The 57,671-nt window shown below is 69.2% G+C and carries 44 protein-coding genes and 3 pseudogenes (1 of these 47 running past the window's edge); 19 read left to right on the forward strand and 28 right to left on the reverse strand.

Annotation, left to right across the window (positions count from 1 at the left end; genetic code table 11):
- Positions 1-108: 108 nt before the first annotated feature.
- From ACIBVP_RS43285 to ACIBVP_RS43305, 5 genes are all read right to left on the reverse strand, one after another.
- On the reverse strand, positions 109-330 hold the full coding sequence (locus tag ACIBVP_RS43285) for a hypothetical protein (RefSeq protein ID WP_396112386.1): 222 nt from the start codon (positions 328-330) through the stop codon (positions 109-111).
- A 507-nt stretch (positions 331-837) separates the two neighbouring features.
- A complete protein-coding gene (locus ACIBVP_RS43290) occupies positions 838-3,342 on the reverse strand; it encodes a S8 family serine peptidase (RefSeq protein ID WP_396112387.1) in 2,505 nt (834 codons plus the stop codon).
- Complete coding sequence (locus ACIBVP_RS43295) at positions 3,342-4,571, reverse strand: hypothetical protein (RefSeq protein WP_396112388.1); 1,230 nt, start codon at positions 4,569-4,571, stop codon at positions 3,342-3,344. The genes ACIBVP_RS43290 and ACIBVP_RS43295 overlap by 1 nt, the downstream gene beginning before the upstream one ends.
- Positions 4,572-4,579: 8 nt before the next feature.
- A complete protein-coding gene (locus ACIBVP_RS43300; RefSeq protein WP_396112389.1) occupies positions 4,580-5,770 on the reverse strand; it encodes a peptidase S8 in 1,191 nt (396 codons plus the stop codon).
- Positions 5,748-8,072 carry a hypothetical protein gene (locus ACIBVP_RS43305; protein ID WP_396112390.1) on the reverse strand — a complete coding sequence of 775 codons (2,325 nt, stop codon included), beginning with the start codon at positions 8,070-8,072 and terminating at the stop codon, positions 5,748-5,750. Before ACIBVP_RS43305 ends, ACIBVP_RS43300 begins: the two co-directional genes overlap by 23 nt.
- Here ACIBVP_RS43305 and ACIBVP_RS43310 point away from each other — a divergent pair.
- On the forward strand, positions 8,044-8,391 hold the full coding sequence (locus ACIBVP_RS43310) for a hypothetical protein (RefSeq protein WP_396112391.1): 348 nt from the start codon (positions 8,044-8,046) through the stop codon (positions 8,389-8,391). The genes ACIBVP_RS43305 and ACIBVP_RS43310 overlap by 29 nt on opposite strands.
- Positions 8,392-8,472: 81 nt before the next feature.
- Here the strand turns inward: ACIBVP_RS43310 and ACIBVP_RS43315 are convergent, their stop codons facing one another.
- Positions 8,473-10,746 carry a LuxR C-terminal-related transcriptional regulator gene (locus ACIBVP_RS43315; RefSeq protein WP_396112392.1) on the reverse strand — a complete coding sequence of 758 codons (2,274 nt, stop codon included), beginning with the start codon at positions 10,744-10,746 and terminating at the stop codon, positions 8,473-8,475.
- A gap of 232 nt (positions 10,747-10,978) precedes the next feature.
- Positions 10,979-11,416 (reverse strand): annotated as a pseudogene (locus tag ACIBVP_RS43320) (ATP-binding protein); the annotation flags it as partial.
- A gap of 206 nt (positions 11,417-11,622) precedes the next feature.
- On the opposite strand from ACIBVP_RS43320, the gene ACIBVP_RS43325 reads away from it, so the two are divergent.
- On the forward strand, positions 11,623-11,790 hold the full coding sequence (locus tag ACIBVP_RS43325; RefSeq protein ID WP_396112393.1) for a hypothetical protein: 168 nt from the start codon (positions 11,623-11,625) through the stop codon (positions 11,788-11,790).
- A 154-nt stretch (positions 11,791-11,944) separates the two neighbouring features.
- Here ACIBVP_RS43325 and ACIBVP_RS43330 read toward each other — a convergent pair whose 3' ends face one another.
- Positions 11,945-12,772 carry a hypothetical protein gene (locus ACIBVP_RS43330; protein WP_396112394.1) on the reverse strand — a complete coding sequence of 276 codons (828 nt, stop codon included), beginning with the start codon at positions 12,770-12,772 and terminating at the stop codon, positions 11,945-11,947.
- Positions 12,773-12,853: 81 nt separating this feature from the next.
- Positions 12,854-13,588: a S1 family peptidase gene (locus ACIBVP_RS43335; RefSeq protein ID WP_396112395.1), complete on the reverse strand. Its 735-nt coding sequence runs from the start codon at positions 13,586-13,588 to the stop codon at positions 12,854-12,856.
- A 406-nt stretch (positions 13,589-13,994) separates the two neighbouring features.
- Between ACIBVP_RS43335 and ACIBVP_RS43340 the strand changes: the two genes are divergently transcribed.
- Complete coding sequence (locus ACIBVP_RS43340; RefSeq protein WP_396112396.1) at positions 13,995-16,661, forward strand: hypothetical protein; 2,667 nt, start codon at positions 13,995-13,997, stop codon at positions 16,659-16,661.
- Positions 16,662-17,051: 390 nt separating this feature from the next.
- On the opposite strand, the gene ACIBVP_RS43345 is transcribed toward ACIBVP_RS43340, so the two are convergent.
- From ACIBVP_RS43345 to ACIBVP_RS43390, 10 genes and pseudogenes are all read right to left on the reverse strand, one after another.
- The gene (locus ACIBVP_RS43345; RefSeq protein WP_396112397.1) at positions 17,052-17,642 is read right to left on the reverse strand and encodes a hypothetical protein; all 591 of its coding nucleotides are present in this window, start codon (positions 17,640-17,642) and stop codon (positions 17,052-17,054) included.
- Positions 17,643-18,473: 831 nt separating this feature from the next.
- The gene (locus ACIBVP_RS43350; RefSeq protein ID WP_396112398.1) at positions 18,474-21,905 is read right to left on the reverse strand and encodes an ALF repeat-containing protein; all 3,432 of its coding nucleotides are present in this window, start codon (positions 21,903-21,905) and stop codon (positions 18,474-18,476) included.
- A gap of 204 nt (positions 21,906-22,109) precedes the next feature.
- Complete coding sequence (locus ACIBVP_RS43355; RefSeq protein ID WP_396112399.1) at positions 22,110-22,814, reverse strand: helix-turn-helix domain-containing protein; 705 nt, start codon at positions 22,812-22,814, stop codon at positions 22,110-22,112.
- 326 nt (positions 22,815-23,140) lie between these two features.
- Positions 23,141-23,509 (reverse strand): annotated as a pseudogene (locus tag ACIBVP_RS43360) (acyl-CoA desaturase); the annotation flags it as partial.
- A 133-nt stretch (positions 23,510-23,642) separates the two neighbouring features.
- The gene (locus ACIBVP_RS43365; protein ID WP_396112400.1) at positions 23,643-24,386 is read right to left on the reverse strand and encodes a hypothetical protein; all 744 of its coding nucleotides are present in this window, start codon (positions 24,384-24,386) and stop codon (positions 23,643-23,645) included.
- Positions 24,387-24,684: 298 nt separating this feature from the next.
- Positions 24,685-25,824, reverse strand: coding sequence for a protein kinase (locus tag ACIBVP_RS43370; RefSeq protein ID WP_396112401.1), 1,140 nt, complete (start codon positions 25,822-25,824; stop codon positions 24,685-24,687).
- A 3-nt stretch (positions 25,825-25,827) separates the two neighbouring features.
- Entirely contained in the window at positions 25,828-29,364 is a 3,537-nt protein-coding gene (locus ACIBVP_RS43375) for a protein kinase (RefSeq protein WP_396112402.1), read from the reverse strand.
- Between the two features lie 3 nt (positions 29,365-29,367).
- A complete protein-coding gene (locus ACIBVP_RS43380) occupies positions 29,368-29,991 on the reverse strand; it encodes a DUF7019 family protein (protein WP_396112403.1) in 624 nt (207 codons plus the stop codon).
- Positions 29,982-30,725, reverse strand: coding sequence for a transposase (locus ACIBVP_RS43385; protein WP_396112404.1), 744 nt, complete (start codon positions 30,723-30,725; stop codon positions 29,982-29,984). Before ACIBVP_RS43385 ends, ACIBVP_RS43380 begins: the two co-directional genes overlap by 10 nt.
- 109 nt (positions 30,726-30,834) lie before the next feature.
- Entirely contained in the window at positions 30,835-31,254 is a 420-nt protein-coding gene (locus ACIBVP_RS43390) for a helix-turn-helix domain-containing protein (protein ID WP_396112405.1), read from the reverse strand.
- A 147-nt stretch (positions 31,255-31,401) separates the two neighbouring features.
- Here ACIBVP_RS43390 and ACIBVP_RS43395 point away from each other — a divergent pair, with 147 nt between their 5' ends.
- The 16 genes from ACIBVP_RS43395 (at position 31,402) to ACIBVP_RS43470 (ending at position 46,431) form a co-directional block, all read left to right on the forward strand.
- A complete protein-coding gene (locus tag ACIBVP_RS43395; RefSeq protein ID WP_396112406.1) occupies positions 31,402-32,253 on the forward strand; it encodes a GntR family transcriptional regulator in 852 nt (283 codons plus the stop codon).
- On the forward strand, positions 32,171-33,229 hold the full coding sequence (locus tag ACIBVP_RS43400) for a BMP family protein (RefSeq protein ID WP_396112407.1): 1,059 nt from the start codon (positions 32,171-32,173) through the stop codon (positions 33,227-33,229). The genes ACIBVP_RS43395 and ACIBVP_RS43400 overlap by 83 nt, the downstream gene beginning before the upstream one ends.
- Positions 33,230-33,237: 8 nt before the next feature.
- The gene (locus ACIBVP_RS43405; RefSeq protein ID WP_396112408.1) at positions 33,238-34,764 is read left to right on the forward strand and encodes an ABC transporter ATP-binding protein; all 1,527 of its coding nucleotides are present in this window, start codon (positions 33,238-33,240) and stop codon (positions 34,762-34,764) included.
- Entirely contained in the window at positions 34,761-35,855 is a 1,095-nt protein-coding gene (locus tag ACIBVP_RS43410) for an ABC transporter permease (RefSeq protein WP_396112409.1), read from the forward strand. The genes ACIBVP_RS43405 and ACIBVP_RS43410 overlap by 4 nt, the downstream gene beginning before the upstream one ends.
- Entirely contained in the window at positions 35,852-36,751 is a 900-nt protein-coding gene (locus tag ACIBVP_RS43415) for an ABC transporter permease (protein ID WP_396112410.1), read from the forward strand. Before ACIBVP_RS43410 ends, ACIBVP_RS43415 begins: the two co-directional genes overlap by 4 nt.
- Positions 36,748-37,308 (forward strand): cysteine hydrolase family protein, encoded by a 561-nt coding sequence (locus ACIBVP_RS43420; protein ID WP_396112411.1) that lies wholly within the window; start codon positions 36,748-36,750, stop codon positions 37,306-37,308. Before ACIBVP_RS43415 ends, ACIBVP_RS43420 begins: the two co-directional genes overlap by 4 nt.
- Positions 37,305-38,180 carry a carbohydrate kinase family protein gene (locus tag ACIBVP_RS43425; protein WP_396112412.1) on the forward strand — a complete coding sequence of 292 codons (876 nt, stop codon included), beginning with the start codon at positions 37,305-37,307 and terminating at the stop codon, positions 38,178-38,180. Before ACIBVP_RS43420 ends, ACIBVP_RS43425 begins: the two co-directional genes overlap by 4 nt.
- A 2-nt stretch (positions 38,181-38,182) precedes the next feature.
- A complete protein-coding gene (locus ACIBVP_RS43430) occupies positions 38,183-38,941 on the forward strand; it encodes a hypothetical protein (protein ID WP_396112413.1) in 759 nt (252 codons plus the stop codon).
- Positions 38,942-38,951: 10 nt separating this feature from the next.
- The gene (locus tag ACIBVP_RS43435) at positions 38,952-39,716 is read left to right on the forward strand and encodes a sugar isomerase domain-containing protein (RefSeq protein ID WP_396112414.1); all 765 of its coding nucleotides are present in this window, start codon (positions 38,952-38,954) and stop codon (positions 39,714-39,716) included.
- Positions 39,692-41,158: an aldehyde dehydrogenase family protein gene (locus tag ACIBVP_RS43440; protein ID WP_396112415.1), complete on the forward strand. Its 1,467-nt coding sequence runs from the start codon at positions 39,692-39,694 to the stop codon at positions 41,156-41,158. The genes ACIBVP_RS43435 and ACIBVP_RS43440 overlap by 25 nt, the downstream gene beginning before the upstream one ends.
- The gene (locus tag ACIBVP_RS43445; RefSeq protein WP_396112416.1) at positions 41,155-42,579 is read left to right on the forward strand and encodes an aldehyde dehydrogenase family protein; all 1,425 of its coding nucleotides are present in this window, start codon (positions 41,155-41,157) and stop codon (positions 42,577-42,579) included. Before ACIBVP_RS43440 ends, ACIBVP_RS43445 begins: the two co-directional genes overlap by 4 nt.
- A complete protein-coding gene (locus ACIBVP_RS43450; protein ID WP_396112417.1) occupies positions 42,576-43,712 on the forward strand; it encodes a CaiB/BaiF CoA transferase family protein in 1,137 nt (378 codons plus the stop codon). Before ACIBVP_RS43445 ends, ACIBVP_RS43450 begins: the two co-directional genes overlap by 4 nt.
- 2 nt (positions 43,713-43,714) lie before the next feature.
- Positions 43,715-44,881 (forward strand): acyl-CoA dehydrogenase family protein, encoded by a 1,167-nt coding sequence (locus ACIBVP_RS43455; RefSeq protein ID WP_396112418.1) that lies wholly within the window; start codon positions 43,715-43,717, stop codon positions 44,879-44,881.
- A gap of 186 nt (positions 44,882-45,067) precedes the next feature.
- The gene (locus tag ACIBVP_RS43460; protein ID WP_396112419.1) at positions 45,068-45,736 is read left to right on the forward strand and encodes a hypothetical protein; all 669 of its coding nucleotides are present in this window, start codon (positions 45,068-45,070) and stop codon (positions 45,734-45,736) included.
- A 1-nt stretch (position 45,737) separates the two neighbouring features.
- Positions 45,738-45,974: a helix-turn-helix domain-containing protein gene (locus tag ACIBVP_RS43465; RefSeq protein WP_396112435.1), complete on the forward strand. Its 237-nt coding sequence runs from the start codon at positions 45,738-45,740 to the stop codon at positions 45,972-45,974.
- Positions 45,975-46,209: 235 nt separating this feature from the next.
- Entirely contained in the window at positions 46,210-46,431 is a 222-nt protein-coding gene (locus ACIBVP_RS43470) for a hypothetical protein (protein WP_396112420.1), read from the forward strand.
- A 1,094-nt stretch (positions 46,432-47,525) separates the two neighbouring features.
- Here the strand turns inward: ACIBVP_RS43470 and ACIBVP_RS43475 are convergent.
- The 9 genes and pseudogenes from ACIBVP_RS43475 to ACIBVP_RS43515 form a co-directional block, all read right to left on the reverse strand.
- On the reverse strand, positions 47,526-48,152 hold the full coding sequence (locus ACIBVP_RS43475; RefSeq protein WP_396112421.1) for a hypothetical protein: 627 nt from the start codon (positions 48,150-48,152) through the stop codon (positions 47,526-47,528).
- A gap of 119 nt (positions 48,153-48,271) precedes the next feature.
- Positions 48,272-50,365, reverse strand: coding sequence for a hypothetical protein (locus ACIBVP_RS43480; RefSeq protein WP_396112422.1), 2,094 nt, complete (start codon positions 50,363-50,365; stop codon positions 48,272-48,274).
- Between the two features lie 5 nt (positions 50,366-50,370).
- Positions 50,371-51,375: a hypothetical protein gene (locus tag ACIBVP_RS43485; RefSeq protein WP_396112423.1), complete on the reverse strand. Its 1,005-nt coding sequence runs from the start codon at positions 51,373-51,375 to the stop codon at positions 50,371-50,373.
- Positions 51,376-51,435: 60 nt separating this feature from the next.
- The gene (locus tag ACIBVP_RS43490; protein ID WP_396112436.1) at positions 51,436-52,050 is read right to left on the reverse strand and encodes a Crp/Fnr family transcriptional regulator; all 615 of its coding nucleotides are present in this window, start codon (positions 52,048-52,050) and stop codon (positions 51,436-51,438) included.
- 212 nt (positions 52,051-52,262) lie between these two features.
- Entirely contained in the window at positions 52,263-52,742 is a 480-nt protein-coding gene (locus ACIBVP_RS43495; RefSeq protein ID WP_396112424.1) for a transposase, read from the reverse strand.
- 97 nt (positions 52,743-52,839) lie between these two features.
- Positions 52,840-53,334, reverse strand: a pseudogene (locus ACIBVP_RS43500) (transposase); the annotation flags it as partial.
- 307 nt (positions 53,335-53,641) lie between these two features.
- Positions 53,642-54,694, reverse strand: a complete 1,053-nt coding sequence (locus ACIBVP_RS43505) for an IS110 family transposase (RefSeq protein WP_396112425.1) — start codon at positions 54,692-54,694, stop codon at positions 53,642-53,644.
- A gap of 538 nt (positions 54,695-55,232) precedes the next feature.
- The gene (locus ACIBVP_RS43510) at positions 55,233-55,598 is read right to left on the reverse strand and encodes a hypothetical protein (protein ID WP_396112426.1); all 366 of its coding nucleotides are present in this window, start codon (positions 55,596-55,598) and stop codon (positions 55,233-55,235) included.
- Between the two features lie 276 nt (positions 55,599-55,874).
- On the reverse strand, positions 55,875-57,671 hold the 3' portion of the coding sequence (locus tag ACIBVP_RS43515) for a CHAT domain-containing protein (protein WP_396112427.1). 327 nt of this gene lie beyond the right edge of the window; the window shows 1,797 of its 2,124 coding nt (coding positions 328-2,124); the start codon falls outside the window, past its right edge — the gene reads right to left on this strand; it ends in the stop codon at positions 55,875-55,877.

A 57,671-nucleotide genomic window follows, 5' to 3' on the forward strand; every position in this document is an offset into this window, starting at 1 on the left:
CGTCATGTTGTGATCCAGCGCGGGGCCGGACCGTCGTGGTCCGGCCCCGTCAGTCCTTGTGGAACGGTCAGCGTCAAGCCGCCCTTCGTCCCGGCCGCGGCTGGACATTCAGGACGTCAGCCAGCGTTGTCGCTCCATGACCCTCGAACCTGGATCGATCTCGGTCGGCCCGTGGCGATGACCGAACGGCTTGACCTTGTGGGAGAACTGGTAGTTCGCGGGCTCCGGGCACTCGCTGAGGTCCCAGCTCGCCTCGAACTGTGTCGGGATCTCGATGCCGTCGCGGAACAGGTGTGCCTCGACGGCTCTCTCCTGTCTGTGAGCCGTCACCGAGGACCTGCGACGGCACGCGCACAGCTCGACCGGCCTGGCAGCTTCCTGCACCGGGCCACCCCGCTGTACGCGACGGCGATGCGCGCGCTGGTGACCATGCCGCGGCTCTGCGGTGGGGGACCTGGACGCACGCCGGGCGCCCACGGTGTCGCGGGCCTACGGGTTCCGCATCCTCGCCGCCGAGGCCGACCGGCGGGCCGGCAACGTCGACCGGGCGTTGCGCCAGCTGACCGAGGGCCTCGCTACCGGGCGCACGAGCAGTGACTTCGGTTGGCGACGCGGTGTCGCCGACGGTTCGTGGGGCCACCGTCAGCGACACCGCGTCACCGAGTTCGTCGCGCCAGTGGGGAGTCCACCAATGTCGGTGGGTTTGTCGGTGGATCCAGGTTTCGGCTGGCAAGGCGCCGATCCTCCCTCGTACTGGGTGTACTTGGGTGGATCGGCAACGCCGCCAGCGGGAAGCTGGGCCACCGAGAAACCCGGCGAACGTTGGCGGACACCCCACTAGCTCACCGGGCTGCAGGTGCGGTCGCCGACGAACACGTCGTCGACCGCCCACCAGCCCGACCACTGGCCCTCGTAGTGGAACCGCAGTCGCACGTCGGCCTTCCCGACGGCGGTCGGCAGGGGCACTGCCTGCTGACTCGGCCCCTCCACGCTGGGGAAGCCGTCCCGCCGCCACACCGTCGACCAGGTCCGGCCGCCGTCGACGCTCAGCTCGACCGTCGCCTCCGAGTTCACCGCGGCCTTCAGTTCGGTGCCGAACTCGACGGCCGCGTTCTTCCGCCCGGTCAGGTCCAGCGCAGGCGACGTCAGGTACGTGTCCTGCACGTGATGCTGACCGAGGTGGTCCGAGTCGACGATCGCGAACCTGCCGCTCCCGCCGGTCTCGTTCGTCCGCTCGCCCGGGTCGTCGAACACCCAGCCGCGCCGGGAGTCGTAGCCCGGGTAGCCCGGATCGACGTTGCTGACCTGCCACTTCGCGTTCCGGTCGAAACGCTGCCACGTTCCGTCCCTGGTGACCGCGTAGCCCGGCGCGGTGCAGACGAACGACACGACCAGCTCGACGTCCCGCACCAGCCCCTCCGCGCCCACCGTGATCGAGGCCTCGTACGGCTCGTAGCCGGGAGGCGTGGCGGCGACCCGCATCGTGTAGGTGGCGTCGGGCACCACCGGGAAGCGGTACGCGCCGGTCTCCGGGTCACTGACCGCCGTGGCCTCGAAGCCCGACTCGTGGGTGACCACGACCTCCGCCCGCAGCGGGCTGCCAAGCCCGGAGCCGTCCAGCACCACACCGGACACCTCGACCCGTTCGGTCGGTTCCAGGGTCACGTCGTGGCGGAAGGTCGTGTCGCGCGCGACCGTCACCGTCCGCCGGTCGTCGACGTACCCGAACGGGCCGGTCACCGTCATGTCGTAGGACCCGGCCACCAACTGGAACTCGAAGCTCCCGTCGGCGCGGGTGCGGGCCGACCGGGAGACCGGGCCCTGGGCGCTCACCTGAACACCGGCGAGCGGCTGCCCGTTTCCGTCGGCGACGACACCCTCCATCCGGGACGTGCCCGTCGCACCGGCGGCGACGAGCGCGAGGGCGTCCAGGCGACCTTGGCCGTAGACGTTGTTGTAGTCCTCGTCGCCGCCGCACTGGTCGTCGAAGGTGTTGATCGCCGTGATGTCGAGCAGCAGGCGAGTGCCCGCGATGTCGCCGACCATTTCCGGGTAGGCCGACCACAGCAGAGCCACCGCACCTGCCACGTGTGGTGTCGCCATCGAGGTGCCGGAGATGGCGTTGTAGGTCCCGCCCGGCCAGCTCGATCGGATGTTGGCTCCCGGCGCGGAGATGTTCGGCTTGATCGTGCCGTCCTGTCCGGTGCCCCGGGACGAGAAGGTCGCGATCTTGTTGTTCACGTCGTAGGCGCCGACCGAGTACGTCGCGGTCCGGCTGCCCGGGCTGCCGCTGGTGCGGCAGGACGGCCCGTTGTTGCCGTTGGCGAAGACCCCGAAGATGCCCGCGTCGGCCCACGCCTGGACGACCTCGGGCATGAACGGGGCGTCGGTCGGTGACGTGCTACCCCACGAGTTGTTGATGACGTGCGGTCGTTTGGCGGGGTCGGCCGTGTCCGGCGCGTCGGTCAGGTCGCGTGGGGCGAGGAACCACTGGCCCGAGGCGACGATGGCGGCGTCGTCCGGGCAGCAGCCGTTGGCCTCGATCCACCGCGCGCCCGGCGCCACCCCCACCTGGTTGCCTGCGCCGTCGTCGCCGACCATCGTGCCCGTGGTGTGGGTGCCGTGCCCGTTCTCGTCACACGGCGCGTCGCCGTCGCAGGCACCGGCGGCGTCGTACCAGTTGTAGTTGTGGTCGAACGTGCCGTCGCCGTTGTTGCCGCGGTACCGGCCGACCAGCGCCGGGTGGTCGTACTGGGTGCCGGTGTCGATGCTCGCGACGGTGATCCCCTCGCCGGTGACGCCGTACTGGGACCACACGTCGTCGGCGTTGATGTTCGCGACGCCCCACTCGACGGCGTTCACCTCGGCCTGTGCCGTGCCGGCGATCGGCTTGGGCACCTGGTAGGTCCGGGTGGGGATCAGCTGGCGTACCGCGGAGTTCGCCGCGAGCTCCTCGGCGAGGTCGGCCGTGCCGTTCTCGATCCTGATCGCGTTCACGATCCAGTACGGCTGGTAGTCCACGCCCCGCTCGTCCAGTTCCGCTCGAACGGACGCCTGGGACCGCTCGGCCGTTTCGGTCAGCGTGTTGTAGACGTGCCAGCCGCGCTCGGACCAGTCCTCGATGTCCCGCGCCGCCGACGTGTCGGCCCGCTCGTCGAACCGGACCCAGAAGTCCTGGGGCTCCTGCTGGTAGAGGCTCGTCGCAAGTCCTGGCGCGATCTTGTCCGCGCCAGGACGAGGCTCCGGTGCCGGTGCCGCCGCTGCCCAGGCCGGCGCGACGACTCCCGCCAGCAACCCGGCGACCGCCAGCATCGTCACTCGAGACCGTGTGCGTACGGTCATCACTTCCTCCCGCAGCTCAAGTGGGCGACCTGGGGGGTCGCGGTGACCGGGATCATCGTGCCGCCGGTGCCCTCGAGGCGGGCGACGGCGCCGCTCACCCAGATGTCGTTCGGGCCGGTGCCTGCGATGTCGGTGGCGTAGTACCGGTGCCCGTACAGCTTGGGGCCAGGCCATTCCGCGCTCTGCCAGCCCGTGCCGTCCCAGTGCAGCAGCGTGCTCGGCGCACCGTCGCCGTGGGTCGCGACCACCCAGGCGTCGTGCTCGGACGTCGCGTACACGCCGACCACGTTGACCCGGTCACCGATGTCCGGATCCGGCAGCTCCTGCCAGCCGGACCCGTCGTGGCGCAGGATCAGCGGTTGGCCGAAGACGCTCTCCGCCGCTCCTTGCAGTCCGACCGCCCAGACGTGACCGTCGTCGGTCACGCTCACCGAGCTCAGCTTCGCGGGTCGCCGATCTGCCGGAACCTCCGGTGTGGAGACAGTGGTCCAGGCCGAGCCGTCGTAGCGCATCACGAGCGGTCTCGAGTCGGTCCAGCCACCGGTCTCCGGGCTGACCTGGCCGACCGCCCAGACGTCGGTTGGGGACACCGCGGTCACGTCGAGCAACTGTGTTCCCCTGGCGGTCGCCTCAGGATGGTCGGCGACCGTCCACCTGGTGCCGTCCCAGTGCTCGATCAGACCCAGCGGCAGGCCCTGCGGGTCGGTCCGATGGCCGACCGCCCACGCATCGTCGGGTGCCAGCGACGTCACCGACATGAGCTGGAGCACCCCGCCGGTGACCGGGTCGTCCGGTACGGCCGTCGGCGTCAGCGTCCACCGGCCGTCCTGCCAGTGGGCCGCGGTGTCGATGCCCGCGTCGGCCCGCGGCGGAAGGTCGAGCAGCAGCCAGCCCTCCTCCGGCGACGCGTACGACGAGGACCGTACGTTGTCGACGGACCGTCTCAGGCCCGGCGACGGGGTGGACGTCTCGGTGATGGAGCGCCCGTTCCACGTCATCGACCACGAGGTCGTCCCGTTGACGCTGCCGCTGATCCGGACGTCCTTCCCGGAGATGGCGCTCACCGTCCGTGCCTCGACGAGACCGGTGGTCTGTTCGGGTGTCGGCACCAGCTGCCACTGGGCGGTGCACGGTCTGCCCTGCGGCGCCGCCGGTGCCGACATCGCGCTGGTGAGTGGGACGACCAGCGCCCCGATCGCCAGCGCTGACACGAAGGTCCTGGTACGCATGAGTCCTCCTAGAACGCGCCGATGCCGAGGGGAGTGCCGTGGCCCGTGGGTCCGTCGTAGCCACGGACGGCCGTGCACAGGTAGCTGCCGCCGCACTGGCCGTTCGCGCCGGTGGTGACGTCGTTGAGCTGCCGGTGTTGGCGGGCCAGCCGCCGGGCGGGGTCGGCTTGGTCGGTGTTGCCGGCCAGGGCGTAGACCCCGCCGATCAGCGCAGCGGCGAGTGGTGTGCCGCTGACGGCGAGCCAGCCGGGGTAGCCGTAGGTGTCGTACACCGCCACTGGTGTGTCGATGTCCGCGACCGCGGCGACGTCGGCGACCGTGCGCTTGTCGCCGCAGAGTCCCCGCTCCTGGGTGGCCGGGCGGGGCACGTACACCGAACAGCCGGATCCGGTGTTCGGCATGGCCGTCTCACCCCAGCCGCGGGCGTTGGTGTCGCGGTAGAGGGACGTGCCGCCGACCGCGACAACAGTGCCGTAGGCGGCGGGAACAAGTTGTGTCCCGGTGTTGCCGAAGCCGAACCCCGAGTCGCCCGCAGGCGCGGTGATCACGGTGCCCGGGTGGTCGTAGTGCCCGGCATCCGCCAGCTGACCGGGGTACTCCCGTGCGCCGAACACGGTCACGATCACGTTGGCGCCCTGGATGGCGGCCTGATCGACGGCCGCGTTGAGGTCGGCGAGATCACTGCTGTCCGCGCCGACCAGCAGCAGCCGGCAGTTGGGACAGGCCGCCGACGCGACCTGCAGCCCGGCGTTGATGTTCAGGCCCCACCCCGTGTGGCCGGGTGGCGGCTCGCTGCCACCGCGCTGGTTCACCCGCCTCAGGCACGGGAAGTCGGCCGTACACGGCGCGAGGTCGTTGGCCGCACGGTAGGTCGCGAGGTCGGCTTCGGCGTTCGGGTTGTCGTACGGGGACACGACGGCGATCGTCTGCCGCGCACCAAGACGCTCCGATGGCAGCTGGTAGGCGTCCTGGAGATCGGCGGCGGTGTATGGGCGCAGGTCCGCGGCCGCCTGCGCGGCAAGGTCCAGCGGCGTGCCGTCGGTGCCGGCGGCGACCGCCAGCAGGTCGACAGCCTGTGGTGTCACGGTGACATCCGAGACTGGCCGAGTCGGCTGGGCTTGCGCCGAGCCGACCACCGCGAGGACCGCCATGGCCGCCGCGGCCGCGCCGACTCGCCTACCCGTGCAGCGCGTACGCATGGATGAGCTCCTGTTCGACAGAGTTTCCGGCCGCGTCCCCGGCGTGCACCCGCAGCGAGACGAATCCACTCGTCTCGCCGAGCGGCGGGTGCTGGATGGGCAAGGCGAAGGTGCCGTCGTCCCGGCTCGTCGCCGGCCGCGGATCGGTCCAGGTCGCGCCGTCGTCGAAGGACACCGCCACCGTCGCCGACACCCCGGTGGGTGCCGGGGCGGCCTGCTGGCCACTGACCCGGAACGCCACCTCGAACGGCGACGCGGCCGGGGCGGTCAGCCCGTAGGTCAGGTCGAGGTCGTAGTTCAGGAACAGCAACGGAAGCAGGGAGCAGTCGCGGCTGGTGTCCGGTCCGCAGTACATGTCCGGCGGCAGGTCGACCGCCGGGTCGTCCGGTCCGGAGCGGAAGCCCCACCGGGTGGTGGTGGAGATGGCCGGGTCACGGTGCTCGGTCGTGGTCCAGTCCAGCCGGTAGGTCGCGGCCTCCGCCAGCAGTGGCAGGGTGAGGCCGTTGGGGGTCACCTGGTCGGGGCCCACTCCCCGCGGCGGCGTCCTGAACGCCAGTTTGTCGTTGCGGTAGAAGGAAACCGCTGACGTTCGGCCGTAGATCATGTCCCCGTGGTGACTCGGATCGGAGTCGGCGAAGGGCATGACGTAGACCATGCCGTTGGTGTCCTGCCGACAGGCCGTGCACACCGTCGCCCTGGGGTCGAGCACCGGGACGTCCCCGGCCGTGCCGGCGAGGTCGATGGTGGTGTCGTTGGTGTGGAGGTACGGCGCGAACGGGGACGGGACCAGCGGACCCCTGAGCCACTCCGTGACGAGCTGCTCACCGGGCCTGATGGTCCGGCGCGGCCCGTAGACGACGATGTGCTGGGGTTGCGGGGTGCCCACCTCCTCACGGGCGACGTACTCCTGCCAGAGCGTGAGGCCGGGGTCGCTGGTGTACCAGTAGTCGACGTGCTCACCTGGGGGCAGGACCGGCGGTTCGACGCCGAGGGTGTTGACGCTCCACGGGAGATACAGCTCGACGACGTGGTTGGGCACGGGTGTCGCGGCGTACACCGTGGTCCGGACAGTCGTCAGGTCGGACTCGCCGATCGAGTTCGTCAGGGAGTCCGGGATGCGGCCCTCGGTCGGGAAGGCCAGCTTGTAGGACGGCCGAGCCGGTGCGGCGGTGTCGGTCGGATCCTGGGAGAACTGGGCCAGGGCGGCGAAGTCGAACGTGCCCTTGGTAACCGGTTGGGTGGGGGTGGCGTACAGGACGCCGTTGTCGTTGATGTCCGTGCCCGGGAACGACCACATGCGCATGAAGATCATCGAGAGCAGGCCGCCGAAGCTCGCCTGTACCCGACGGTCATCGCCCCGCTCGCCGGTTCGAGTGAAGGTCAACATGTCCTGCCGGTACTCCGGCGTCTCGAGCGGTGCCTCCAGCGTCGTCTCGAACGGCACCGCCTTCCGGGCGTCGAGGTCGACGGTGGTGTCCGAGTCGACGACCACCTCCGGTTCGGCGACGAAGGTGGACGGCACGCTGTAGTCACCGACCGGTCCGTCCACCACGGTGGTGGTGATGCTGTAGGTGCCCTCCGCGACGCTGAAGGTCCGGGGAAAGCCCTCGCCGATGATGAAGAAGCCGAGCTCGACACCGTTCGGGCTCAGCCGCCCGTCGTCGACGTTCTGCACGAACCCGATGGCGTGGCCCGGATCGCCGGTCCTGGTGACCGGGTTCAGCGTGAGCGGGTGGAAGGCCGGTCCGGATTCCGAGGCGGAGGATGACGGAAGCATCGCCGGCGCGGGCGGCAGCTTCGCAGAACCTGACTGGGCCAGTTCGATGCGGGCGATGCCGTCCAACTGTCCGACGGGCGTGCCGGACCGCCCGGACTCGGCCTCCTGCCAGCGTTTCGCGAGCAACTCGCCGAGCTGGAGCGCCTGCCCCTTGACGATCCCGGCGCTCGCCTTACCGTTGGCCGGTGCGGTGGTGGTCACGCCGGGTAGCGCGGTGGCCCCGCCACCCCGGTAGGTGATCGACACCGGCAGGGTCTCGCTGTGCTCGTCGTCGAGCCCCGCACGGGCCAGGTAACTCACGTTGAACAGCCGGATGTCCAGGGTGGACAGATAAGGGATGGCGACGGTGGGCACGACGTAGGTGTCGCCGCCGGCCTGGAGCTGGATGAACGCCGCCTGCTCCGGAGTCTTTCCGTCGCCGGGGCGGGTGGGCAGGATCGTCACGCCGGGCGGGCGGCCCGTCGTCGCATCGAGGCGTATCCGGTGACCCGTCACCATGGTCAACGTCGACCTGGTGGTCGTCACCTGCTCGGTCGTGGTCTCGGCGGTCGCCTGCGTGCCGGCCGGTGTGGCCGTGACCGGTGCCGCGGCGGCCGGGCCGGAGCTCGCCGAGGTGTCCCGCGTGCTCAGCGGCTCCGAACTGGACACCGCGACGACGGCACCGGGAAGTGCTGACGCACTCACCGTCAGCACGCTGACGGCGGCTACCAACCGCGCGGTGAACCCGCGCAGCCTAAACCGGCTCATATTCATCATCTCCACTGTCGGACTCGCGCTCCTGGTCGTCGTCGACCTCTGCCGCCTTCGCGGCGTGCTCGAACTCCTTCGGTGTCTGGGGATCTGACATCTGGGAATCGTCGGCCGCGCACGGTGGTCCCCGCGACGGGACAGATGTCCCAAAGTCGCGAGTGGAGGGTGCCTAGCGCTACGACACCTGGGAGCCGGTGCCGCGCAGCCGCAGCGCGACGGCAGTGCGCGAGGTGACCTCGAGCTTGCGCATCACCGAGGTCAGGTGGCGTGCCACGGTCTTGGGCGAGAGGTACAGCTCGTGCCCGATCTCACGGTTGGTGCGACCTTCGGCGACCAGCCGGGCCACCTCCAGCTCCCGAGGGGACAGCGCGTCGCCATAGCCGCGGCGCCCACCGTGCCATGGCCGGGACACCTCGGTCCCGTGCTCGCGCAGCGTGCGGGCGATCCGGTCGGCGTCCCGCCGGGCGCCCAACCGCTCCAGGCGTTCGAAGGCGCTGGTCAGCAGTTCGACACCGGGACCGTGGCGCCCGACGCGCAGCGACAGCACCGCCTGTCGTTCGACGGCCAGGGCGGCCTCGTACGGCCGGGGCAGCGCCGCCCAAGCCTCGGCGGAGCGCTCGAACCCGGCGAGCGCCGTCTCCACCGCGCCCGTGGCTTCGGCGAGCACGGCCCGGCAGGTCACCAGTGCGGCCAGCGGCGCGAGCGCGGTGCGACCGACCAGTCCGTCGGCGAACACCTCGACGGCGTCGATCGCCTCACCGACCCGGCCGGCACGCACCAGGGCGGTGACCCGTGGCTGCATGAGGTCGGTGCCCCACAGCCACAGGCCGGAGCGGGCCAGAACGGCGAAGGGCCGGTCGCTGGCCGCGAGCGCGGCTGCCACGTCGCCGCCCGCGAGCTTCGCCTGGGCGAGGCAGGCCGCCGCCCAGGTCGGCAGCTCCTGGTCGCCGTTGGCCTCCGCGGCGTCGAGGACACGGGTGAACATGTCGGCCGCCCGGTCCCAGGCTCCGGCCGTCAGATTGTGCAGGCCGTCCACGATCTGCCACTCCTGGTTCACCGGGTGGGTGGCCGTGCGCTGTTCGGCCGCCCGGCGTGCCACTCGATCCCGCTGGTCCCACCGGCCGAGGTACCAGTGCAACCGCGCCTGGGAGGCCAGCGCGGCGGTGTGCACCCGCTGGTCGTCATCGGCCGCGGACACCTCGACGGCGAAGCCGAGCCACTGTTCCGCCTTGCGGTAGCGGCCCCAGAGGGTCGCCGCGTTCCCGAGATTGGCGTTGGCCCTCGCGATCTCCCGATGCGGGCTGCTGCCAGTGCCCTTCCAGTGCTCGGGCGGTCCGGTCCACTGGTCGGGCAGACCCTCGGCGACCGCCCAGCCGGACTCCTCGCCGAGGAACACCAGCGCCATGGCCCGGTCGGCCTCGAGCACCGTCCGCAAACCGGGCTCGGGCACCCGGCTCGCCATCGCCGCGGCCCGGTTGAGCCACTCCAGTTGCTCGGTGACCGGCTTCGGCTCGGCAGATGGCCAACCGAGGTAGATCATCGCGTGCGCCGCGCGGAGCGGGTCGTGGTCCAGCCCGGCGATCGCGAGCTCCAGCTCGCGGTGCCCGGTCTCCCAATCTCCCAGCTGGAGGAGCAGCCGCCCGCGCCGCTCCCGGACCTCGGCGGCGTCCTGGGGGGAGAGCCCGGCGGAGGCGAGCACGTCGTGCAGCGTGCCGGCTACCGTCACCTGCAGGTCGTCGACGACCTCGTGGCGGAACAGTGCGGCGTCGGCGAGCTTGCGGGCGATCCTCGCCGTCAGTGCCGGTGGTCCGCTGACCGTGCGCACCACGTCGTGCAGCAACGTGGTCGCCGCCATCCGGTCGCCGGCCGCGATGGCCTGGTCGGCGGCCCGCTCGGCGTACTCCCGCCAGCGGTCGGGCTCACCGGCGGCCCGGAAGTGCCGGGCGAGGCGGACGAGCGGCGGCGGTTCGCGTGACTCGAGTGCGCGCCCGGCCCGCAGGTGCATCGTCCGGCGTTGCGGGTCCGGGATGGTCTCGTCGACGGCCTGCCGGTTGAGCACGTGGCGGAACGCGAGGTGGCCCTGGCCGTCGTCCTGTAGCCAGCCCGATCCGGTCGCGACCGCGAGACCGTCGTCGACGTCGGTGTCGGACAGGCCACTGACCGTCGTGAGGGTGGCCTGGTCGGCCGGGTCGGCGAGGACAGCCGCGGCCTTGAGGACCTGCTGGACGTGCGGCGCGAGCCGGCCGAGGCGTTCCAGGACCGCGTCCCGGATGCTGGGCGGCACGTCGATGCGGTCGAGGCGGCGGCGCACCCAGCCGCCGTCCCGGTGGGACAGGTCCGAGCGCGCGTGCATCAGCCGCATCAGCTCCTCGACCGCCAGCGGCACGCCCTCGGTGCGGTCGAAGAGGAAGTCGCGGAACCTGTCGGTGACGACCGTGCCGTCCAGCATCGACGACGCCAGGGACGCGGTCTCCTCCCGGCTGAGACTGGTGAGTCCGAGTCGCAGCCGGCTCGCCTCGCCGCCGGGACGACAGGCGCCGCAGCAGGGAGTCGGCCGGGACCTCCTCCGGGCGGTAGGTGACCACCAGCGCCCGGTCACCGCCTGCCCGCGAGGAGCTGTGGAACAGCAGGAACTCGAGGGTGGCGTCGTCGGCCCAGTGCACGTCCTCGACCACCAGGACTCCGACGTCGAGCACGTTCAGCAGCTCGGCGATGGCCCGGAACAGGCGGTGCTGGGCGGCGGTGCTGTCCGGCAGTGGATCCAGGGCAGGCGGCAGATCGTCCGCCCACTCCGGCAGGACCGGTCGCAGAGCCCCGGCCAGTGGGGTCAGCGCCAGCCCCGCGACACCGTCGGTCGCCTCGCGGAGGGCGTCGACGAGCGGGGCCAGGCTGAACGGCTCCCGGTAGGGCGGGCACAGCGCTGCGACGACCCGGGGCGTGCCCGCCGGCCGGGACTCGACGTACTCCCGAACCAACCTGCTCTTGCCGATGCCCGGCTCACCCTCGATGAGGACCAGAGCGGCCGGCTGGGCAACGGTGTGGGCCAGTAACGCCAACTCCTGCTCGCGGCCGGTGAACGCGGGCCTGGTCATCGCCTCGGCCGCGGCGACGACGACCATCTCAAGCCTCCGCTCCCACGACCACGCGACCGTAGTCGTCGCACGTCGGTCAACGTAACAGCGTCCGGCCCGTGGGGTCGATAGGCGAATCACCACCGGTCAGCGGCGGTGCGTTTCCAATCGTTCACGCTCAGTCAGGACCAGGACCAACGGTTGGTGATCTACCGCGCCGTGGACGATGAGAGCCAGCCGGCGATGGAGCGGTTGTGCGCGCGGTGCTGCTGCCGGGGGTGAGCGGCCAGGCGGCCGTGGTGGCCGAAGCGCTGGCCGCGACGGGCTGGGCACCGGCCGACCTCGGCTACGTCGAGGCCCACGGCAGCGGCACCCCGGTCGGCGACGCGATCGAGGTCGACGCGTTGCGGCGGGCCTGGTGAAGACGGTGCTCGCGGTGCGCGACGGGGTGTTGCCGCCGACGCCGCACTTCACCCATGGTCACCCGGAGGTGCTGGTCGAGCAGGCGGCCCAGCGGCCCCGGTCCACCACCGGTCCGGATTGGACAGTACTCGCCCTCCCGCGACGGCGATTCGCTCAGAACTTCTGTCGCACGATGAGCCCGCGTATGCACCACGACTTTCCGGCGCTTTGACTTTCGACCGCCAGGTAGGAGCCTTCCTGGTCGATCGCCTCCCCGTCGAGTTGCCCACTCAGGAAGAACTCCACCCACACTCCGCTGGAACCGCGCGCCTCTCCGACGTGCACGGTGAGGTGATTCGCGACGTCGCCAGGGAGCGTTTTTCGCAGGAGGTTGGCTTGATGGGCGGTGCACGCCCGTTCGACGACCTTCCCGACATCGCCGTTGTTGATCTCGGACGCGATCTCCTGCGCTGTGGGCAGTGCCTCCGCAACTTCCGCGAGCGGCGCGCTCACGGCGAGAATGGCAATGCACCAGTCGCCGTCCGAGCCGCCCGAGTCCAGATACAGGCTGCTCTCGTCGTCGATCGGCTTGTCGTTGACGGTCCCCATCACGTCGACAGTCAGAGAGTCGGAAACGTCGCCCGCGCGACGTAGCTCGGCCGCCTCGGCCAGTCCTACGACCTTCGCCTCGCCGAGCTCGGTCTGCGGATCACAGAAGGCCCCGAGGACCGGCTCGGCCTTGCCCGCGTTCAGGTCAGCCAGCACCGCGTCGACGAACGTGTTCGCATCCGCCGCGGAGTCACGACCCGCCGGGTTCTCGCTGTCCTCCAGCAGGAAGCCGGGCGCGACGAACGCGGTGACCGCGAACCCGCCACCGAGGACCACCACGAGTGCGAGAACGACGCCGACGATCAGCCCCGTCCTCGCCTTCGTCGGCGGCTGTGGCGGCCATCCAGGCGGCGGCACCTGGGGTTGCTGCCATCCGCCATAGCCGGGTGCCACACCCTGCGGGTGTCCGTCGCGAGGTCTCACGCGCGGTGTGACGTGACCGATGCCGCACCCGTTCCATCGAGCCCGTCATGGTCAGCCGGTCACCAGGGTCAGGCCGTACGCGGCCAGTGGTTCGGCGATCGGCTGGACCCAGGTCGTGCCACCGGACGTGCAGTTGCCGGAGGCACCCGCGACCAGGCCCACCGCGCGGACGGTGGTACCAGACCCCGGATTCGTGACCACCGGGGCACCCGACGAGCCGGGACCGGGGCACATCGAGGTACGGATCAGGCCCGTGACACAGCCTTGCGGGTAACACACCGTCTGGTTGATCGCGGTGACGCTGCCGCACCGCCATCCCGTCATCGGGCTCGAGTAGCACACCGAACTGCCCACCGGCGGAGTGGCGACACCCGTGATGGTGACGTCCACGCCGCTGCTGTAGCGGTCCACCAACGGGGTGGAGAGTGCGGCGGCCGACGCCACCTGGATCAGCCCGAAGTCGTTGCCGGGGAACGACGAGCCGGCGCTCGGGCCGATGTAGCCACCCACGCCGGACCAACTGCCCGCGAAACTCGTGCAGTGCCCCGCGGTCACCACGAAGCGGGACGTGCCGTTGCGGGCGTTGAAGCCCAGCGTGCATCTCGTGCTGCCGCTGTAGATCAGCTGGCCGCTGATCAGGTCCCAGGTCGCCTGTTCGGTCCGCGATACCGACGTCGTCGGGCTGGACACGGAATCCGCCGCTGCCGGGGTCGCCGCGGCAGCGAGCACAAGACCCAGCGCCAACAAGACGCCCGCCCGCAGGCGAGCCCGGAAGATGCGTCGCATTGCGTCCTCCTCATCCGGCGCCGACCGGAGACGCCGGGCACCGACGAAATTATAGGCCGTCCGGGGTAAACAGTTGCCATTTCGGAGTTCACTCGGACAGCCGACGCGCGGCATCCGGAAATTCGGCGCACATCTCCGGAACTTCTTCGCCGCCGCGGACAAGCCCGACCGGCAGCCGCGTACCGGTCTGCCCCGTGCCCTCCTCCGTTCGGTCGTCTACAGCGACCTGCCGTCGCGGCGGTACGCCAGGGCCGACTTCCGTGTCGCCACCACCATCCACGGTGTGGACGGGAGGCTTTGACCGGCGGGCGGCATCCTCAATTTCGTCTGGAGTTTCCGGGACCGGACCCGACCACCTCGCATAGCATCAAGGGTTCGGGATTCCTGAGCGCGAGGGCGGGCGTGGATGTACGAGGGGTTCGACGGGTTCGTCAAACTGCTGCAGGAACTGGTGCGGCGTCCACGGCGCGGCGAGACGCCGCCACAGCAGAGGGGCGCCAACCGGCGCTGGGGACTTCCGCTGCTGTGCTTGGTGCGGTCTGAGGACGCCGCTGACCTGCTGCGGGACATCAGGGTCTACCTGAAGAATTCGCGGCCGACCCCGATACCGCATGCGTTGTACGAGTTCGAACCGGACGCCGCCGCCGAGTCGGCGGCGGCTCCGGAAACCCCACGTGAACCGGTCACGGACGCCGACCTGGACAACGTGGCTGGTGCGTTGTTCGAGATAGCGAAGCAGTTGCTCGTCGGCCCCCACAAGAAGAACGGCCGGATCAGTTTTCGCCGGTTCGAAATGGTGCGGTGGTTGATGCGACAGCGGCTCGACCCCGAGCAGATGAGCCACGACGCCGAACTGTCCCGGCTGATCGAAGGGTTCGAGGCGAGCAGGAAAAGGCGGATCCCACCGCCGGAAAGCCTTCAACAGGAACTCCCGTGGTTCGCGCGGCTCACGATGTGGCTACTGCCGCCGCTGTGGTTCCGGCTGCGTTTGCGCGCCGGCGCACGCTACCGGTGGTTTCTCCGGCAGCCGTTCCTCGCGCCGAACGACCCGGGTACGTTCCTCGGGTTCGCACAGCGGATCACGGGCTGGCTCGGCGAAGGGCCCAGGCGCAAGGTCGACGGTGAGTCCAAGGAGGAGTTGCTCGGCCTGCTCGTGAACGCGTTCCTCGAGGACGTCCGTGCCGGCTACCGGCGGCGGCGTCCGCGCGGCGCCCGCCGGGTCGCGTACCCGGTGGTCATGCTCGATCGGATCACCAGACGAAACGGCGGCTACCGGCTCTTGGAGACCGTCAACCGGGTGCGCAACGAAACCGGGTTGTTCGACCCCGTGTTGTTCGTCAGTGCCAGCCGCAAGGTGCCACCGGACGCCTATCCGCCCGGCAGCACTCCGAGGAACCTGTGGGAGATGTCGCGGTCCAGTAGGGCGTACCAGTCCTGGCGGGACGACTTCCGGCGGGCGAGTCGCGAACGGCAGGACGCGGCCTGGTACCTGCCGATCCGCGGGACGATCGCCGAGGGCGGTGACCCGGCGGTGGCTCCATCCACGGACACCCTGGAGCTGCTGGCACCGCCGTTGTGGTCCCGTGCCGCCGTGCTGCCGACCGCGGCGGTGCTGGTCGTGGCGCTCGTCGCCGGTGGTCTCGTGTGGCTGGACTGGTTACGGGAGGAAAGCGAGCGCGCCTGGCAGGACCGGCATTGCGGTCTCGAGCGCACCGCCCCGTTCGCGGACTACCTGCTCACGATCGACGACGAGTGCATCGGCGTCAGCGCGGAACCCGTGCCGGTCTTCGAGGCCCCGGCCGAGCTGCGCGAGGTGCAGAAGGTGATCACGCGCCAGAACGCCGAGGCGGAGCGGTTGCGCGAGAAGCGCCCGGGGCGCAGGTTCATCAGCGTCGCCTACGTGTCCGAGATCAGTGCGGCCGCCGGCATCCAGCCCGCCGAGGTCGAACGGCTTCAGGGGATCGCGGCGCGGCAGCGGCGACAACTGGACGGCAACATCGCCGACCCACTGGTGCGGATCGTGTTCGTCAACGCGGGCCGGGAGATGCGGCACGGCCCCCGGGCAGCGGCCATGCTCGCGAAGCTGGCGGCGGAGGACCGGACCGTCGTCGGTGTCGTCGGGCTGGCGGTGAGCAGCCGTGCGACGGTGGAGACCATCAAGGCCCTCGGCGCCGCGGGGCTCCCGATGGTCGCCTCGTCGTTGACCGCGGACGGCATCCAGCGGGAGTCTCCGCTGTACTACCAGATCGCGCCCCAGAACCGGCGCGAGGCGCAGGTGGCGGTCCGATACGCCCGCGACGAACTGCACGTCACCGGTCCGGTGACGGTCGTGACCTCCTCGGACGAGGACGACCTGTACGCGAGCACGCTCGCCGGGGATGCGCGGGACGAGTTCACGCGCGCTGGTTTCGTCGTCCGGCTGCGGGTGTACACGCCGACGCCGGACGTGGCCACGCCGGACGAGCCGGAACCGCGCGAGGTCGGTCAGACGCTGTGCGGCGCGGGTGGCCTGGTCTTCTACGCGGGCAGGCCCGCCGACTTCGAGCAGATGCTGGACGGCGTCAACGGGGTCTGCAAGTCCGCGCCGCCGCGGATCCTCGCTGGTGACGACGTGTCCAGGTACGTCGCGAACAAGGATCAGCGGGAGCGCTTCCCGCAGATCCCGTTCGACTACTTCGCGCTGGCACCGGGCGGCCAGAACTGTTTCTCCGGCGGAGAACTCAGCAACACGCTGCGCGTGCTGTTCCCAGGCCGGTGCGCGCGGACCCGCGACTCGTTCCTCGCCGACGATGGTTCGACCGCGTACGACGCGCTCACCGTCGTCGTCGCCGCCGTGAACCAGTTGCGCGGAACCGTGGTCAGTCCAGGAGCGGTGTGGCACATGATCAGCGGGCTCACCGGGAGCAAACGCGTCGACGGCACGAGCGGGGTGATCGACTTCGGCCGGAACGGTGCGCAGGTCCCACTGGACAAGTTCTTGGCCGTCATGCGGGTGGACGGGCTCGGCGCCCCTGCCGTCCAGGGCACGTGCGGGGACATCCGCGACTCGGCCCCAGCCACGTGGTGCCCGTAACCTGCCGCAGCGAACACGGCACCCGCGCGACCGGTGCCAGGACATCAGCGGCGGGCAGGCGGTCCGGGGTCGTCAGCGCCTGGGCGTCGGTTCCGAGCATGACTCCAGCGTCCCGGCGCGCAGCGGCCCGGCAGGGCACCGCGGCACGGTTACCACACAGCGACCGTTCGGTGGCGCAACCGCCTCACTTCCGCACGCTTGCACGTACTCGAACAACGATGAAAGCGGTCCCGCTATCGTCCCGGCCGGAGAGGAGGCTCGGAATTCGATGCCGCGACGGTACGACATGAACAAATCACGTCTTCAGCCGAGGAAACGGACCTGCTCGCGTCGTAACGCAACGGCGAGATCCACAACATCGTCGTCGACGTCCCGGCGGCCACCCGGACGTCAGCAGCCCACCTCCAGTGTCCTGCTGGGCCGACCGGTCGCCTCGTCGAGGACGACGTCGACGGCCCCTTTCCGGGACAGGTGCACGCGCAACTCGTTCGTACCCACCCATTCCACGCGGGTGAGGGAGTCCACGTCGGAGTTGACGCAGCCGAGGTCCCACTCCCGTGTCGCCAGCCCGGTCCCGGCGAGGAGCCGCAGTTCCCACGTGGGGTCGATCACGTTCATGCCCCCGTAGACCACCAGCTCCCGGGCGTCGTCGTGCGACGGGTGGTGGCTGACTTCCTCGAGATCCTCGCGGAACGGGAGGGTCAGCATCGCGATCATGGCCCAGAACGCCGCGAGCACACCACACACGCCGGTCAGCACGAAGCGCCTCCAGGGGCGGAGGACGCCCAGCCACGCGGCGACCGCCAGCAACACGAGAGCGGCGGTGCCGAACAGGCCCGGCCGCCTGAGCCAGCCGAACACCACGAACGCACCCGGCCGCCACGCCCCGACCACGAGGGCCGCGACGAGCACCCCGGCGAGTACGGCCGCTCCGATCCACAACGGGTCGCGCCGCCGGGCGGCGGTCGATGTCTCGTCCATGCGGCCCGGATCGTAGCGCCTCGTCACCGCACCTCGGCGGTTTTCGACGCGCGATCGATCACGGCGGTGACCGGGTGTTCTCACGACCCGACGCGGCTGAGTGGGAACCCGACCGCGATTCTGCCCGCGTGGGCGATGGCCGCCCGGATCGCGGTGACGTGGGCGGCCCAGTCCTGGTCGAACTGAGTGGTGTCGGCGCGGCGCATGTTGGTGGTGCCCGCGAGCGCGATCTGCGCCGCTTCGTGTACGGACCGCCCTCGTTGAGCAGCCGGTACGCCTCTACCTGGTCGTCCTCCGCGGACGCGTCGACGATGGACACCTTGGGGGAAGTGGTGCAACGCGGCGGCCGATCCGTCCAGTGCCGCCTGTGCTGCGTTACGTACCGCGGCCCTGGGTTGTCGGCGAAGATGCCGAAAATCGCTGTCCGGTTGTCCTCGGCCGCGCGGTTGATGGCGCCGGCATGAGGAATTCGGTGACCGCGGCGGGGTCGTCTTCGTCACCGCCCGCGAAGGCGAACTCGGCCGCCGATCTCGTCCTGCTCCCAGTGGCACCGGTGCCCCGACCGGAAACGCCCCTCCGGCCAGCGGTTCCGGGCCGCTCCCGACGCGGCCGGCCAAGGTGGCCCGGGAACCCGCACCGTCGTCATCGTGGCCGGGATCGTGTTCGGGGCCGCGCTGGCGGTGTCGCCGATCGTGCCAATCGTGACTGCCGCCGCCGTCGGAACGCCCTGCGGGAGAGGCAGTTCTCACCAGTCGTCCGGTGGCCTGACGCCATCCAGCGAGTCCCGCCCCTTAACGCAGAGCGCGGGACTCGCTGGATGGTCAAACCGGGTCAGTCGAACAGGTTGTGCAGCCAGCCGATCGCGTCCTCCGCCTTGTGATGCGTGGTTGCGCCAATGCTTTCATAGTGGTGCTCGAGGAATTTCTTCGCACGGTTTGAGGCGACCATTCTGGCAATCTTCAGGCCCGGATGAGGGAGCGGGATCGCGCCAATGCCGGTAATCACATGGTTGACCATCGCCTTGCCGAGGGAGGTGTGGAACTCCTTGCTCTCCCACCCATATGCAAGACCGTTCGCCGCGGATGCTTCATATGCGGTGCCAATCGAAACAATTTTGAGACCGAGGCTGATATACTCCACTATTCTTGGTCTTTTGGTCATGCCAACGGTGGCGAGACCAAGGGCAAGATCGATCTTGCCGGCCCACTCAGATACTCCGTCGAAGTATTTTGACGCGTATACCGCGAGGTCATGGGGGCTCATGTGCTCGAAAAACCACGTGGCGAAGACCGAGGCGTCGCCGTGTGCGTCGGGGTCATCCGAGCAGAGGTCGGTGCCGGCATCACTGTGCTGCCGGGCCTTCGCCGCGCACCTCTCCGCCGCCAGTGCGGCTTCGGCGTCGGCGGCCTGGATGGCGATGATCCGTGCCTCGGTCGCCTCGGTCGCCGCCGTGGCGGCGTCCTGGCCGGCCTGGATGGCGGACGCGCGGGCGTTGTTCGCCGAGACCTGGGCGTTGCGGGCGTAGCTGACCGCCTGGTCCGCGGAGTCATATGCGCACAACATCGAGTAGTTCGCCGAGCGTCGAGCCTTGTTCGCGACAGCGGCCGCGGCCGCCGCCTGGTCGGCGGAGCGCTTGGCGTCCGCGGCGGACTGCTCGGCGGCGGCGGCGTTGTTCGCGGCTTCGGTGGCGGACTGGTTGGCGTCCGCCGCGTACCCGGCTGCCTTGTTCGCCCAGGTGACCGCTTCGTCGGCGGCCTGTCGGGCTTCCGCGGCGGCCTTCGACGCAAGGGCCGCGTTCTCAAGCGCCTTCGAGGCGATCCGCGCCGCGTGCGCGATGGCCGCGCGGATCGCGGCGACGTGCGCGGCCCAGTCCTGGTCGAGCTGGGTGGTGTCGAACTTGGTACCGCCGACGAAGCCACGGCGCATGCTGATGGTACCGGCGAGCGCTACCTGCGCCGCTGCCCTGGTGTACGGGCCGCCCTCGTTGAGCAGCCGGTACGCCTCGACCTGGTCGTCCTCGGCCGACGCGGTGAAGATGTCCACCTTGAGGAAGTGGTGCAGCGCGGTCGCGGATCCGTCATCCAGTGCCGCTTGGGCGGCCGTGCGCACCGCGGTCCCGGGGTTGTCGGCCAGGAGGTTGTAGATCGCCACCCGGTTGTCCTCTGCCGCCGCGTTGATGGCGCCGGTCGTGAGGAATTCGGTTACCGCGGCCGGATCGTCGTTCTGCAGGACCTGGGCGGCGGAGGTGGCCAGCCGCGCCGTCGACACACTGGCGATGGTGGCCACGGATTCGACGTCGTCCTGCCGCTGCGACAGCGGCCGATCAGTGCGGAGCCAGTTCAGTACATCCTCGTCACTGCCGGCGTAGGCGAATTCCGCTGCCGATCTCGTCCAGCTTCTGGTGGCACCGGTCGTGATCAGTTTGAGTGCGGCCTGCCGGCCCACGGTGGCCGCCTGGCCGGTGTCGCCGCCGCGCAACGCGGTTTCGGCGGTGGCTATCAGGGTTCGGGTTTCCTCGTCGGTGAGGGCACTTTGTGTTCGCTGCCGGAGGATCTTGTCCCGCCTGTCCGCCTCGGTCTGCGCGTCCAACCGGGCGAGTTCGATGGCGAGTTCCGTTTCCTCGGTCAGTTTGGTGGTTTCGGCCTCCCGCGCGGCCTGTTCGACGGCTCGTGCCTGATTGACCGTGTCCATGGCCAGGGTGGCGGCGGCGACGGCCTTCTGGGCGGCGGCGGTGGACCGGTTGGCGTAGTCGATCGCCTCACCGGCGTGGTTGGCGGCCTCCTCGGCGGCAGCCGCGGCGGCTTCCGCGTGGCTGGCCGCACTGTTGGCGGCATCGCGTGCGTTCGCGGCCGCGGTCGCGGCCTGGTTGGCGAAGGACCGTGCGGCGGAGGCCGCCCGGTTGGCGCGGTCCGCCGCGGCATTGGCCACGGCCGCGGCCCGGCGGGCCTCGTCTGCCTGGGCCTGGGCTACCCCGGCGGCTGCCGCGGCGTCGGCTGACGCGTTCGCCGCCGCTGCCGCGTCGTTGGCTGCTGCTGCCGCCGAGACGCAGGCTCCGACCGCGCTCCAGCTGGCGATCCGGGCCTGCTCGGCGGCACCCGCGGCATTACGTGCCTGCCCGGCGGCGTTGCGGGCGGCGACGGCGGCCTGTCGTGCGGCGGATGCCGCGCTCGCGTTCTTGGACGCGGAGATGGCCGCGTTGTAGGCGCGGGCAGCTGCCTGACCGGCTGCGGCGGTGGCGTGTGCGGCTGCCTGGGCGGCGTAGGCGGCGCGGCGTGCGGCCTGTTGTGCGGTGCGGGAGGCGCTGATCGCGGTGGTCGCGCAGGCGGCCGCGTTCTTCGCGGCGCGGGCGGCGGCGTTGGCCGCCTTCGCCGAGCGGCGCACGTCGTTCTGTGCTGCGCGGGCCTCGTCGAGTGCGGCGAGCGCGGCCGCCTTGGCGTTGGCCGCCGCTTCCTTCGCGGCGTTGGACAGGGCGACAGCCTGGTCGGTGCACTGCTGGGCGATGCGGCCTTCCCGTTTGACGATTCCGACCAGCTGCTCGATGGTGGCGGCCTCTTCGTCGCGGGCGCGCGCGATGTACTGGCCGGTGCGCAGGAACCAGTCGATCGCCCCAGGCGAACCGTCGTCGAGCGCGCGCTCGGCGTACAGCTTCACCTGCGGCGACGCGGTATTGAGCATGGCGAAGACGGCCACCCGGGCGTCCTCTTCCCATGCCGGGTACTGGCCCTCGTCGATGAACTCGGTGAACGCGGCCAGGGTATTGGTGTTCAGTGCGTTGGTGGCTGCCCGCTGCACCGCGGTCTCGCCGGTGTTCTTGATGGTCAGTACCTCGACCCGCTTGTCCTCGGTGACCGCGGCGTTGTAGCCCTCATTGAGGAACGCCGACATCGCGGCGCTGCCGCCATCCAGGGCGTTGCTGATCCCGGTGGTGGTCGCGCGGCCCGCGAAGGGCAGTGAGGCGAACAGCGCGAACCGGTGATCCTCGTCGATCGCCTGCGGAAGCCGGGTGTTCAGGAAATCCGTGATGTCCGCGTCAGAACCGGCCATGGCAGCCACCGCCTCGCGACGAACCGCCTTGCCGCCGATCTTGTACTGCCACAACGCCCGCCCTCGGGGTGTGTCCGGCAGACCCGCCACCGCCGGCTCGGCGTCGGCGAGTGCCGGGTATGCGGTGGCGAGTGAGACTCCGGCGGGCAGTGCGGTCAGCGCGGCGGCGCCACCGAACAACCGGAGTAACCGGCGTCTGTTCAGTTCGTTCGAAGACATCACGGTTTTCCTTTCTACGTGGAGGAAGAGCCTGTGGCCGCGGTCTCGATGGGCCTTGGAAACTGACGTTGCTCAGGCCGGTGCCGTACTGGATCTGGTCGAACCCGGCTGTGTTGATCGTCTTGGTGTAGGTCAGCGTGATCGCGCCGACCGGATCGACGGCCCCGGCGGGAGTGGCGGCGAGCGCCGCACTCCACGGATGCTTCATTCGGGTCTCCTCATGGCGAGAATCCCAGTGCTGGCGTGCCGGGAAGTGTTTGACGCGGAGCAGACGAGGACTGGTTCGCCTGCCGCCGCCCGCTCGAAGTCGGTGCGTGCCTGACCGGTCAGGCCGAGCCCGGCCGCGATGAGCCGGACCGTGTCGCGGCGGGGCCGGTTGACCCGGCCGTGCTCGAGGTCTCTGATCGCCCGGACGCTGACCATCGAACTGGCGGCCAGTTGCCGCTGGGTCCTGCCGAGGCTGTGCCGGTGGTTCCGCAGCAACTCGCTGAAACTGGTCTGATCCTGCAGCACGGGCATGCTGGCCAAGCAAGTCGACGGCGCTATCGCGGAGGCATCACGCGCGGCCGGACCGCGATAACCCCGTGATAACGGGCCAGTGCGCTCCGGCAGTTCCACGGCACGATCACCGATCCCGCTCACCGTGGACCCGGCCGCAGCACCGACCGCAGACACGTGTTCGACTCGCCGCTCGCTGACGCCCCGCTGATCGCGGTCGAGGAACTCGTGCTGTTCAGCCTGCCGCACCTGTTCAGCACAGACCTCTCCCAGCTGGTCGAGCGGGTCTTCACCCGGCTGCGCGACCAGCCCTGCTACCGGGCCCGTAGCGAGGCGGTGGAGGACGCCGCGCCGCACCACCTGGCCGGCGTGTTCACGAACGCCCGGGTGCTGCGCGGCGGCACGCGTCACACTGACCGACGAACGCGGCGAGTCGCTGACGCTGGAGCGCAGGCGCGATCCACCGGATTTACGCCGTCGTGCCGACCGCGGACACCTTCGACCCGCTGTCCACCATGCTCGGCCTGGGCATTTTCGATCGGGTCCACGTTTCCGAGCAGCCGAACGAGGCAGGCTGGAATGCGACTTGAGCGTCCTGCGTGAGGATCTCGATGCCACCGTGTTTCATGCCCAGACCGCGACCCAGCTACACACCGGTGCCCACGGCGCTTGCCCGTGCGATGGTCTCGGGGTCTCGCGTCCGCCAGTGGGGGATCGCCGCGCCCTCGAGACGGTGATCAGGCGTGGGCGCCTGGGGATGTCTTGAGTTTGGCGGCGAGGCGTTCGGGTTTGGGCCAGCGGACCTTGGACACCCAGCCGAGCTTCTCGAAGACCCAGACCAGCCGGGCGGAGATGTCGAGCTGGCCGCGGCGCACGCCGTGGCGGGCGCATGTGGGGTCGGCGTGGTGGGAGTTGTGCCAGGACTCGCCCATCGACGCGATCGCCAACGGCCAGAAGTTCGCGGCCTTGTCCCGGGCTTCGAAGGGGCGGTCGACCCGGACCAGGCTGGCCCAGAAGAACGCGGTCAGCGCACCCCACCACGACATCGTGATGAGTCCGCCGAGCACGGCGGGCGCGAGCAGGGTGACGACACCGATCATGGGATAGACCCCCGGTCTCCGAAATGATCACAGAGAGCAGGAGTGGGATCACCGCAGGCCAAGCTTTGCTGGGGGGCCTGTCGTTCGTCTGCGACAGGTGTCGGGCATGGGGCGGACCGTGCCGCGGGGAACGTCGCTTTCACATCCCGATGGGAGCTGCGTCGACGGTGAAAGTTCCGTCGGGGAACCGGTCGGCCAGCCGCTGCCGTTGTTGCTCAGCCTCGCTGCGGGTGAGAAACGCCCCGAAGACTTGGGGATCGGGAGCGATCATCTGGCCGATGACGACGTAGATGTATCGGTAACGCGTCCGGTCTTCGACAGGAGACTTCCCTGCGGTGGCGATGGCGTCGACGAGTTCGTCGATGGTGGCCATCGGGGTGCCCAAGCCGCCAGTCATGCCGTCGAGGGCAGTCTGCGCCCATCGAGGCTGGAGCGTGTGCGACCAGGGCGCGGTGCCCCTGGAGGGATCCGCGAAGTAGCTGGGCTCGCCGAGGTCGTGGTCCTCGTGCCATCCGACAGCCTGCGCGACGACGTAGTCGAACCCGCCGTCAGAGTCCAAGACGAAGTAGCGGGATCCCTGGTCGAACTCGTTGACCGAGGGATCGTAGTAGGTGATTTCAGGTGTCTCGCTGCGGATTCGGTCTTGCTCAGTGGGCGTCGCGCATCGGATGCGCAGTCCGTTGTAGTGGCTGCGGACCTTCATCACGGCGACTGCTTTGAAGAGCACGTCTATCCGGGTTTCGCCGTCGTGGCCTTCGCTACGCAACAACAACTGGCCGTGGCTGGGGGTGTAGTCCCACCAGGTGAAGTTCCGATCCGAGTGGTAGAGCTCCGCGCCCGCAAGGAGTTGCTCGCTGCGGTTGAGCCAGACATCGACCACCATGTCGCTGATTGTCCTAGATCGGCCTGCGCCAGATACTGGGTGGGCGCTGTGAGAGCGCCTGTGGTTCGGGGAGTCAGTCGGTTGAGTTCGGTCGGCCATGACCACCAGGAGAAGCTGCCCGGCGTGGTGGGTGCGGACCAGCGAGAACCGGTCCTGTGCGAGCGCGGTGAGCGACCGACAGCCCGTTCGCCGCCAGGCCCGGTACCCGGGCGACTCCTGCCATGGCCCGTAGGTGGTCCGGGTCGCGGTGCCGAAGTGCCCGTCGACGTACTGGGCGGCCGCGATATCGCCCAGCACTTCAGCGCGCCGGGTGGGCGAGCTGAAGTGCGTCGGCGAGGGCGGTGGCCGAGGTGGGTGGCTCGTCGAGCGTGTGGTCGATCAGACCTGCCAGGCGCGCGGGAACGGTGTCGAGACGTTCGCGTATGGCGACCGGTCGTTGGCGCAGCACGATCGCGATCGGGTCGGCGCGGGGAGGGAAGTCGTGTGGGGTCGTGCCGGTCAGCATCCAGTACAGGCAGGCGGTGATCGCCCACACGTCGACGTCTGGTGTGGCGTACTTGTAGTCCACGATCTGTTGTCGTGGCATGAACGCGATGCTGCCGCCCATCGCGCCGGTGAACGTGTGGCCGGACAGGCCGGCCTTGTCGAACGCCTTGGCCAGTCCGAAGTCTGCGATCTTCAGGCCCGTCTCGGCGAGCAGCAGGTTCTGCGGCTTGATGTCGCGGTGCACGAGGCCGTGCTCCGTGGTGGTCGTGCCGTCGGCGAGCCGGACCGGGACCGGCGCCTGGTGTGCGTACGCGAGCCCGTCGAGCGCCTGCAGCGCCAACGGCACGGCCTCCGACGGGGGAAGCCGGCCGCCACGGTGCCGCACGAGGTCCGCCACGCTGCCGCCCGCACAGTACTCGCACGTGAAGCAGAGCGGGTCGGCGAAACTGTCGCGAAACCGGACGATGTTGTCGTGCCGCAACGCCTTCGTGCAGTCGAGTTCGCGGACGAACGCGGTACGCGCCGCCGGGTCGATCTCGCCCTGTGCGGTGAGCGTCTTCACCGCGACGAGTTCGCCCGTCGTCGCGTGCCGCGCCAGGTGGACCACGCCTTGGCCGCCGCGGCCCAGCTCCCGGATGACCCGCAGGCCGGCGACGGGTTCCGCACGTACCTCGACCCGGATGGTCGTGTCTCCGGCGCGCAACTCGTCACCGTCCTTCAGTTCCTGGTCACCCGTCACACGGGCACCGTTGACGAACGTGCCGTTGCGACTGCCGAGATCCCGCACGGACAGCAACGGCGGATCGACGTCGAACGCGCAGTGCCTGCGCGAGACCTTCTCGTCGGTCGCGACCCGGATCGAGCACACCCGGTCGCGTCCGAGCACACCCGCCGCCGGTCCGGTGAACACGTGCTCGTCAGCGCCGACGAGCAGTGTCACGGACCAGGGCATCGGTCAGTCACCGCCCGGGAAGTCGAAGTCCCACGCCAGGCCCCACGCCCACATGGTCGAGTCGAAGTCGGTACTGGCCAGCAGCGTGCCGTCCCGGCTGAGTGTGACCTCGTGGATCTGGGCCCGGTGGCCCTCCAGGGTGCGCAGGCACTGTCCGGTTTGGACGTCCCAGATCCTGAGCAGGCGGTCGAAACCGCCGGTGACCACGAACGACCCGTCGGCGCTGAGCGCGTAGGCCGTGGGACTTTCCGGCATCGTCAGGACCTGGCGCGGCTTTCCGGTGGCCGTGTCCCACACGCGCAGGCCGTTCTCGTCACGCGTCGCGGCGAGGCGGTGGTCGCCGTCGAAGGCGATGAAGGTGTCGAGGCCCCCGGTGCTCACGTCGCTCCGGACCGAGTACCGCATCTTCCCGGTGTGCACGTCCCACGCGCCGACGAACAGACCGCTCGAGAGGAACAGGGTCTCGCCATCCGCGCTGAAGTCCAGCCGTTCATCGCTGGAGCGCGACGTGAGTGTCCATGCGGGACGGTCCGCGTCGGCCGGCCACAGGTGGACCTCGTTCTCGTTGCCGGGGCTGCCGAAATGGTTCGCTGTCGGATGGGTGCCGCCGCGGGTGGCGGCGTACCGGCCGTCCGGGCTGATCGCCACCGCGTCGACCCTGCCGCCGTGCGCGGCGAGTGTGCGCAGGATCGCGCCGGCCGGCAAGTTCCGCAGCCGCAGCGTACCGTTCTCGTCGCCGATCAGAATCCGGTCACCGTCCGGGTTGACCGCGAACGCGGTGATGTGGCCCGTTTCGTTGGTGAAGATGTGTTTGTGCAGGCTCGCCAGGTCCAGCTGCCGGATCGTGCCCGCGTTCGTCCGGACGGCGAGCAGCTGATCGGCTACGGCGAACTGGATGTCTTCGGGCTTGCCGCCTTCGCCGCGGTCGAAGACGTGCAACCGTTCCCCGCCCGCGAAGTCCCACACGTCCACTTCGCCCGTCCAACGGCCGGTGGCCACGACGAGGCCGTCCTTCCGCATGGCGAGCGTCGGCGGTTGGGTGAACACCCGCTTGCCGTCGAAGTGGTAGAGCGGGGACGCACTGAGCAACGCGGATCGTCGACCGTGTGCCCCGATCCGTGCCCACGCTGCCCGCAGGTCCGGGTGGCGGGCGAAGCCGGGCACCTGCTGCGCCGCTCGCAACGCCGTCGCCGCGGCGGCGAACCGGCTCCGTTCGGTGAGGTTCTCCGCCTCGGCCAGCCGTGCGCGGAACGCGTCTTCCGCGCTGGTGAGCTCGCGCGGGGCCCTCGGCCGTACGTAACACCAGGGTGCCTCGTAGCCTGCGGCAGGCAGGGACCGGAGCAGGACCCGGCCGCGGTCCGAGCCGAGCACCGCGACCCGGCCGTCCGCGCTGACAGCCGCGGCGTGACACTGGCGGTCCAAGAGTTCCACTCCGTCGAGCACGCGCAGACTGCGGCCGGTCGTCGGGTTCCACGCCTCGACCGGAACGCTGATGTCGCCCGCGGTCACCGCGGTCGGCCCGGCACCGGCGACCGCCAGCGCCGTGACGTCGCGCCACCGGTGCGGAACCTCACTGACCACGGTGGCCCGGCGGGCGTCCCACACCACGAGCGGTCCGTCCCACCATGCGACGACGGCGTACCTGGCGTCCGTCGACACGGCCGCCACGTCCATCGGCAGCGCCGCCCGTGCCGGTCCGGTCAACGTGGCCGTGCAGGACCCATCGAACACGTCCCACGAACGGACCGTACCGTCGCCGTCCGCGCCCTCGCCGCGGAACGACGCCGACACGGCCCGCCGACCGTCCCAGCTCAGCGCGAGCGACGTGATACCACCGGTGTGGCCCTGCAGCATGGCGACGTACTGGTCGTCGGGCGTCGCGACCACGATCAGGCCCTGGGTGTTGCCGGCCGCGACGTACCGGCCGTCACCGCTGACCGCGAGGGCGCGCACGTCACCTACCTTCATCAAGCCGCCCCGCGCCCGGCCGCGGCGCAGGTCCCACAGTTCGATGAAGCCGTCGCGCCGGACGGCCACGCCGAGCGTGCCCGCCGCGTCCATCCCGACGGCGTCGACCGTCGACCCGCGCCGGGCCAGGGTGTGATGCGCCCGCCGCCCGCGTTCGCCTGGTCTCCACAGCACCAGCCCGCCCTTGCGGTCCCCGGTCAGAACGACGCCGCCGTCGGCACTGGTCGCGACCGAGGACACGGTCACACCCAGGTAGGACTTCTTGGTGTGCTTCTCGTGCACCCGGTGGTCGGCATGGCGTCGCGGCTCGCGTTCGCGCCACGCGGTCAGTGCCGCCGCGACGTCCACCCCGTCCGGATCGGCGGCAGCAGCCTCCCGCAACAGTTCCCCGGCCAGGTCGTCCTCGTGCCGTTCCAACTGGACCGCGCCGAGCAGGAACGCACTGTGTGCGCTGGTATCGAGCGCACGGGCGGCTTCGACGCTCGAGACGAGCTCCTCACCAGTCTGCCGGCCCGTCCGCCACCGGTGCAGACCGAAGTTGTAGACCGACGGCAGGTGGTGCGGGTCGTTGCCGATCGCGTACCGCCACAGCTGCTCCGCCTCCTCGGCCCGGCCGAGGTCCAGGAGCGAGAGAGCCTGGTTGGACAGCCCGTCGGACAGCAGCCGTACCGGCTTCGGCGGGGGTCGTCCGTACGAGGCGGCGAGCACCTCGCCGTGCACCTCGGCGAGGGACGTCGCGAGCTCGTCGAACCGTGCCGGGCGGGCCGCCGGATCCGCGGCGAAGCACTGGCGCAGCAAGGCGACCACTGCGGGCGGGATCGTCAACCGGGCGTCCGCCAGCACCGTCTCCATGGCCTGCGCCGCGGCCTGGCCGTAATGGGATGGCCGCCGTCCGGCGAACATCTCCAGCACGGTCACGGCCCAGGACCATACGTCGGTGGCCGTGGTGAGACGAACGTCCGGATCACCCGCGGCGGCTGCCTGCTCGGGAGAGCAGTAGGCCGGCGTCAAGCCGCCGAAGCTGGCTGTCAGCGGGATGTCCGGGGGCCGCTCCGACTCGCCCGCGGCACGTGCTTTCGCCAGGCCGAAGTCGGTGACCTTGGCCGTGCCGTCGGCGTCGAGCATGATGTTCGCCGGCTTGACGTCCTGGTGGACGAGGCCCGCGTCATGCGCGTGCGCGAGGCCCCATGCCGACTGTACGGCGATGTCGAGCACACGGGCCAACGCCGCCCGGTCGCCGCCCGCGTAGAGCCCACCGGTGTGCACGGCCTCGGCGAGGCTGCCGCCGTCGACCCACTCGGCGAAGACCCGAGGCACGCCCTCGATGGTCCGCACGTAGGCACAGTTCACCGTGTGGGGGTGCAGGCCCAGCCCCACCCACGTGCCGGCTTCGGCCTCGAACAGCTCACGGCCCCGCGGCGTCGCGATCAGTGCGGGCCGCGGCGTCTTCACGGCCATGTCGACCTGCCAGCCGCGGTGCCGGACCCGGTGCACAACGCCCATGCCGCCGCTGTGCACCACGTCGAGCACCTCGTACAGGCCGAGTATCACCTCGCCGCGCGCCCACTCCATGGTTCAGTCGGCGAGCGCGACGAAGAACGGCGTGGCCAACAGCACGGTCATGCCGTCGTGCGCGTCGAGTTCCGGGTACGGGCTCGGCCCGTGCGCGAGCTTCTTGGCGAGGAACTCGACGTCCTGCTCGACGCCTCGCACCAGCCGGTTCGCGGTGTGGACGGAGGCGATCACGTCGGGCGGCGCTTCGTCATCGGCGATCGTCGCGGCGAGCCCGTCGAGCAGGCCGGGCATCGACGACGGCGCGAACACCTGGTCCGCGGGAGCGACCGTACCGAGCACGTGCCCGCTCGCCCCGCCCAACCCGACGATCGTCTGGTCGGTGCTGCCACCGAAGTACACCGCCTGCCCACCGGCAAGCGGCCCCCATCGCATGGTCAACCGGCCACGCACGTACTGACCCGGCTCGTCGACGGTGCCCACGTCGCAGAACTCGTCCACGTACCGCACCACCCGCTCGAGGCGTGCTACCCGATCCGCCTGAGCGTCCACCGATCGCTTGGCCGACAACAGAGGCAGACTCACACCCACCTCGGCGGACCGCTTGCGCGCGAACCCGGGATCGATTTGCGGCAACAGCATGTCGACCTTGGCATCGCTGATGTAGAGGTAGTACCTCAGAGACACCTCGAGCCCCCTCTCGACCGTTCCATCCTAGAAGGGTGGAGCAGGCAGTGTCGCTGGGTGTGGGGTTCGTCCGCGAGGGTCGTTCCTGGGATGGCACTGAGCTGGCGTACCGGTTGACCACCTCGTGCAGAACCGCGACGAGAAGGGAACGGCGCGTCCGCGACGGCACCACCCACGCTGCCCTCGTCTTCGACGGCGTCGACTGCCTCGGAGGGTGCCAGTTCGGCATCACCTGCTTCTTCACCGGCGATCGCGATCGCGATCGCGGCGGCGCCCTGGCCGAAATCGCCCGTCGCGACGGCGGACTCGTCGAGGGCTACCCCGAGGAGAACGACGACCGAACGCTGTGCGGCTTGTTCCTGCACACCGGGCCGATGGCGGCATCGAATCCACGGCTTCACCCGCACCGGCCGATCGCGCCGCACTGCTGGGTGGTGACCCGGTTCGTCGAGGCCGACATCGGTCAACACGGTCTTGGCCCGAGTGCCGTTCCGGGAATTGCCGGTCCCACGGCCAGCAGGGGCATGCTTGTCATAGCCGAGGTGGTCGGTGATCTCGCCGTCCAGGGCGGACTCCAGCAGCCGCTTAGTCAACTGCTGGAGCACACCGCCCTCACCAGTCAGCTTCAACCCACCAGACTTCGCCCGGCTCACCAACTGCTCAACAAGCCGCTCCTCCAGGCCATCCAGACCAGTCTCAGGCGTCGAGTGCTCAACGTTCTCCACGCCAGACATCACGGAAGTGTTGTGACCACGTGGGGAGGTCGCCCAGCCACATGGTCGGTCGCCAGGGTGTTCCGGTAGTGGCCCAGGATTTCCTGTTTGCCTGCCTCGGACTTGTAGATCACGACTCCAGCACCGCCTGCAGGTAGTCGAGAACCTGCCGCGTGTCGGCCAGGCCGCCCAGTACCACGACCTTCATGCGTGCTCGTTCCTCGTCGTACGTCGTCTTGAGGTGCGGGGGCTGGTCGGCCGGATGGGTGCGCATGGCCGTGAGCAGGGCGCTGACGCGGTGGGCGGTCTCGGGGCTGACGGCGTCGATCTCGACGATGCTCGACACGTCCACGTGTCGACGCCGGACCACCTCGGATGGGTCGACCACAGGTGCGCCGACGAACGACTCCAGGTCCTCGCGGGTGATGCGGTACTGCTTGCCGATGCGGACCGCGCGTAACCGGCCGTCGCGTAGGTAGCCGCGCACCGTGCGTACATGGAGGCCGAGTTGCTCGGCCACCTCCTCCGCCGAGTAGAGCTGTTTGGCCATGTTATTACCTTAATAGCCCTGTCAGGCGATGAGATACGACTGTTTGAGTAACGTTGGCTGAGTTCGGGTGGTGACCCTTGTCAATCGCGGGAAGGATCGTTTAACGTCCGGTTGACCGGTCAACCGTTCAAGTGGATGGACGCGCTGATGTTGGATCGCGGTAGTTCGGCCGCACCGCTGTACGCACAGGTGGCGCGGTTGCTGGCGGCGCAGATCGCCGGCGGTGAGTACGGCGCGGGCGACGTGTTGCCCAGCGAACCGGGCCTCGCCAAGGAACTGGGTGTCTCCCGGGCGACGATCGTCAAGGCGTTCGACACGTTGCACCGCGAAGGGCTGATCCAGCGGCGGCAGGGCCTGGGCACGTTCGTGGCGCCGCGACCGCAGCGGCGCAGCCTGTCCGAACTGACCAGCTTCAGCTCGGTGACCCGCTCCGACGACGGGGTCCCGTCGCACCGGCTGATCTCCTACACGGTGGTCGGCTGCGGAGACGAGCGCGACGACCTGCTCGGGGCGTTCCCGGCCTCGGCCGACGTGGTGGTGCTCGGCCGGGTCCGGTTCGTCGACGACGTGGCCGTCGGTTTCCACCGCACTGCCTTACCCGCCGACCTCGTCGAGGCGGCCGGGCTGTCGGAAAACGTCGTAGCGGCCGAGGATTTCTCGCTGTACCAGGCATTGGAGGCCGTCGGCCAGCGGCCGTGGTCGGCGGAGGAGTCGCTGCGCGCGGTGCCGTGCCCCGCGACGATCTGCGAACACCTCGCCGTGGGGGAGGGCGCGCCGCTCATGCAGGTGCGCCGCCTGTCGAAGAACCGCGCGGGCCAACTGATCGAAGCCGTGGACGCGTTCTACGTCGGCTCTCTGTACCAGTACCACACCGAACTCTCGTCACATCCGGTAAATGAGAAAGAAGGGCCCGCTCATGAGGTCAATGAGGACGATCGCGGCAGCCATGTCCGGGCTGTTGTTACTGAGCGCGTGCGGCGTGACGCCCGGCGAGGGTAGCGGCGGCGGGTCCACATCGGACAAGAAGGCGGCACTGGTCATCGCGCAGGGCGGTCTCGGCGACGAGGCGTACAACGACCTGGCGTACAAGGGTTTCAAGGCCGCCGCCGAGGAGAACGGGGTGGCGGGCAGGCCGATCGAGTCCAAGGACATCGTGGCCGAGGGCGAGCAGTTGGTGCGTACCGCGGCGGGCGCGGACTACGGCCTGATCGCGGACCTGGAGTTCTCCCACGCCGACATGCTCGGCAAGGTGGCGAAGGACTTCCCGAAGGTGCAGTTCGCCATCGTCAACGCGGTCGTCGAGGGCCCGAACGTGACCAGCGTGGTGTTCAAGGAGCACGAGGGCTCCTACCTGGCGGGCGTGCTGGCCGGGCTGATGACCAAGGCCGCGAACAACCAGAAGGTAAACGCCGACAACAGGATCGGCTTCGTCGGCGGCACCAAGAGCACGGGCATCGACAAGTTCCTGATCGGCTACATGGAGGGCGCGCGGTCGGTCAACCCGTCGGTCACGTTCGACATCAAGTACGCCGACTCGTTCGGTGACGCGGCCAAGGGCCAGCAGATCGCGAACCAGATGTACGCGAGCGGCACCGACATCGTCTACACGGTGGCGGGTGGCACCGGCGCGGGCGTGATCCAGTCCGCGAAGGACACCGGCCACTACGCGATCGGCGTCGACACCGACCAGGACGCCATCGCGAAGGGCTTCGTGCTCACCTCGGTGATCAAGCGGACCGACCTCGCCATGTCCAACCTGGTCAAGGACTTCGGCTCCGGCGAGCTGCAGGGCGGCGAGACGGTGTCCTACGGCCTCAAGGAGGACGGCGTCGGCCTGTCGGAGATGAAGCACACCAAGCAGGAGGTGCCCGCCGACGTGCTCGCGAAGGTCGACGCGGCCAAGGCCGACATCATCTCCGGCAAGGTGAAGGTCTGGGACGTCACCGAGCAGGGCTACCCGGACTGGGCCAAGTAGGGGTCACGATGAGCACGCCACGGTTGGGGGCCGACCGCATCACGCGCCGGTTCGGCTCGGTATCCGCTCTCACCGACGTCACCTTCTCGGCCATGGAACGGACCGTGCACGTGCTCCTCGGCGAGAACGGCGCGGGCAAGACGACGTTGATCCGGGCGCTGTCCGGGCTCGACCAGCCCGACGAGGGGTGGGTGGTCGACCGGGGCGAGCGGGTCCGGTTCAAGGGGCCGAAGGAGGCGTTCGCCACCGGCATCGCGGTGGTGCAACAGGAACTCGCGCTCAGCCCGGACCTGACGTTGCTGGAGAACCTGGTGCTCGGCGGCGAACCGGCGCGTGCCGGGGTGATCGACTGGCGGAAGGCCCGTGCGCGGGCCGAGGAGATCGCCGAGTCGATCAGCGCGAAGCTGCCGTGGCACCGGCGGGCGGGCGAGGTCGAGGTCGGCACCCAGCAACAGCTGGAGATCGTCCGCTGCCTGTACCGGGGCGCGGACACGCTGATCCTCGACGAGCCGTCCGCCGTGCTCGCCCCGGCGCAGATCGAGGGCCTGCTCCGGTTGCTGGCCGGGCTGCGCGACCAGGGCAACACGATCATCCTCATCACGCACAAACTGGAGGAGGCACTCGCGGTGGCCGACGACGTCACCGTCCTGCGCGGCGGCCGGGTGGTGCACGCGCAGGCCGCCGCCGGGCTCGACCGGTCCGCGCTGTCCCGCATGATCGTGGGGGAGGACCTGCGGCAGGTGCGTGCGCCGCGGGTCAGCGAGCCGGGCGAGCCGGTGCTGGAGGTCAGCGACCTGCAACTCGCGGGGCGGCAGCGTGCGGTGGGCCCGGTGAGCCTGGAGGTACGCGCGGGCGAAGTACTCGGCATCGCGGGCGTCGCGGGCAACGGCCAGGAGGACCTCGTCGAGGCCATCGTCGGCCTGCGGCCCGCCCGGGGCGGCACGATTCGCTTCCAGGGCAAGGACATCACGACGGTGTCGGTCGGCGACCGCCGTGCGGCGGGCATGGGCTACATCTCCGCGGACCGGCGGCACGAGGGTCTTTCGGTCACCGAACCGTTGGTGGACAACGTGATCATCGGCGCGCACCGGGAGGCGCCGGTCGCCCGGCGGGGCTGGCTCTCGCCCGGCGCGGCCCGCCGCCACACCGCCGAGATCCTCGGCCGGTTCCGGGTGCGGTACGGACAGGTCACCGACCCGGCGTCGCTGCTGTCCGGCGGCAACCAGCAGAAGGTCGTGTTCGGCCGGGAGATGAGCGCCGGTCCCCGGTTGCTCGTGGCGGCCCAGCCGACGCGCGGCGTCGACCTGCGTGGCATCAAGGAACTCCAGGAGACACTGCTGGCGGCCCGTGACGAGGGCACCGCGATCGTGTTGATGAGCCAGGAGCTCGACGAACTGATCACCTTGAGCGACCGCATCCTGGTGATGTTCCACGGCATGCCCGCGGGCACGTTCGACCCGGCGGACACCGACGCGCGCACCGCCATCGGGCGCGCCATGCTCGGCGAGAACAGCGGCACGGAGGTGGTTTCGTGACCACGCAGACCGAGACCGCGCCGACGCCGCTGGAACCCGCGTCCGCCCCAGGGACCCAACCGTCCCGGCTGCGGGCCGCGGGCGTGGCGGCGCTGCGGGCGCTGGCCCCGGTGCTGGTCGCACTGGTGATCGGCGCGCTCGTGTTGCAGTTGAGCGGAATCAACGCCCTCGCCACCTACCAGCTGATGTTCAGCAACGCGTTCGGCAACGTCGACGGGTTGGCGGGCACACTGACTTCGGCGACACCGCTGCTGTTCACCGGCGTCGCGACCGCGATCTCCTTCCGTGCCGGGGTGTTCAGCCTCGGCGCGGAGGCCGGGTTCGTGTTCGGCGGGCTGACCGCGGCCTGGCTCGCCGTCGCGGTGCCGGGGCCTGCCCCGGTGGTCATGGTGGTCGCCATGGCCGGGGCCGTGCTCGCGGGCGCGGTGTTCTCGTTGCCCGCCGCGGTGTTGAAGACCAAACTCGGCGTCGACGAGGTCGTGTCGACGCTGATGTTGACGTTCGTGGCGACCGGGCTGGTCGGCTGGATCGTCAACTCGTACCTGCTCGCGCCGGGACAGGCGAACTCCGCGACACAGGCGGTGCCGTTCTCGCTGCCCCGGCTGCTGCCGCCAGCCTCGCTGAACATCGGGTTCCTCATCGCGCTCGCGCTCGTGGCCGGGTATTGGGTGTTCCTGCGGCGCACCAGCGCGGGCGCCGAACTCCACCACGTCGGCGTCAACGGACGGTTCGCCGCCGCACAGGGGATCGGCGTGAACCGGGTGGTGCTGTGGGCGATGGTGGCCACCGGCGCCATCGCCGCGCTCGGCGGCGCCGTGCACGCGATGGGTGTCGTCGGCAGGTTCGTGGTCGACGGGTTCTCCGCCGACTACGGCTTCACCGGCATCGCCGTCGCGTTGCTGGCCAGGCGCAGCGCGTGGGGCCTCGTGCCCGCCGCGATCATGTTCGGCGCCTTCGCCAGCGCGGGCACCACCATCCAGCTGTTCGACAACATCCCGCTCGACATCGTGGACGTGTTGCAGGGCACGGTGATGGTGTTCGCGGTCGCCAGCTTCGCGCTGCACCTGCGCCGACGGAGGGCCGTCCGATGAGCACTGTCTTCACTTCGGCCCTGCTGCTGGTCGTCCCGTTGCTGTTCGCCGCGATCGGCGGGCTGGTGCACCGGGCGTCCGGCGTGGTCAACATCGGTCTGGAAGGCCAGATGCTGGGCGGGGCGCTGGTCAGCGTGCTGGTCAGCGGCTACACCGGAAGCTGGGTGCTCGGCATCCTGGCCGCCGTGGCCGCCGGTGGGATCACCGGGTTGCTGATGACCCTGGTGATCACCCGGTTGCGGGCCAACCCGATCATCGTGGGGCTCGGCGTCAACGTGCTGGTGGCGGGCATCATCGGCTTCGTACTGAAGTGGAAGCTCGGCGTGTCCGGCACGCTGCGCATCGACGGGCTGGACCGGGTGCCGCGCTGGCACATCGACGCGCTCGACGGCGTGCCGGTGTTGCGGGAGCTGGTCAACGGCAAGGACGTGCTGTTCGTGCTCGCCCTGGTGTTGATCCCGGCCACCGCGTGGATGCTGCGCAACACGGCGTTCGGGTTGCGGCTGCGGGCCGCGGGCGACGGTGAGGCCGCCGCCGCGAGCCTCGGGCTGAACGTGCCGATGCTGCGGGAGTTCTCCGGCCTGATCGCCGGGGTGTTCGCCGGGCTCGGCGGCGGTTACCTGGCGCTGGCCCAGGTCGGGCTGTTCAACGACCAGATGATCGCCGGTCGCGGGTTCATCGCGCTCGCCGCGTTCTACTTCGGCCGCAACCGTCCCGTCCCGACGGCGATCGCGTGCCTGATCTTCGCGTTCTTCGACGCGCTGCAGGGCAGTCTGCAGACCGGCACGTCGATCGGTCAGCTCCTCACCACGCTGCCCTACGTGATCGTCGTGGTCGCGCTGGCCTCCTCCGCCGCCCGGCAACGGGCCCGAGCACGAAAGCTGCCGGCATCATGAGCAAGACCGCACTGGTCCTCGTCGACGTCATCAACGACTTCTACGACCCGGCGGGACCCAACTACTACCCGCGCGTGACGCAGACACTCGAACCGTTGCGGCGGTTGCTGTTCACGGCGCGGGAGTCCGGTGCGCTGGTCGTGCACGCGGTGGAGCGGCACCGCGAGGGGGTGACGGACGCCGAGCAGCCGAAGCTGCCCGTGCACTGCCTGCAGGGGTCGTTCGAGGCGGCGTTCTTCGGCGGGTTCGAGCCGGTGAAGACCGAGGTGGTGGTGCCGAAACGGCGGTACTCCAGCTTCTTCGCCACCGACCTGGCCCTGGTGCTGCACGAACAACGGGTGACGCGGATCGTCGTCGCCGGCGTGAAGACCAACGTCTGCATCCGGGCCACGTGCCAGGACGGCTTCGCACACGGGTTCGAGGTCGTCGTCCCGCGCGAGGCGACCAACTCCAACCGTGAACACCTGGAAACCGCCTCGCTGGAGGACATCGAACGCTACTTCGGTTCGGTGACCACGCTGGACGAGGCGGCCCGGCTGCTGCGGGAGCACCCGTGACGGCGCGCTGTGTGGTGGTCGGGTACGCGGGCGTCGACTTCAAGTTCGCCACCGAGCCCTTCGGCGGTCCCGGCCACACCACCATCGTCCGGCATTCGTTGCACGGCGCGGGGGTGCTGCCGGGTGCAGCCGCCTACTTCGCGTTGGGGCTGGCCGGGAACGGGGTGTCGGTGGACCTCGTCTCGTGGGTCGGCGACGACGAGAACGGCACGCTGTTCGTCGAGCACCACCGCCGCGCGGGCGTGAACGTCGAGGGCGTGTCCCGGACGGGCACCCGCTCACCGGTCACCCACATGTTCTGGCCGGACGAGGGTGAACCGGTGGTGTTCTTCGACCCCGGCGACGTCGACCAGACGTTGACCGAGGTACAACGGGAACTGCTCGCGACGGCACCGGCGGTGCTCGTCGGCGTCGGACCCGAGACCGCGACCGCCGCCGCGCTCGACGTCATCCCGGACGACGCGCTCGTCATGTGGGCGGTCAAACGGGATCCGCTGTCGGTGCCGCCGGACCTGGCCGCCGCGCTGGCGGCTCGCGCCGACGTGATCTGCCACAGCGAAGCCGAAACCGACTTCCTGAACGACATCTGCGGGCTCGACCTCGACGCGCTCGCCGCGGCGGGCACGCTCGTGGTCGAGACCCGTGGCGCGCGAGGCGCCGCACTGCGCACGGACTACCGGCAAACGGTGGTGGCGGCCCCGAGGCCGGTGGCGGTCGAGGACACCACCGGCGCGGGCGACACCTTCGCCGCCGGGCTGATGGCCCGGCTGCCGCACCGCACCGATCTGGCCGCGATCGACCTGGAGGCCGCGGTCCTCGCCGCGTGCGCGGACGCGCACGCCCTGCTCCAGGCACGGACGAACGAGAGATGAGGATGGCAGACAACTACACCGAGCGGGCCTGGTACCTGAGGTGCGCCGCCGAGGACGTGGCCGAACGCGGCGTCCTGGTCGGCGACCGCGGGCGAGTGCTGGTCGCGGCCGAACTGCTCGACGACGCCCGGATCCTCAACGAAGACCGGGGGCTGACCACCGCCACCGGCACCTGGCGCGGCACACCCGTCACGATCAGTGCCTTCGGTATGGGCGCGGCGATCGCGGCGGTCGTGCTGCACGAGCTGACCGCGCTCGGCATGCGGTCGGTGGTGCGCCTGGGGACCGCGCTCGCCGTGGGGGAGGCCGAACTCGGCGACCTGATCGTCGCCGACAGCGCGCTGCGTGGCGAGGCCACGTCGGCGACCTACGTCCCCAAGGGCTATCCCGCCGCCCCCGACCTGGACCTGACGCTGGCGCTGCGCGACGCGGCGCGGCGATCGGGACGCCGGACGACCACCGGGATGATCGCCAGCTACGACGGCTTCTACTCCGAACTGTTCGCCGACGCGACGATGCCGTCGTCCAAGTCGGTCGACGTGGCCGAACTGGTCCGGGGCGGCGTGGTCGGGCTGGACATGGAAAGCAGTGCCGTGCTGGCCATCGGGCGGTCGCTGGGCGTGCGGAGCGGGGTGCTGTGTCTGGCCAGTGTGGACGGTCGGGATCACGGCAAGATCGAGGGGACCGACCGGATCAGGGCCGAACAGGACCTGTTGACAGCCGGTCTCGACGCGCTGTGCGCGACGCGGTTGAAAGATTAGGAGCGATGCGATGAGCGTCAGCAAGTCATACCTGGACACGATGGTGGAACGGCTGCAGACCATGCGGGACACGCAGCTCGATGCCATCAACGCCGCCGCGCAACTGTGCGCGGACACCATTCTCGGCGACAACCTGGTGTTCACCTTCGGCACCGGCCACGGCGGGTTCGCCGCGCTGGAGATGTTCCCGCGCACCGGCACGATCACCGGCTTCCGGCCGATCGTCGACACGCCGATCGCCCTGATGCACCACGTGTGGGGCGACATGGGCACCTTCCAGTACCGGTTCCTGCACTCGCGCCCCGGCTACGGCCCGGTCATCCTGAAGGCCAACCGCGCGCGCGACGGCGACGCGCTGATGTTGTTCTCCCACTCGGGAATCAACAACGTCATCCTGGACATGGCGTTGGAGTTCAAGGAGAAGGGCCGCAAGGTCGTCGCCATCACGAGCATCCCGCACTCGTCCGCCGTGCCGAGCAGGCACGCGTCGGGCAGGCGGCTCTACGAGGTCGCCGACATCGTGGTGGACACCGGCGTGCCGAAGGAGGACGCCTCCCAGTTCATCGAGGGCCTCGAACACCCGGTCGGGCCGACGTCCACCTCGATCGCCATCGCGGCGGGCCACGCGATCGTCTCGGCCACCACCGAGGAGATCGTCCGGCGCGGGAAGAAGCCGTACATCATGGTCAACACCAACACGGCGACGGTGGAGGAAGCCCACCGCAAGAACGAGGAGAACTACGAAGAGCTGTGGCGGTTGATGTGCAACAGGTAGCCGATCGCGGCCTGTTCATCGGCGGCGACGTCGTCGAAGGCACTGAGTCGCGACCCGTCCGCAACCCGGCGGACGGGTCGCTGGTGGCCCACTACGCCGTCGCCACGCCCGCCGACGTCGACCGCGCGGTGGCCGACGCGCACGATCGCGGTCGCGTGTGGACGGACATGCACCCGGACGAGCGGGCCCGCATCCTTCTCCGCGGCGCGGCGGCCATCCGCGAACACGTCGACGAGATCGCCCACGTGCTGACCCTGGAGCAGGGCAAGCCGATTCCCGACAGTGTCAAGGAAATCCTGTTCGGCGCGGCCGTCTTCGAGTACTACGCCGAGGAAGGCCGCCGCGTCCACGGCACGCTGCGGCCCAACGCGAGCGCCGACACCATGAGCATGATCAGCTACCACCCGGTCGGCGTGGTGGCGGGGATCGTGCCGTGGAACTACCCGGTCGACCTGTACGCGTGGAAGGTGGCGCCCGCGCTCGCGGCCGGCTGCCCGGTGGTGGTGAAGCCGCCGGAGGAGGCGCCGCTGGCCATCGGGATGGTCACCGCGCTGCTCATCGACGCGGGCCTGCCGCCGGGCGCGCTCGCGGACCTGCCGGGTGGCGCCAACGTCGGCCAGCGCCTGGCCGCGCACCCGGACGTCGCCGTGATCACCGCGACCTGCTCGACCGCGACCGGCAAGGCCATCATGCGCACGGCCGCGGAGCACCTGACCAGGGTGAGCCTCGAACTGGGCGGGCACTGCCCGTTCGTCGTGCTGCCGGACGCCGACGTTGCCTCGGCCGCACGTGCCGCCGCGCGGCGGTCCTTCTCCAACATGGGCCAGATCTGCATCGCGGTGAACCGGGTCGTCGTGCACGAGGAAGTGGCGGATGAGTTCGTGGCCGCGCTGCGGGCGGAGGTCGCGGGCTACGTGCTGGGCGACCCGTCGGAGCCCGGTGTCGGGTACGGACCGTGCACCACCGCGCAGGTGGTCGAGAAGGCCCGCGCTCACATCGCCGACGCGGTGGACCGGGGCGCGCGGCTCGTCATCGGCGGCCGGGAACCGGACGGGTTCGCGGCGGGCCACTACTTCCTGCCGACGGTGCTCGACCACGTGCCCGCCGACGCGCTGGTGATGACCGAGGAGACGTTCGGGCCGGTGCTCGCCGTCCACCGGGTCGGCACCATCGCCGAGGCCGTCGCGGTCGCCAACGCCACCGACTACGGGCTCGCCGCCTACGTCTACGGCGAGGACCTCGGACAGGCGCTGGCAGTCGCGGAGCAGATCGAGGCCGGTGGTGTCGGCGTGAACGTCAACGACGTGTCCGAGCTGCAGGCGCCGTTCGGCGGCTGGAAGCAGTCCGGACTCGGCCGGGAGCTGGGGCCGGAAGGCCTGCACGCGTACCTGGAGACCAAGCACACCAAGGTTCGGCGGCCGGTCGTGGTGGCGGGCAGATGAGCGGCGTTCCCGACAGCACTCCGGACCAGGTGCGGGCGAGCCTGGTGGCGGCAAGGGCGGCCGCCCCCGTCCTTGCCGCCTCCTCGCCTGCCGAGCGGGCCGAGTGGTTGGGGGCCATCGCGTCCGCGCTGGAGGACGACGTCGCCGGGCTCGTCGAGCTGGCCGACCGGGAGACGGGCCTGGGGCGGGAGCGGCTCACCGGTGAGGTGCATCGGACGGCCGGACAGCTGCGGCACTACGCCTCGGCGGCAGTGGAGGGCTCCTACCTCGGCGTGACGATCGACAACGGCACACCTCGGCTGGTCCGGGTGAACGTGCCGCTCGGGCCGGTCGCGGTGTTCGGCGCGAGCAACTTCCCGTTCGCGTTCAGCGTGCTGGGCAACGACACCGCGTCCGCGCTCGCGGCGGGCTGTCCCGTCGTGGTCAAGGCGCACCCCGCCCACGCGGGCCTCAGTGACCGGCTGGCGCGGCTCGCCGAACGGCACGCACCCGAGGGCGCTTTCAGCCTGGTGCACGGTTTCGAGGCGGGCCGCGACCTGGTGACCGCGCCGGAGACCGCGGCCGTGGCGTTCACCGGTTCGCAGGCGGGCGGCCTGGCGTTGTGGCGGCTCGCGAACGAACGCGAACGGGTCATCCCGGTCTACGCCGAGATGGGCACGGTGAACCCGGTGGTGGTGACGCCCTCGGCCGCGGCCGATCTCGACGACCTCGCCGCGGGGTTCGTCGGCTCGTTCACGCTCGGCTCCGGGCAGTTCTGCACCAAGCCGGGGCTGCTGTTCGCACCGGCGGGGCACGACGCGGCAAACCGTGTGGCGCACGCGCTCCGTGCCGCCGAGCCGACCCCGTTCATGCTCACGGAGGCGATCGCGTCGGGTGTCCCGGCCGGGGTCGCACGCCTGGTCGACGCGGGCGCCCGGCTCGTCGCGACGACCCCAGACACGCTCGGGCCGGGGCGCACGGCGGCCGCCGCCGTGCTCGCGGTGCCGATCGGGTTGCTGGCGGCGGGAAGTCCGCTGCTCGAAGAGTGCTTCGGGCCGGTCGCCCTGGTCGCCGAGTACGCCGACACCGGCGAACTCCGTGCCGCGCTGGGCACGCTCCCCGGCAGCCTGGCCGCGGCGGTCATGCCGGCCGGCGACGACGATCCCGACGCGAGCTGGCTCGTGGCCACGCTCGCCACCACGGCGGGCCGGGTCACGGTCGGCGACTGGACCACCGGGGTCGCCTACACCTGGGCCCAGCACCACGGCGGCCCGTGGCCCGCGACCAGCGTGCCGTGGGCGACGTCGGTAGGCGCGGCGGCGCTGACCCGGTTCGTGCGGCCGGTCGCCTACCAGTCGGCGCCCGACTCCTGCCTGCCCGTGCCCGCCCGCGCGGACAACCCGTGGCGCGTGCCGAGGCGGATCGACGGGGTGCTCGCATGACCGGGTTGCCACTGGAAGGCGTGCTCGTCGCCGACTTCAGCCGGGTGCTCGCGGGCCCGCTGATGACCGTGATGCTGGCCGACCTCGGCGCCACGGTCGTGAAGGTCGAACGACCCGGAGCGGGCGACGACACCCGGGCGTGGGGGCCGCCGTTCACCGACGACTCCAGCACGTACTTCGAGTGCGCCAACCGGTCGAAGAAGTCGGTGACGCTCGACCTGCGGGACCCGGCCGATCTGGCTCTGGCCAAGGAACTCGCCGCCCGCGCCGACGTGGTGGTGGAGAACTTCAAGGCCGGCGCCATGACCGCGTTCGGGCTCGACTACGCCGCGGTCCGGCAGGTCAACCCGCGCGTCGTGTACTGCTCGATCTCCGGTTTCGGCCCGGACTCGGACCTGCCCGGCTACGACTTCCTGGTGCAGGCCGTCGGCGGCCTGATGAGCATCACCGGCGCCGACGACGGGCCACCGACGAAGGTCGGCGTGGCGCTCGTCGACGTGCTCACCGCCAAGGACGCCACGATCGGCGTGCTGGCCGCGCTGGCGGCCCGCGACCGTGACGGCGAAGGGCAACTGGTCGAGGTGAACCTGTTGTCCAGCCTGCTGGGTTCGCTCGCCAATCAGGCGTCGGCGTACCTGTGGACCGGCAAGGCGCCGGGTCGGCTCGGTAACCGGCACCCGTCGATCGCTCCGTACGAGACACTGTCCTGCCAGGACGGTCTGCTCGCCGTGTGCTGCGGCAACGACGGCCAGTTCCGGCGCTGTGTCACGGAACTCGGCGACCCGGCCCTGGCGGACGATCCGCGCTTCGCCACCAACGCCGACCGGGTCGCCAACCGGACGGAGCTGGTGGCCGCACTCGAAACCCCGCTCGCCACCGACACCACGGACTCCTGGATCACCCGGCTCACCTCGGTCGGCGTGCCCGCGGGCAAGGTCGGCGACCTCGCCGACGCGTTCGGACTCGCCGACCGCCTCGGCCTCGACCCAACGACGCCCGTCGGCCCCGGCCGGTCCCCGCAGGTGCGGCACCCGATCAGCTATTCCAGAACCCCCGTCACCCGGTACGCGCCGCCGCCGCGACTGGGTGAGCACAGCGACGAGATCCGCCGCTGGCTGTCCACTGAGGAGTAACGATGACCCCCGTCAACGACCTCGCAGGCCTCAACGAACTGCTGACGCCCGAGGAGCGGGCCGTCGGCGCCTCGGTGCGTCAGTTGTGCGCCGAACGGATCGACCCGTACGTCGGCGAGTGGTTCGAACAGGGCGACATTCCCCGAATCCGGGAACTGACAAAGGAACTAGGCGCACTGGGTGTCCTGGGGATGCACCTGGAAGGGTACGGCTGCGCGGGCATGTCGGCCACCGAGTACGGCATCGCCTGCCTCGAACTGGAGGCATCCGACTCAGGGGTGCGGTCGCTCGTGTCCGTGCAGGGCTCGCTGGCGATGTTCGCGTTGTGGCGCTACGGAAGCGAAGAGCAGAAACAACGATGGCTCCCCGCGATGGCCGCGGGCGACGCGATCGGCTGCTTCGGCCTGACCGAACCCGACGCAGGCTCGGACCCGGCAAGCATGCGCACCAAAGCCCGTCGCGACGGCACAGACTGGATCCTCGACGGCCGCAAGATGTGGATCACCAACGGCAGCGTCGCCGACGTAGCCATCGTATGGGCCCAAACCGAAGACGGCGTGCGCGGCTTCGTGGTCCCCACCGACACCCCCGGCTTCTCCGCCCCGCTGATCAAACACAAACTGTCCCTGCGCGCCTCCATAACCAGTGAGCTGGTACTGGACGGCGTCCGCCTCCCCGCTGACGCGATGCTGCCAGAAGTAAGAGGTCTGAAGGGCCCACTGGGCTGCCTGAACGAGGCCCGCTACGGCATAGTCTGGGGCGCGATGGGCGCTGCCCGCACCTGCCTGGAAGCAGCGATCGAGTACGCCGGCCAACGCACCCAGTTCGGCAGGCCGATCGCGGCTTTCCAGCTCACACAACAGAAACTGGTCGACATGACGCTGGAGTACACCAAGGGTGTGCTGCTCGCACTGCATCTCGGCCGCCGCAAGGACGCGGGCAGCCTGCGTCCGGAACAGGTGAGCCTGGGCAAACTCAACAACGTCCGCGAGGCACTCGACATCTGCCGTACGGCCCGCACAGTGCTCGGCGCGAACGGAATCTCGCTGGAATTCCCGGTAATCCGCCACATGAACAACCTGGAATCGGTACTCACGTACGAAGGCACCGTCGAGATGCACACCCTCGTGCTCGGCCAAGCACTGACAGGCCACGCAGCCTTCCGCTGACCAAGACTGTCCCTCGCCCGCCTCCACACGACGACGTACCTGGCCCAGGTTCCGGCCAACCGGGTCGACCGTCCCGGCCTGGCTCTGGTTTGCCTGGGTCTGGTGGCCGGTTGGTGGCGGCTTTGCCAGCGGCTTGGCGGTGGCTGGCGGTCGAGCCGCAGATGCGCGGTTGGCGGCGGTCGGCTGTTGAAGGGCGACAACCCTGACGCTCTGTTCGTCAGCACAATCAGCGTGCTGCCGGCCACTCCTGCCGGCAGCGACGATGACGAGGCACACGGCATGGTCCGAATCTTGTCCGAGGACATCGCGAATTCCGAGATTGACGCCGCGGAGGAGTCCCACCGCCTCCAGGTCCTGGCTACGGTCGATCAGCTGCCCGTCACGCAGCGCACCGAACTCGGCCGATTGCTGCTGAACAATCTGGACATTGCGCGCAACGTCGACGATGACCGCGAGGTGAGGTGGCAGTTCCGGGTCTACCAGTTCCCCAGCCCCGCTCCCCAGGTCGGGTTCGGTGTCTGCTCCAGACTCGACGAGGCAACCCGAGCAGGATTTCGAGCCTGGCTGCTGCTTCGTCACCACGAACACGGCACCCACGGCGGGGACCTGGCGGCGCTCATGTCCGTCGGAGTCCTGCTCACCCCACGCCACGACGGCTACCGCGACTGGGACCCCACCGCGCTGGCCCACCGCGTGACTGTTCGACGACGGCGTGTTCTCTGGCGCGGTCGGTGGTTGAAGGACGTTCGCGGCAGCTGGCCCGAGAAATCTCGGCTGGTGGCCTTCCCGGAGGCCCCGTATTTCGGAGTTAAGGGGTGTCCGGTTGAGGGCATTGGGAGGAGTTGTGGTGAGTGACGTGTTGTTGCTGACGCCGGCGCAGGCGGCTGAGGTGTTGCAGGTGCGGGAGTCGTGGTTACGGAGTCGGGCTGCGGAGCGTCGGGTGCCGTGTTGTTTTGTGGGTAAGCATTTGCGGTTTTCGCGTGCGGATCTTGAGGCGATCGTGGCTGACGGCGCTCGCCCGGCCGGGGAGGCGGCGCCGCTGCGTCGTCGCCGATCTTGGCTGATCCGGTGGTTCACCCGATGGGCGGTGTGACCACATACGGGCTTGCTCTCTGGGGTGTGCGGAGCGTCCATGGTGCCGTGTCCCCGCGTGGTTGGCCGGGGACGTACCGTGCGGCGGTGTGTTGGGGGAGTGGGTTCGGCGTTGGGCGGACGCGCACGATGTGGGGGCGGGGGCGTGGGCGTGGGCGTGGGCGAAGTATGACTCGCATCTGCGGAACCACATCCTGCCCCGCTTCGACGACGTGGAGTTGGGTGAGGTTGGGCGGATGACGGTCAAGGCGTGGGTGAAGGTCCTGCGTCGGTCGCTGGCTGAGCCCACTGTGCAGGATGTGGTGTCGCTGTTCTCGACGATCATGAACGAGGCCGTGGATGAGGGGTTGATCGCGGCGAATCCGTGCCGCCGGTTGCGGATCAACACCGACGCAGGGGATGAGCGACCTGTCGCCGCCCCTGCCCAGGTGGCGTTGATCGCGGGACGGCGCGGTTGATGGATCGTGTGATGATGATCATGACCGCATATGGCGGGATGCGGTGGGGTGAACTGGCCGGCCTGCAGTGGCACCGGGTGGACCCGGACCGCGGTCAGCTGAGCATCGACGGGAAGGACGGGGCTCTGCACGAGGTCGGCGGGACGCTGTCACTGGGACGGCCGTGGAGGGCGGGTGGCATCGGCGGGCGAACTTCCGGCGTCGGGTCTGGTTGCCTGCTGTCGCCGGAGATACCAAGCGTGGATGGGTTCCGATCGCCCCCGGTCTGCACTTCCATGACCTGCGTCACACGCACAACACGTGGTTGATCGAGGACAACGTGCCGGACGTGCTGCGGCACCGTCGCATGGGCACCGGCAGAAGGGGGTGTCCGGGATCTACTCCCACGTCACCCCACACATGATCGCCGCGATGCTCGATGGGCTGCAGCGGCGGTGGGAGCAGTATGGGAGCACCGATGCGGGTGACCACTACTGGGTCGCAAGTGTGGTCAAGATCAGTTGCTCCCAATTTGCTCCCACAACGCAGAAACGGCCTGTCGGTGATGATCACCAACAGGCCGTCTGACCAGCGTGTATAACTGGTGGGCGATACTGGGATTGAACCAGTGACCCTACCGTGTCAAGGTTGATCAACAACCAGCTGACCTGCGGCGATGTAGACAATTGCTGGTCAACAAGCCTCATTCCTCCCCGTTGGGACGACTTCAGACGCGTTTCGACGGGTTCCGATCCCCCAGGAATCCCCCATTCGATCTTGAATTGGATCGCTGCCTGTGCCAACCAATAGCTGGCTGTGGGTGACTGTCCTTAAATGCATTAGCTTCATGTCGGTGGCACGAGTGTCCACGCAGTTTCTGCAGCTGCTCGCGCACGATGTGCACGGAATCTGCATCCGTTGGCCAGATTTGGCAGTTCGATGGAGCCTGCTGAGATCCGCCGGACCTGCGACAGTTGCCTACGGCACATGGACGCCACGGCCTGGGTCGCGTGCCTTTCTGCTGTCGTCGTTTGGAGCGTCAGACACTTAGCCGGAGGTTATCCGTGCACCGAACGTCCCCGGCGGACTTACCGGTGCCTAGTGATCATGGGAGGTCACGGCTTGGGTTCGCCACCGTCTGCTCCCCACGCGTCCAAACGCGCGACGAGGTCTGCACGATCATTCTCGCGAAACAACTTGCCGACGACGTCGATCACGCCCCATCGACGCACAGGATCGAGCGGTGCGACCAGCTCATCGAGCAGTCGGCCCACGGTATCCGCCAATGTCTCGGGTGCCAGAGTTTCGCGCAGCTCCTGAAACTTCTTCGCGATCGTCACGACCTGTTCCGGCTTGTCCTGGTTGTCCAGGTACCACGCAGCCGTGGCTCGCAACGGATCGAGTACGAGCGTGCTCATACGATCGGTGCGTTGAACGCGCTGTTCGTCGACCCAGGACCGCACGAGCTGACGGCGCATTGCTTTCGTTCTGGCTTCGACGGCTGTGACGAGTTCGGGGTCGGTCTCGACAGTCACGTCGTACCCCCGCGCGATCACAGGCGTACCCGGGACCTCCTTCCACTCGTACAGCTCCTTGTTGAGTTCGCCCTGTAGGCGCGCTGACTCCGTCAGGATGCGGCGGTTCGACACCTCTTCGGCGCGCCTGACGATGTCGGCGTACGCGATGTCGAGCAGCGCGGACGTCGCCTGCTCAGCTCGACACCACCTCGCTTCGATGGACAAGAATGCGCTGAAGTGGAGGGATCCATCCGCACTTGCTAATGACAACGGAATCGAGGTGGAGCTGCTTATTTGCCGCTGGCCGACGTCTCCCGTCGTCCGGTTCCGCCGCATAGTTAACATCAACCTCGCAGCCAGACGGGGTGGACCTCGTCAAGCCGGGTCCACAACAGGTCGAGTACGCTGGCGATTGGCTTGTCGCCTAGTGGGCGCAGGTCCAAGCTCAGTCGTCGATCAATCCGGCTCGCGTACTGCAACTGGATGATTCGGTGATACTCGGATTTTGTGGCCCGCACCAGTGCTTCGACCATGGGAATATGCTGTTCGATCGGCATTGTCGCCGCGGTGCTCAGCCATGCGCTGACAGCCGAGTGTAGTTCCTCCGGTGATAGCACGCCGATGGCTTGGCTCCAGAACGACTCGGCGGCCTCTGTGTCAATGTTTTCCGCCTGGTCCGCGAGTACAGCTGAAACGGCTTCCGTCAGCATACGCAAACGTGGTGGTGTGGCTTTGTCGAACCACTCCGACAGATACCTCAGGAAACTGGACATACCCAACTGGACGCCAATCCGTTGCATCGCACTCAACACGGCATCCCGTACGTCATCATCGTCGGAATTCGCCAGGTGCTTGAGCCGCGTGAGCGCAATACGCGGATAAGACTCGCCGAGTCCTTCGCAGACGTGGGCGGTCAGCAACTGCAGGTCTGTGCCGCCTTCCTTCGACCAGGTCAGAAGGCGGTTACGGGTCTGTCTGCCAAGTGCCGTGTCGGTCGATACTGTGATCAGGAGTCGCACCGCCACAGAACGGCGATAGCTGTCAGCTTCCTTCGCCTGAGCTGATCTGCTTGTTGAAGCGCTCGCCCATTTCTCGGCGAGGGTGACCGCCAGCAGATATCCGGCCTCGGTGGCGAGGTCGGCCGCGCGGTCGGCGATGCGTTCAAGCTCACCTTGTGATAGATCGCTGAAATAGCGCGGAATTTGTCCGATCCACGCTTCGATGTTCTTGCGGAGGATGGGGTGCTCGCGCCAGAAGTGGCGGAGCACGTGGGTGCCGAACCCGCGTGAACCGAACTCGCGGATGTCAGGATCGAACGGGACGGTATCCAGGTCCCGGAGTCGGGCATGGGCGCTCAGCCGCAATAGTGGTACGACGTCACTCTTCACCTTCAATCCATTGGTCTCCAACATCTTGTCCGCCGCATTCACGATGTGCTCAGGGGAGGCGCCTTCGAGAAGCGCCGCCGACAGTAGCAGTGACAACCACTCGGATTCGTTTTCCTCCTGCTTGTGGCGAATCACTGCGCGCAGATCAATCTTGTGTGCCGCCATCGCCTCGCGGAGTGCCTGTTGCACGTCCTCGCCCCGAGCTAACCGATCGGCGACGATGTCCGCGATCTCTTTGAGCTGTGGCGGCCACAGTTGTTCTAGCTGGTCGTGTAGGTCGGTCGAGTCGATGGTCGCCGTGATATCATCGCCACCGAGGTAACGCTGCAGAACTTTCGCGTACGGTGGTTTCGCCAGTTCGTGCACCCGACCGGGCAAGGCACTCTGGAAACGTTGGAAAAGGTCGTACGGAGCTATGACGATGAGGTAGCTGCTGTGCTTCTCCAACTCCTGGGTGAACTCGACCAGAGTGTGCTGAACCAGCCGTATCACATCCGGTGACCCGCGGAGGTCCACCAATACCACAGCTGGTTCGTTCTCTATGAGTATGTCTTCTGCCATCAGTCGGAACTCCGCGTCGATGAGTTCCTCTCGGACCACCAGGTCGGGTTCCTGTGACTGCAGACTGTACCCGAGTCGGAGCCCGGCGGCGAACTGTCCACCGTCGGAGTTGCGGGCGGTCAGCACCAGGACTCTGTGTTCCTGGAGAATCATCAGTGCTGACTGATCGCCGGCCTCAGCTGGAGACAGCAGGCCGGTTGGGGCCACGTAGTTCTTCTTCAGCTGAAGAAGGGCGACATGATCCAGGAGACCGCGCCCCTGACGTTTCCCGGCAGCTGCCCTCGCGTAGAACTCGAGGGCACTGTCGCCCATGAAAAGCGCCACCATGTCACCGGCGGAAGTCACGTTTGAGTTGCCTGAGACCGACATAGGGGACGCTGGTGTACCGTCGTGCCGGTCTGTTACCTGAGACTGCCGGTCAGGTTCACGATCAGCAGTCGGCGCCTGCTCGAGGATGCCGAACTGGTCGACGTCGTAGCTCGGGTTCATTGTCGTCACCCCTCCGGCTGGGTCTCGTCTCGGACTGTGCGGCTGCCGCTGGCTGGCCCGAAGTTCGAATCGCCGAGAGTGCGGAACGTGCCGGAGAAATCCTGGCGGTGATAGGTTTGATCACCGCCCGCTGTGACGTTGTTGTCCCCGGTGACTGTTACTCCGTTGGCCCCCGCCTCGCCCACAGAACTGTCGCGGACTTCGCCACCTATGTCACGCGCCAGAACAGCGAGCCCGGCAATGTCACCGGTTTCGTTGGACACTGCGGTCGCCGACTCCTCCGGTTGGTGTGCCGTCGCTACCTTGTCATGGAAGAGCGTCGACTCTGGCTCGCCGTCGTTCTCGACTACCAGGAGCCCTGATTGGAGAAGATCACCTGAGGGCGCGGGCACCCTCAAGTATCCCGTGCTCGCGTAGGCTTTCGTGGGCACCGACAACGGTACCTCGACGAACTCCGTGCGCACGCGCACAGTACTGCCGGCGGACACAACCTGCTCCATCACAGAACTGGACAGCACCACCGCCACCAACGTGACAGCCGGGTCCGACCGCTCGAGCAGAGCACGGACAGCGTCCGCGTCGAGCATCCGGGCCGCGTTGACCATGACCTCTCCCGAGGGGGAGTCCGCGAACTCTGCATCGAACGACCGGACCGGACCGAGATCGAGGGCGGCGCGGAGTCGGATCTCGACGTCGAGGGCCCGCAGCTCGGACCTCCTTCGCCGCAGTTCGAGCTGCAACGCGTCGAAGAACTTGTCAACCAGTGGGCCGATCAGAACCCGAGGGATTCCGATGAGATAGCCATCACCGCGGAAAGCCAGGAACTTGCTCCGGTCCCACCAGTCGTCGAGGCCTGCTCGTTTGCCTGCTTGCTGCAGAATCTCCGGAAGCAGGTTCACGATCGTCTTCTGCTGATCACCGTTGTGTTCACTGAATCGCCGGACGTCGACCGCGAGTATCGCGACATACTCGTCCCCTACTACGCTGTCGTCAGCGCTGTCCTGGCTCACGTCAGGCCCTCCGTTCTTGAGCGTGTCTGCCGAACGAAGGGTGACGCGTTGGCGTGAGTTCTACTGTCCAGAACTGGACACATCGGCTTCGGCGAGCCGTGTGACGTCGACGACCTGGAGTTTCCCCCGGCCGACTCCGATGATGCCCGCCGCCTTCCACTCAGCCAGTACAGGAGTGACTGCAGAACGGGCGAGGCCGAGGGCGGACGCGAGCTCGACCTGGGACATGGGGATGGTTGTCGGGGTCGAATGGTCAGGCCCGGCCGCCTCGACCAGCGCCTGGAGAAAGTCCGCGAGTCTGGCTGGCGTTGTATGGTGTGCAAGTTGCCAGGCATGGGCTGCGCTCGCGCGCAGCTTGCCGACGATGTATCTGTTCAGCTCTGAACCCACACCCAGCCGCTGAACGAGTCGAGTGAACGCGAGATCCGACATTCTCGACGTGATGCCGGGTTCGATGGCTGTCACGTTCGCCATCCTTGGGAAACCTTCTCGTTCCGACATCTCGCCGACGAGGTCACCCGGACCACGAATCCCGAGCACGAGGTCGCGGCCATCCGGTTCCGCGTAGATGACCTTCAGTCGTCCGGACAAGGACAACAGTATCCAGCCGCCGGGGTCTCCTTGGCGAAGCAGTAACTGCCCTGGTTCATGCCGGGCGCGCACCCCCTGCTGCACGAGCGTGGCCCAGACGTGGGCCGAGACGAGTGACCGGAAGCCACGTGGGTGACCAGGCTGCCTGAGGACGGACATGTATTCAGGTCTAGTCGTCGATCAGCCACGAGGAGTGAATACGCTGCACGATCACTCGAATGGAGGTGAAGGCCGACGCTTCGGATCGCTCGGACGTGCCGGATCGGGGTCTATCCCATGATCGGCACCTCTCTGTGTCAAGCGGCTGGCGACAGAGAGGTAACCCGGTCTCGGAGCATGGTGCGGTAGACGGTGTCGGCCAGGCGGCGTTTGAGGCAGCGCAGGGCTTCTTTGTGACTCTTACCGGCTGCGCGTTTCCGCTGGTAGTAGGTGCGGCCACGGGTGTCGTAGCGGATCTGGGTGATCGCCATGACGTGGAGGGCGTAGTTGAGTTGGCGGTCACCGGCACGGGAGAGTCGATGCCGGACGACGTCTCCGGACGACACCTCGATGGGCGCTACTCCGCAGAATGAGGCGAACGCCGCCGGAGAGCGGAATCGGTGGATCGGGCCGGTGCGGGCCAGGATCTTCGCGGCAAGCAGGTCGCCCACGCCGACCAGAGCGGTGAGACTGGTTGCGGACCCGGCGACTGCTGTGGCGATCGACTCGGTGGCCGCCGTGACGCGCCGATCGAGCCGACGCAGTTCGGTCAGCAGTTCGACGGCGAGTTGGCGCAACGTGCGGCGCAGCGGGTCTTCGGGGGCGGCTGCGCCGCAGCGCCTCGGTTGCGGTGTCGGCGCTGAGGCCGCGAGGCAGCCCGGACGGGACGAGCTTGACCAGCAGGGCGTGGAGCCGGTTGATCGTCTGGGTGCGGGGGCGGACCAGGTCGTCGCGGTGCTCGGTCAACGCCCGCAGTGCGGCGATCTGCTCATCGATTTCCACGGTGCGCAATGACGCACCCGACCAGGCGGCCACGCCCACCGAGAGGGCGTCGACCTCGTCGGTCTTGCGGCCATGTCCGGTGGAGAGCAAACGGACGCGGCGGGCGAGCTTGGTCGGTGCTTCCGTGACCGCGATCCTGTCGGCCAACAGGCGATCGGTCAACGGTGCACCCAACCCGACGGCACCCTCAATCGCCCACCGCGCCTGGGACCAACGGGCCGCGAAACGCCGCAATTGGCGGTACCCGGCGCGGTTGACCTCAACCCGGACCGATGCCACCGCCACCAACTCGGCATCGACAGCTACGGCAGTCCAAGACGCCTTGTGCGGATCGACCGCGATGATGACCCGATCCGAGGTAGGCGAATTCTTCGATGCAGACGCCAATGTGGAGACTCCTCAACCAGTTGGGCGACAAGGGGTCCGGTGAGGAGGGCAGACCAACTTCGGGCGATGCAGACCTCTCTCGAGCCACTCCTACCGGAGCGGCCACGGTCGGGACGCATGCCGATCGACGGTCAGCCTCCAAGGGCGACAGGTGTTTCCCGAGCGACCCCAACCGCGGCCTGGATGATCATGGCTGCAGACCACGGTCATCTGCCCAAGATCCAACAAGTTGGTGTTTCCGGCGTTGTTGACGCTTCTATGTTTGTCAACTTGATGGATCGTGCTTGCTGATGTTGGTCTGGTCGTGTCAGGCGGACGTCATGGCAGTGCTGAGGGTGCGGTAGAGCTGTCGGGTGATGTAGCGCTTGAGGCAGCGGCGGATTTCGCGGGATGTCCTGCCTTGGGCGGTGCGGCGAGCGACGTAGGCGCGGGTGGTCGGGCAGCAGCGCATGCGGGTCATGGCGATCGTGTGGATGGCGCTGTTGAGTGCTCGGTCGCCGCCGCGGTTGAGTCGGTGACGAACGGTGCGGCCGCTGCTGGCCTCGATGGGGTTGGTGCCGGCCAGGGCGGCGAATGCCGCGTCGTTTCGGCAGCGTTCGGGGTGGGAGAAACTGACGATGACCTGGGCTGCACAGACTGGTCCGATACCGGGCTGATTAGTGAGCCCGGGCGCGACGTCGTCGACGATGGCCTGGAGTTGGCTGTGGTTGGCTTTCAGGTCGCGGCGGCCGGCACGTAGAGCCAGGGCGAGGCGGCGGATCTCTGCCTGCCTGATGACCTGATCGCGGGTGGCGCCGTCGGCTGTTGTGCGGCGGGGCAGGTCGGCCAGCGTGGCGTCATTGAGCCGACCGCGGGCCAGTTCACGGTCGTAGTCGTCGCCGTCGCGTAGCAGTGCACGCAGCCGATTGGTCTGCCCCGTGAGTGTTGTGGTGAGTTCGCTGCGAGCGCACAGCAGGATCCGCAGGGCCTCGCGGTCACCGTCAGCGCGTGGGGTGGGCAGTCGGTCGGCGGGCAGTTGCAGCGCGGTCAACACGGCCAGGTGCGCGTCGATCGGGTCAGATTTTCCTTTGCCACGACGCGCTTTTCGGTTGGGTTGCTCGCACTCGACAACCAGGATCCCAGTAGCGGTCAGGGCACGGGCGAGCCCGGCACCGTAGCTGCGGGTGCCCTCGATCGAGGCGACCCACCGCGGACCGGGAGCGTGTTCGCCGATCCAGGCGAGCAACTGTGCGTAGCCGCTGCTGGTGTTGCGGATCGAGCATGTCGCGATCGAGGTGCCGGTGGGATGCGCGATCTCCACCTGATGGGCGTCGCGATGGGTGTCAACACCAATGACGGCGTCAACGATGTCTGCAAGCATGGGCACGGGCCTGGTCCTTCCGGATCGGGTCAACGGTCGGCACCGGCCTGAGTGAGAGTCACCAGTGGCACATCTGTGACGGGGTCACGCCAAGAGGCGGACAGGCTTCTGATCAGGCCAACCGGTGGGCCAGGCCGGTGCCGGCAACCACGGTGGACAGGTCAACAACAGGGCACGCCGAGACAGCCAAATCAGTAGTGAGTCACACCGGGTCACCGGCGCCGATCCTGGCAGCGGACCAGACCGGAACCGCTGCACGACACACTCACAGATCAGTAGGTCTCGGCTCCCGGCCAGCGGTCACCGAAGGTGATGGCGAATGCGTTGACGACGGGCGGTGGGAGGAGGCCTACGACCGGCGCTTGGGCGAGAGTTCCGCCTCCGCGTCCTACTCATGGCGAACCACTACACAGTGCAGTACGGACACCCAGTGGAGGAGTCCTGGCGTTTGTGTAGGGCGAGCACGACTTGGATGTGCTCGACTTCGGCGCGCGTCGCGGACGTCCACCAGCGTGAAGGCTCGTCCGCGGCGGGGCGTTCAGAGCGGTGTGCCGGTGAGGTCGATGCTGGTGGCGATGCGCCATGGCGTGAGTTCCAGCGTGGTGGTCCGCCAGGTACCGGCGGGTGTTGCCCAGGAGACCTGGAAGTAGGTGCGGTCCGGTGGTGACGAGACGACCTGGATGCCGTCGGTGGTCCAGCGGCCTCGTCGTCCCGGTCCGGGCCGCGCAGTGCCTTCTGTGTCCCGTCGACGAAGAGGACCAGCAGCCGCCCGTCCGCGGCGACGACCGCGTTTGGTGTTGTCCGGTGACCAGGCCAATGTGGTGTCGATGACGATGCCGGTCGGTCCGGAGAGCGTGGTCGAATGGCGCAGGTCACCGGTGCGGACGTCCCACAGCCATGCCACGCCATCGCCGGTGGTGGTCGTTGGCTGCCAGGTGTTCGCCGTTCGGCGACCAGTAGAGCTCCTGCGCCGCGTACAAGCCGGTCTTGAAGGGCGCCGCGGGCTTGCCTCCGGTCCCAGCACCAGGACGTCCTCCGTCAGGGAGTCAGTGACGGCCAGCTGCTTCCCGGTCGGGGGACCACCGCTCCGTCTCGGCTTTGACCGGTTCGTACTGGTCCTCTCACTCCAGGCGGTCCGTGGCCAGCCGCCACACCGGCGAAGCCCCGCCGCGGCTGACCGTCACAGCAGACCGAACAGGCCCAGCCCCGCCGCTCGTGGCCGCACGTCCTCGTCCAGGGCGGTGAATGCCTGACGGAACGCCGTCGGCAACGGCGTGCCGGTGAAGGTTCGTTCGTAGGTGTCGGCCAGCAGGGCACCCGCGACGCGGTCGTCGACGTCCCACAGGCCGCCGATCACCGTGGACGCGCCGGCGACCAGGCAGCCCACCGACGCCGTGGTGGTGTCCCGGGACAGCGGGGCGCGGGCCGACCAGCAGCAGCCGAGCACCACCACCGGCGGGAGCCGCATCGACAGCAACGCGGCGGGCGACTGGGTGCCGTCCGGCACCATCATCCGGTACTCGAGGCCGTCGCCGCTGCTGCCGTGCACGGCGACGGTCAGCAGGTCGACCTCGTCCTCGATCAGGCACTGTCCGAGCTCGTCGATTGAGTGAACCCGGCGGAAGTCGATGACACCGCGGTCGGCGAGGTCCGACAGCGCGGTCAGCTCCAGTGTCGCGCCCTCCAGGGACTCGTCAAAGACGCCGACGACCCGGGGGTGTGCCGACAGCGACGGCGGCCGCATGCGGCGGGCCGCCGCGACGGACGGGACCACCGCCAGCTCGGCCACGTCACCGGGAGCGAGCCGTGGCCAGGGCAGCTGCCAGGCGTTGGTGTCCGGGACGACCAGCACGCGACGGCATGACGCCGGGAGGTCCGCGAACAGGTCGCCGGACAGCGTGGTGAGATCGGCGCGGTTCTCCGACGGGCGCCCGATCATCTCGAACACGGTCGGGCCGATGTGGACCCGGCGGGTCCGGACCTCGGTCGCGCCGGGCGGCACGGTGCACACCATCGCCGTGGGGCCGTCGTCGGTGTCGATCAGGTGCGTCCAGACGACCGCTGTGTCCAGGAAGGGCACGTCCTCGGCGGTGGTCAGTTCCGGTGTCCTCCTGAGGAAGTCGACGAGTGTGAGATCCGCGGCCGCCGTCGTGCCCGCCACCGGTCTGTGCTCCCGGTGGTCGACGGCCACCCCGGTGCGGAACTCGCCGATGAGGTCGGCGACGCACACGGCGGCCGGTCCGCGCGGGTCCACCTCGAACGCCTTGCCGAGTAACCAGATGAGCAGCATGTCCGTCTCGGGCCGCGACCGCGCCAGCGCCACGTTGTCCGCCGCCAGCCGCCGCGCGCACGCCAGCAGCGACGGCCCGTCCTCGAGGTGACCGGCTTCGAGACGGGCTCCTTCCGAGACCACCCGGAAGGTCGCCCGGAGGTGGTCCGAGTTCGGTGTCCTGGTCAGCTCGTCGTAGTAGTCGGCGGCGGCGGCCCAGTCACGGCGGTCCATCGCGGCCGCGGCCCGGTCCTCGAGCGCCGCGTCGCCGTACTCGCCAGAGCCACGCAGGTCACGGTTGGCCCGTTCCCTGTCCCACTGCGCGTTGGCCGCCGCATAGGCCGGATCCTTGCGCGTCATCCGGGACACGAGCCGGCCGGCCGTCGTCATCGACGCCTCGCAGTCGTCCATGCGTCCCGCCGCCTTGCTGAGCTGGCCCTCGAACATTGCGTGAATGGCCTGGTAGCCGGTCGAGAGCGGGATCGTCGCGAACCGGTCGACCACCCGCTGCAGCAGCGGCAGGTTCCCGGCGGCGAACGTGGCCTTCGCGGCCGCGGTGAGCACCGCACCCCGGTCGACCCGCCGCGAGAGCAGGTCGAACTCGACGAGCAGCGCGCGGATGACCGCGTCGGGGACCCGTTGCGGCAGCTGGTGGAACCGGACGGACGCGCACGCGGACAGCAGGTAGAACACGCACAGGTCCGGTGC

Origin of the sequence: Actinophytocola sp. NPDC049390 (assembly GCF_044466355.1) — a bacterium.
GTDB lineage: Bacteria > Actinomycetota > Actinomycetes > Mycobacteriales > Pseudonocardiaceae > Actinophytocola.

Bases quoted from the DNA above. Each gene is read 5' to 3' on its own strand.
- ACIBVP_RS43290 (WP_396112387.1), bottom strand. From the start codon at position 3,342: ATGACCGTACGCACACGGTCTCGAGTGACGATGCTGGCGGTCGCCGGG.
- ACIBVP_RS43295 (WP_396112388.1), bottom strand. From the start codon at position 4,571: ATGCGTACCAGGACCTTCGTGTCAGCGCTGGCGATCGGGGCGCTGGTC.
- ACIBVP_RS43300 (WP_396112389.1), bottom strand. From the start codon at position 5,770: ATGCGTACGCGCTGCACGGGTAGGCGAGTCGGCGCGGCCGCGGCGGCC.
- ACIBVP_RS43310 (WP_396112391.1), top strand. From the start codon at position 8,044: ATGGTCAACGTCGACCTGGTGGTCGTCACCTGCTCGGTCGTGGTCTCG.
- ACIBVP_RS43315 (WP_396112392.1), bottom strand. From the start codon at position 10,746: ATGCTGGACGGCACGGTCGTCACCGACAGGTTCCGCGACTTCCTCTTC.
- ACIBVP_RS43335 (WP_396112395.1), bottom strand. From the start codon at position 13,588: ATGCGACGCATCTTCCGGGCTCGCCTGCGGGCGGGCGTCTTGTTGGCG.
- ACIBVP_RS43340 (WP_396112396.1), top strand. From the start codon at position 13,995: ATGTACGAGGGGTTCGACGGGTTCGTCAAACTGCTGCAGGAACTGGTG.
- ACIBVP_RS43345 (WP_396112397.1), bottom strand. From the start codon at position 17,642: ATGGACGAGACATCGACCGCCGCCCGGCGGCGCGACCCGTTGTGGATC.
- ACIBVP_RS43350 (WP_396112398.1), bottom strand. From the start codon at position 21,905: ATGTCTTCGAACGAACTGAACAGACGCCGGTTACTCCGGTTGTTCGGT.
- ACIBVP_RS43365 (WP_396112400.1), bottom strand. From the start codon at position 24,386: ATGGTGGTCGATGTCTGGCTCAACCGCAGCGAGCAACTCCTTGCGGGC.
- ACIBVP_RS43370 (WP_396112401.1), bottom strand. From the start codon at position 25,824: ATGCCCTGGTCCGTGACACTGCTCGTCGGCGCTGACGAGCACGTGTTC.
- ACIBVP_RS43375 (WP_396112402.1), bottom strand. From the start codon at position 29,364: ATGGAGTGGGCGCGCGGCGAGGTGATACTCGGCCTGTACGAGGTGCTC.
- ACIBVP_RS43385 (WP_396112404.1), bottom strand. From the start codon at position 30,725: ATGTCTGGCGTGGAGAACGTTGAGCACTCGACGCCTGAGACTGGTCTG.
- ACIBVP_RS43390 (WP_396112405.1), bottom strand. From the start codon at position 31,254: ATGGCCAAACAGCTCTACTCGGCGGAGGAGGTGGCCGAGCAACTCGGC.
- ACIBVP_RS43395 (WP_396112406.1), top strand. From the start codon at position 31,402: ATGTTGGATCGCGGTAGTTCGGCCGCACCGCTGTACGCACAGGTGGCG.
- ACIBVP_RS43400 (WP_396112407.1), top strand. From the start codon at position 32,171: ATGAGGTCAATGAGGACGATCGCGGCAGCCATGTCCGGGCTGTTGTTA.
- ACIBVP_RS43405 (WP_396112408.1), top strand. From the start codon at position 33,238: ATGAGCACGCCACGGTTGGGGGCCGACCGCATCACGCGCCGGTTCGGC.
- ACIBVP_RS43415 (WP_396112410.1), top strand. From the start codon at position 35,852: ATGAGCACTGTCTTCACTTCGGCCCTGCTGCTGGTCGTCCCGTTGCTG.
- ACIBVP_RS43420 (WP_396112411.1), top strand. From the start codon at position 36,748: ATGAGCAAGACCGCACTGGTCCTCGTCGACGTCATCAACGACTTCTAC.
- ACIBVP_RS43430 (WP_396112413.1), top strand. From the start codon at position 38,183: ATGGCAGACAACTACACCGAGCGGGCCTGGTACCTGAGGTGCGCCGCC.
- ACIBVP_RS43435 (WP_396112414.1), top strand. From the start codon at position 38,952: ATGAGCGTCAGCAAGTCATACCTGGACACGATGGTGGAACGGCTGCAG.
- ACIBVP_RS43445 (WP_396112416.1), top strand. From the start codon at position 41,155: ATGAGCGGCGTTCCCGACAGCACTCCGGACCAGGTGCGGGCGAGCCTG.
- ACIBVP_RS43450 (WP_396112417.1), top strand. From the start codon at position 42,576: ATGACCGGGTTGCCACTGGAAGGCGTGCTCGTCGCCGACTTCAGCCGG.
- ACIBVP_RS43455 (WP_396112418.1), top strand. From the start codon at position 43,715: ATGACCCCCGTCAACGACCTCGCAGGCCTCAACGAACTGCTGACGCCC.
- ACIBVP_RS43470 (WP_396112420.1), top strand. From the start codon at position 46,210: ATGACGGTCAAGGCGTGGGTGAAGGTCCTGCGTCGGTCGCTGGCTGAG.
- ACIBVP_RS43480 (WP_396112422.1), bottom strand. From the start codon at position 50,365: ATGAACCCGAGCTACGACGTCGACCAGTTCGGCATCCTCGAGCAGGCG.
- ACIBVP_RS43505 (WP_396112425.1), bottom strand. From the start codon at position 54,694: ATGCTTGCAGACATCGTTGACGCCGTCATTGGTGTTGACACCCATCGC.